Here is a 56173-nt window from a genome sequence, read left to right on the forward strand (position 1 = left end):
CCCGCCAGCGTCCCGAGCGCGGCGGCGCGCATCCCCTGCGCCGCGTACTCGAGGCGGACATGTTCGCGGACCGGGGGATCCACCTCGACCACGATCAGCAGCGGATCCGCGGCGTGAGCCGTGAGGACCAGCGGGATCTCGAGATCCGCCCGGTAGCGGTTGTCCTTGAGGACGTTGACGGTGATGTCCAGCGTTACCGGGACCGTCAGGTCGAAACGCACCAGCGCGATATCGTCGTCGGCCGGTGGAACCGGCGGCCGGTCGGTGAGTAGCGGTTGTCCGACCTCACCGCGCACCGTGACCTCGGCCGCCGAACGTGGACCGGTGCGGAAGGGACCGATCTCGATCCGGCGGCCGGCCAGGTGCGATACGAACCCGCCCAGGCGTTCGCCGGTAACGATGCCCGGGAAGAAACGGCGGCCGAATTCCGCGTAGTCGATCCACTCGAATTCGGTGCGCTCGCGATGCGGGGAACGCCTCCGGTCGACGATTGCCTGGACGTCGTATATGCGACTGCGCATAACTCCCGGGTCGCGCAGCATGGTGTTCACCCGGTTCGCGACCTCACGCTGGAGCAGGCCGGATATGGGGTCGAGCAGCCATTCGGCCACCGAATCGGCGGCCGCCAGGCGCAGCAGAACGCTCACATCCGAGCGCCGGACCTCCGGGATATCGATCACGATGAGCAGCGGGTCGGCGGTGCGCGCATGGAAGGTGAGGTCGATCGAGACCACGGTTTCCAGCCCGAGCCTACGGCCGCCGAGCAGGATCTTGGCGGCCAGCGAGACCGGTATCCGCACATCGAAGCTGATATGCGGGCCTCGGTGCACCACGACCGGGCGGCCGATTCTGCCTTCGGCCAGGAATCCGGCGAGGCCGGCCGGGCCGAGGTTGAACGGGCCGATGGTGAGTCCGCGACCGACGATCCCGGCGACTGCCCGCTCGATCCGCGATTCGGTCACCGCGTGCGTGACGAATCTCCTGCCGAATTCGGCGTAGTCGATCCATTCCGGGGCGACCGGTTCGATCGGTTCCATGAGTCGTTCCGACACCTTCACCTTCACCTCCACCGCTGAAGGTCACGGTACGCGATCGAGGTTTCGGGTCGTTCGGGCCGCCCGGCTACAGCCGGCCGTATGCGGCGATCTCGATATCGGCGACAGCGGCAGGCTCCCACAGACCAACAGACCGCCGAGGTATTACGGCAGGGGGATCACTACGCCCGCGCCGGATCCGTTCGCATCGGGATGAGTGTGGTGAGCGCGATGGCCACGCACGCGGCGGTGACGGAGATCAGGAAGGTGGTGTGGAACGCATCCCGTGACGGCAGGGCATGACTGCCGAGGGTGATGGTCATATTGGCCAGAACGGCACTCATCACCGCAGCCGAGGTGGAGGTGCCGACCGAGCGCATCAACGCGTTCAACCCGTTGGCGGCAGCGGTTTCGGTGATCGGCACCGCGCCCATGATCAGGGCGGGCATCGCGGCGTAGGCGAGACCGACACCGCCCGCGACCAGCACCGAGGCGAGCATGATCTGCCAGACGCTGTCCATGAGCGCCGAGGCACACAGGTAACCCAGTCCGATCACCGCCGATCCGGCCCCGAGGGTCAGTTTCGGGCCGAACCGGGCCGAGATCCGGGCCGATACCGGTGAGAGCAGCATCATCACGCAACCGCTGGGTGCGAGCGCGAGTCCGGCGTCGACCATGGACAGCCCGAGCCCGTAACCGGTTTCGGCGGGCGCCATGAGCAATTGCGGGAAGGTCAGTGACATGCCGTAGAGCGCGAATCCGACGGCGATCGAGGCGATATTGGTGAACAGCACGCGGGGTCGAGCGGAGATGCGCAGATCGACCAGGGGGTGCCGCCGGCCGAGTTCGTAGCGACCCCAGCCGAGAAAGACGACTATCGATACCGCGAACAGGGTCAGGATCGAGGAACTGGTCCAACCCCATTGCGCGCCCTGCGTAATCGCGATGAGCAGGGCGAGCAGGGCTGTCGCCAGCCCCGCCGCGCCACCGAAATCGAAAGGGGCCGGGGTGCGCACGGACGATTCCGGCACGAATCGGAAGATCAGCCCGGCACCGACAGTGCCCAGCGCGGCCGCCGCCCAGAACAGGACGTGCCAATCGGTGTTCTCGGCGATGACGGCAGCCAGCGGCAGGCCGATCGCACCGCCCACGCCCAGCGTGGAACTCATCACGGCCATGGCCGAACCGACACGTTCCGGGGGTAATTCGTCCCGCAGAATGCTGATACCCAGCGGGATGGCACCGATCGCCACCCCTTGGAGCGCGCGGCCGGCGACCGAGGGGATCAGCGACGAGGACATCGCGCACAGAACCGAACCGACGACCATGGCCAGCAGGTCGAACAGCAGAATGCGGCGTTTGCCGAACATATCGCCGAGCCGGCCGCTGATCGGGGTGCACACCGCCGAGGCCAGCAGGGTCACCGTGATCACCCAGGAAGCGTTGGTAGCGCTGGTGTCCAAGAGCGCCGGCAGGCTCGGTATGAGCGGAACGACCAGCGTCTGCATGAGGGAGACGACGATGCCGATGGTGCTGAGCGTGGCGATCAGGAGTGTCGGTGATACGCCCGGACGACCCCGTTCGCCGGATCTGGCGGGGTCGTCGGCTACAGCGGTCACCCTATGCACGTTACATAGCTTGTGTATCGTGCACCATTTTGCAATCGGACGAATCAGGCGACATAGTGACCGGATGTCCGATTCGGCTCTGCCCACCGGGACGGCGGATCACCGGGATCCCACCGTCCTGGCGCGTCTCGTCCTGGAGTTGACCCTGCTGTCCCGGCACCACCCGGCCGCACGCCGCAGAACACCGTTCCAGCTGGACAGATCCGCGTATCTGATCCTGACCCGGCTCCAGCTCGGGGCACCGCTGTCGCTGCGCGAACTCGCCGAAGCCTTCGCTCTGGATGTCTCCACCATCAACCGCCAGGTCGCCGCGATGCTGGACCAGGATCTGGTGGAACGCGTCCCCGACCCCGACGGCGGAGTCGCCCGCAAGATCCGCCCCAGCGAAAAGGGACTCGAACTGTTCGAGGCCGACCTCGAACTACAACGCGACGGCGTGGACAGCGTCCTCGCGGGCTGGCCCGCCGCCGACATCGACCAACTGGTCCACTTGATGGAACGCTTCAACGAAGGCGTCGAAGGCCTCGTCCGCCACCCCTGGCCCCGCCCCCACCGCCCCGCGAATTCACACCCTCGATAGCCCCCGCAGCACCCGACCACCGTAAGCCCACCTCCCGGGCTCGAGCACCCACCCCTGCCCCTCGATCTGCTCACCTCTCCGGTCGGGGCCCGCCCGGTTCTGGAGCGACCAGAGGAAGGGAGCGCAGCGACCGACCGGCGGGAGTGAAGAACCGGGTTAACAGGGCCCCGCCCTCGAGCCGCGGAGCGGCTCCAAAATTACAGCCCGCCCCTTCACGGACCGTCGACGCCGTCAGCGCAATTACCCCCCACGGAGGGCTCTACGCCGGAAGGAAGCTCCCGGCTGCTCGAGTACCCCCGGACACCTTTCGATCTGATCCACCTGTGCGGGCGGGGCCCGCCCGGTTCTGGAGCGACCAGAGGAAGGGAGCGCAGCGACCGCCCGGCGGGAGTGAAGAACCGGGTTAATAGGGCCCCGCCCTCGAGCCGCGGAGCGGCTCCAAAAACACAGCCCGCCCCTTCACGGATGGTCCACGCCGTGAGCGCGGCTACTACCGGATGGTCTACACCGTGAGCGCGGCTACTACCCACAGATACTCCACGCCGAGCTCGCGGTTACCCCCACAGACACTCCACACCCAGACCGCGGTTGATAACGCCCCCCGCCCCCGCGCCGCCGGAGTCGACCCCATAAACACACCCGAAGCCGGCGCCGAAAACCCAGGTAGCCTGAACCCCATGATCACGCTCAAGAAAGAAGACGGCGCAGCGGATCTCGCGGGGATCACCAAGCTGAGTGTCGGAGTCAGCTGGGATCCCTCCGCGGGCGCCAGCGGTGGCGCGCTCGGCTGGGTGCGCCGCAAAAAAGGCGTAGACCTGGACCTCATCGCCATTCTGATGCAGGGCAGCGAACCCGTACGTTTCGCCGGGCTCGATTCGCTGGACCCGCTGGGCAACAATTCCGTTCTGCATTCCGGCGACGAGCAGACCGGTGCGGCGGCCGGTGACGACGAAACCGTGCACGTCACATTCGCCGATATTCCCGGCGGTATCGACGCGATTGTTTTCGTCGCGGCCGCCTTCAAGAAGGGTAGTTCCTTCGAGAAGGCGAACAATATCTCGTTCAAGGTCTACGACGCGTCCGGGGGCAGCAGCCAGCAGGTCGCCGATATCTGGCCGTCCCTGCTGGGCGCCGATAACGCGAACGCCGTCGCACGGACATTCCGCAACGGCGACGTCTGGCAGCTGGAAGTGCTCAACCGTAAGGGCAAGATCAAGCAGGGCGATAAGCAGGCACTGCTGCGCTTCGCTATGGGTGGCGGTCAGTGATCCGCCGCTGAGCGTGAATTCATCCGGCGGACCAGCCGGACCACCGGGTGACCTCGAGCGCCAGCACCGGCCCCGGTGGCGGCTGGTCCCGGTAGACCGGATAGCGAACGGTCAACTGTTCCAGACCGATTCGCGCCCGTTCCCCCGTGACGATCCGCGCGACGGCGTCGGCACGTACCCACCACAGCCGCGTCCAGTCCTCGTCGTAGAAATCCACCAGCACGGCGATATCCGGGTTCGCCTCGATATTCGCCAGGCGTCGCAGTGCCGTAGTGGATTTCGGTTTCGCGTCGACGGCTGTGTAGACGGTGTCGCCGGCGACGGCGAAAACGATCGGCACGATATGCGGGAGCCCTTCGGCTGTCACCGTGGCGAGCCTGGCGACGCGCGCGGCGGCGAATCGCGCCCGCGCCTGCTGTTCGTCCAACCGCATCCGCACTCCTCGCGGGCCGGGCCGTGATCAGCGCCGCCGGCCCCGCAAATAGTCGCTGACCACTGCCGCACCGAGCCCGTCCAGGTCCGGTGCCACCACCCGGCCGCCGCTGCGCCGGGCCACCATATCCACGAACGCCGCCAGCCGCGGCTGCTCACCGAGCATGAACACCGAGATCGAGGCACCCAGTTTCGCAAGGGAATCCACCTGAAGCATGGTGGTGGCGAGGGTGCGCCGGTCCGGTGGCCAGTTGAAGAACGCCGTACCGTCCGATTCCAGATGGGCGGTCGGTTCACCGTCGGTCACCACCAGCACCACCGGCACGGCGTCCGGGTGCCGGCGCAGATGCCGTCCGGCCAGCAGGAGCGCGTGGTGCAGGTTCGTGCCCTGCTCCCAGACCGGTTCCAGCGCTGTCAGTTCCCCGATCTCCACCGTCTCGGCGTGCCGCCCGAAGGTGATCAGTTCGAGCGCGTCGGAGCGGAACCGCGTACTGATCAGATGCTGCAGGGCCAGCGCGGTGCGCTTCATCGGAACCCAGCGCCCGTCCTGCACCATCGACCACGAGGTGTCCACACACAGCGCGACGGCCGCGCGGGAACGCTGCTCGGTCTCGACGATCTCCACATCCGCGACATCGAGGGTCACCGTGCGGCTCCCGGTGGACGCCGACCGCAGTACCGCGTTGCGCACCGTCCGAGAGACATCCCAGGGTTCGGTATCGCCGAACTCCCACGGCCGGCTCGCGCCGGTCGGCTCCCCCGCCGCTCCGGCGCGGGCGGTGTCCCGCTGTCCCTTCCGGGCGCGCAGTTGCCCGACGACATCACGCAGCGCCACCTCACCGAGCCGGCGTAATGCCTTCGGGGTCAACCGCAGTGACCCGTCGGGCGCCTTCTCGAAAAGGCCCTGACGGCGCAGCTCCCGCTCCAGTTCCGCGAGCCGGGCGGCATCGACCCGGGCGTCGGCGCCGAGTTGCCGCTCCAGCATCTCGAGGTCGATATCCTCCATCCGCGCACCGGGGTAGGACTGGGCGAGTTGCGCGGCGAGTTCGTCGAGCTCACCGAGATCCTGCATTGCCTCTACTGCCTCTCCCATGCCCAGCGGGCTGTCACCACGGAAACGCCGCCCGGATTCCCAGTCCTCGCCCGGACGCAGCGACCGCAAGTTCTCATCCAGCGCGGCGATCTGCTGGGCCAGCGCCGGGTCGCCGAACGCCTGCCCGAGCAGTTCGTTCAACTCCGAACGCTGTTGCTCCGACATCGAATTCAGCATCCGCTGCGCGGCGGCGGCGCGAGCGGCCAGACTGTCGATCAGCTCCTCGGTATCGCGCGGATTCTCCGGGAAGTACTGACCGTGCTCGCTCATGAATTCGGCGAACTGTTCGGTGGTGTCCTCGCCCCTGGCATGCGCGGCCAGCAGATCGTTGAGATCCGACATCATCCGCCGGACCTGTTCCACATCCTGCGGTGTCGTATTCTCCAGGGCCTGTTTCATGCCCTGGAACCGGGATTCCAGCAGCTCCTGGCCGAGCAGATCGCGGATCTTGCGATAGTTCTCCCGCCCGGTTTCCGACCGCCACTGATATTCGCCGAGTTCGCGCACCGCGCCCGCGGTACTCGACGGCAGTGCGTCCAGTTGCATTTCGGCGAACCGCGCATCGTCGGAGGGGTCGGGGAACAGCTCACGGTGTTCGGCTTCCAGGGCCTTGTCCAGCAGTTCCCGGACCTGCTGCAAAGTACCGTCCAGCCGATGGTTGCGGGAGATCTCCGCCCGCCGCTCCCACAGCCGGCGCGTCAGTTCTTCGAGACCCGGGAGCCGGGTCGTCCCGCGCCGCAGCAGTTCCTCCAGCGCCGAGCGCGGGGAGGAGCCCTCCATCACGTCGCGCCCGATATCCGCCAGCGCTTCGCGCAGGTCGAGCGGGGGCGCCAGTGGATCGGGCCCGTCGTGATATGGCCCGTAGGAATACCGGTCCACTGCTGTCATACCGCCTCTTCACCGACCTGTACCGCGGTCACCCGCCGTACACCGCTGTGCCCTCGTCATCGGAATCCTTGGCCACCTGCCGCGCCAAATACAATGACTCCAGGGCGAATTCGACCGCCGCCGCGATCCGCTGCGGCGCGTCACCGATGTCCACGCCGAGCCGGACCGCCACCTCGTGCAGGACGGGCAGCTCCGGCAGACCGGCCAGCACCTGCGACCCCGGGACCCGCTCACCCGTGGTGACCAGATGCCCCGCCTCGACGGCCTCGGCCAACGGCCGCAGATCCAGCCCACCGAGGCGTCCGCGCGCGGTGTCCGCGAAGGCCCGGCGCAGCATATGGGTGAGATGTTCCTGTTCCCGCCCTTCCTCGCCGGATTCGAATTCCAGTTTGCCCCGCAGCACGGCGGGCACCGAATCCAGGTCGACCGGGCGTGCGACGGCGGGGTTCTCCCCGGTGAGCGCGCCCCGGCGCAGTGCCGCCGCGGCCACGGTTTCGGCCGCCGCCACCGCGAACCGCGCCGAAACACCGGAGCGCTGGTCGATGGCGGGCGATTCCCGCAGCCGGCGCACGAACCGGGCCAGCACCTCGATCAGCGGATCACCCACCTCGGCGACGAGATCGGCTTCCTGCCGTACCAACTCCATCTCGGCCGGCACGGTCAGCGGGTAGTGGGTCCGGATCTCCGCGCCGAAACGGTCCTTGAGCGGGGTGATGATCCGGCCGCGGTTGGTGTAGTCCTCGGGGTTGGCCGTGGCCACCAGCAGCACATCCAGCGGCAGCCGCAGCGTATAGCCGCGTACCTGGATATCGCGTTCCTCCATGACGTTCAGCAATGCGACCTGGATCCGTTCCGCCAGATCCGGCAGTTCGTTCACGGCGACGATCCCGCGATGCGCGCGCGGCACCAACCCGAAATGGATCGTCTCCGGATCACCGAGGCTGCGTCCTTCGGCGACCTTCACCGGGTCGACATCACCGATCAGATCGCCCACGGACGTATCGGGTGTGGCGAGTTTCTCCGCGTACCGATGCGACCGATGCCGCCAGGCGACCGGCAGATCGTCGCCGAGTTCGGCCGCCAGCCGCCGCCCCTGGGGGCTGATCGGCTCCAGCGGATGCTCGCCCAGTTCGCTGCCCTCGATCACCGGGGTCCATTCGTCGAGCAACCCGAGCACGGTCCGCAGCAACCGGGTCTTGCCCTGCCCCCGCTCACCCAGCAGCACCACATCGTGACCGGCCAGCAATGCCCGCTCCAGCTGTGGCAGCACGGTCCGCTCGAATCCCACGATCCCGGGCCACGGGTCCTTCCCCGACCCCAGCCGGGCCAGCAGATTCTCCCGGATCTCGGCCTTCACACTCCGCGGCACATACCCGGCCGCCCGTAACGCGCCCGCGGTGGCGGGCAGGTCTGTTGGCGCAGTCACCTCACCGACGCTACGACGATTTCGCCCATCGGTCGACAGATAGCCCGTCACAGTAGCCGATCCAGGTTCGGCACAAGGCCCGGCCCACGGTTCAGCGGGCGTGATCGGCTACCCGTTCCCGCAGCGTCTCGACACCGCTGCCGTGCAGCTCGGCAGCCGCCACACCGCGTCCCGACGCGACCAGCAGCAGTGCGAGCAACGGACCCCTGACCTCGGCACCCGACCCCGTTGTGAAATCGGAATCGTCCGCCACCAGAGCGAGCCCGGAGACCAGTTCCCGCCCACCACCGAATCCCGCCGAGGTGCGGATCTGCAACCGCAGCGCGTCCGTGACCGCCTCCTCCGGATATGCCCTCGACAGCCCCAGCGGCCGCCGGATGTCCTCCCCGTGCACGATCATCTCCACCAGCCTGCTGTCGGCCGGAGCCGGTGGTGACACGGTTCGGTCCAGCACCGCACGTAACCGGTCGAGCGTTTCGGCGGGGTTCACGGCTCGCTCGCGTTCCACGCCGTTTTCGGTGAATCGGTCGAAATCGAAGCGTGCCCGCGCGAACTCCCAGCCGAATCCGAGCTTCGATGTTTTCGCGCTCGCCACGATATGCGCGAGCACATCGTGCACCGACCACCCCGCGCACAGCGACGGCGTCTCCCACTGCTCATCGGTCAGCCCCTCGAGATCCGCGATGAGAGCGCCGCGCTCAGCCCGGACGGTCGGCCACACATCCTTCATATTTCCTCCACGCGCTCGGGCTCGGCGGCAGATGCCGGATAGGAGATTACGGGCGTCCACCGACACGATCACCGGTGCGCGCGCCGGTCAGCAGTCAGTTCCGCGACGCACCGTGCGCGACCGCCTCGTCCCAGAGCCGCCGGAGAACCACGGCGGCGGGATCCGCGGACGCGGTCCGGTAGGCGGTACCGGCCCATAACGCCATATCGTCCGGTGCGCCGTTCGCCGCCGCGGCCGCGCGCACCGGGCTGGTGAGGTGATGGACCTGTGGATAGGCCGCCGGCGCATCCTCGCCGTGGGTGGCGATGAATTCGTTGGCCAGTCCGCGCGCGGGCCGCCCGGAGAAAGCGCGGGTCACTACGGTCCGGGTGAACCGCGGATCGACCAGCGCGTCCTTATGAGCCGCCTTGGCCCCGGACTCCGGGCTCCGCAGGAACGCGGTACCGAGCTGCACCGCCGCCGCCCCGTGCGCCAGCAGTTCCGCGATGCGCGCACCGTCGCCGATCCCGCCCGCCGCCACCACCGGGAGCGAGCAGGAGGCGATGATCTCGTCGACCAGCTCCGGTAACGGCGTCGTCTCCGGCTCGTCCTCCACGCGGAAAGTCCCCCGATGCCCACCGCCGGCCGGTCCCTGTACGCACAACGCCCCGACCCCCGCGTCCACCGCGGCACTCGCCTCCGCGGAGGTGGTCACTGTCGCGATCACGGTGCAACCCGAATCGCCCAGGCGCCGAACGGTTTCCACCGGCGGCAGGCCGAAGGTCAATGAGACCGCGGGCACCCGCTGGGTGACCAGCAGATCCACCTTCGCCTCGAACCAGTCGTCATCCCGTTCCCGGATCGGCGGCAGTTCGATCCCGTACCGCCGCGCGGCCTCCCGCAACCGTTCCCGGTATTCCTCGACGGCGGCCACGTTGTACGAGTTCTGCTGCGGAACGAACAGGTTCACCCCGAACGGCCCGTCCGTACGCGCCCGCACATCCCGGATCTGATCCGCCAGCGCCTCCGGCGTCTTGTACCCGCCCGCGAGGAACCCCAGGCCGCCCGCCTCGCCGACACTCACCACCAGGTCTGGGGTGGACGGGCCACCCGCCATCGGCGCGGCGATGATCGGTACGGCCAGGTCCGCGAGATCGAACACGCTCCACCTTCCTCGACTGGTCGGGAACGGCCACGACGATACTCACCCACGGCGCGTGGAGCGCAGGAGCGGGACCGTCGGCCGGTTCCGGACCGGCGCCGGAGATGCGGCCACCACGCCCGGGCGTCGCCGCCGGACGCGGTGGCCGGGGTTTCCGTCAGACGGCGGTGGGCGTCTGGTCGACGACGGCGGCGTCGGACGCGTTCTTCTTGATCGACTCGATGCCGTTCTTACACGCCGATTTGGAGCTGTACGCCTCCCCGACAGCGATGATCTCGCCGTTGCCGGCCTTGAGCCGGAACCGGTACTTCTCGGCCTTGTCCTGGTAGATCTCGAACTTCGCGGCCATATCAGTTACCTCAGCTCTTGTTGACCTGGATGCACCTGACCAGCTGAGAATATGCCGCCGAACCGCCGCAGTCACCGGGTGAAGGCCGGATGGTTATCAACCAGCAACCCTAAATTCGGGTCGTGGAGGTGCCGGTTCGTAGCCGGTCCGAAAGCCTAGAGCCGGGAACCTCGATGCGGCCCGGCATCAGAACAAAAGGCCGCGCGGCCAGCCGATTACGACGACGGGACGATCAGCTCGTCCGCGACCCACTGCGCGACACCGGCGGGATAGGGCGATTCCAATCCGAGAACGAAATGCCGGAAGCCGGCGTCGAGCGCTTCGGCGATCGCGTCCCGGGTGGCGCCGGGCCGATCGTAGGAGACCGGGAGGTAGATCGACCGGGCGACCGCGGCGGGGTCGCGGCCGATTTCCGCGCAGTAGCGGTCCAGCAGCTCGCTGCGCTGGATGGCGTCGGCGATATCGCCCCCGGGGATGTTCCAGAGATCCGCGTGCTCGGCGATCACCTTCAGCACGGCGTCCGAGCGCCCGCCGATCATGATCGGCGGATGGGGCCGCTGCACCGGCTTGGGGTTACCGATCGCGCTGGTGAGGTGCAGGTGTTTGCCCTGGAAATCGAAAGGTTCTTCCGCGGTCCACAGCCGCCGGATCACCGTGCAGGCTTCCGCGAGGTTCTCCACCGAGTTGCCGAAACCGTGGTACGGCAGGCCGTGCGCGTCGTATTCACGCCGGGCGATAGGCATGCTGGGTCGCGATCCCGCGCCGATACCGAAATCCAGCCGGCCCCCGGAGACGATATCGACGGTGGTGGCGATCTTGGCCAGCATGGCCGGTGGCCGGAAGCGGTTACTGGTGACGAGCAGGCCGAGGCGCAGCCGCTCGGTCTGCGCGGCGAGGGCCGCGAGCAGTGTCCAGCCCTCGTGGATCGGTCCGTTCATATCTCCGGCGATCGGCAGGAGATGATCGAACAGCCACGCGTGCTCGATGGCTCCGATCGCGTCGGCTTCCCGCCAGACGCGCAGAATGTCCTGGTACTCGACCTGCATAGGGGCGGTCATGATTCCGAAGCTCGGCTCAGATGTTCGCGGCATGGGCGCTCGGTCCTTTCGGCGCGGTGTGAAAACAAGGTGGTTCGGCGGCCGGCTCATCGGCGGCGCGGGGGCGACGAGTGCCGGCCGGCTGGACTCCGGTCCGGATGGCCTGGCACCCTGAACAAACGGAACAGCGTTCCGATAACCAACATACGGAACACTGTTCCGTTTGCCAAGTGGAGTGACGGAGGAAGTCGCGCAATGGGAGACACCGACGAACCGGAGTCGCCGGCCCCGCGTAAACGGGCCGACGCCCGCCGCAACCAGAAAACCCTGCTCGACGCGGCGGCAGCAGCTTTCGTCGCCTCCGGCGTCGACGTCCCCGTCCGCGATATCGCCACCCGGGCAGGCGTCGGCGTCGGCACGATCTACCGCCACTTCCCCACCCGCGCCGACCTCATCGTCGCGGTCTACCGCCACCAGGTCGAAGCCTGCGCCGCGGCCGGCCCGGACCTACTGGCGAACAGCCCCACCCCGCATACCGCCCTGGCCCGCTGGATCGATCTCTTCGTCGACTTCCTGGTCACCAAACACGGCCTCGCCGAGGCACTACAGTCCGACAACACAGCCTTCCAAACCCTGCACGCCTACTTCATCGACCGGCTCCTCCCGGTCTGCACCGACCTACTCGAGGCCGCTGTCGAGGCCGGCGAAATCATCCCCGATATCAATCCCTTCGAGTTGATGCGCGGTGTGGGGAATCTGTGCATCGGAGCCGATAACGATCCCCGCTACGACGCGAGGCGCATGGTGGGACTGATGATCACGGGACTGCGGGTCCGCTGAAGATCAGAGCACCGGGGCACCAATCTGTATACGGCGAACACCATCCCGGCAACCACGACCCGCAGCGCAGCGCTTCGGACACTGCCCCTCGACCCCAACTCCCGACTTCGGCACTCGAAGTGGTCAGGAATCGAGAAGCACTGGTCACCGCGCCGTCATTAGCGTCATCCGCACCGGTATTCGCAGATCACAGAGACGCGAAACGGTTATCCGAGGAGGAAGCAATGAACTGGAACCAGCGGGTTCGGCGGACCCACAGGGCGCTGGCGATCACCCTTGTGGTGACCGTCGTCGTCACCATCGTCGTGATGGCGCTGCAAGGGCCGGCGTGGATCGCATATATTCCCCTTCCACCACTGGCCCTGCTGTGGCTATCCGGCTTCTACCTGTTCGTACTGCCGTATTTCGTCACCCGGCGCAACATACGAGCCGGGAAAACGACATCCCCCGCGGGCCTCGCGCCCCAGCGAGGCGCGTCCACGCCATGGAGCCGGAAACTGCACCGATGGGCCGCCGCGGCCTTCACCGCGACCGTCGTCGCGACCGCCATAACCTTGGCGTTACAGGGACCGATCTGGGTGTCCTACCTGCCGCTGGTCCCGCTCGTCCTGCTTCTGTTCTCCGGTCTGTACATGTTCGTGCGGCCGCGGACTTCACACGGTGGTCGGACGATCTCGTCGACGGTCTCCGCACCGACGGCAGCCGTGTGAAGCCGATATGGACGTCGGCCCGGCATGCGCCGGATATCCAGCCCGCGGGCCCGCCTACCCGGGTTGCCGGCGCGATCTCCGGTCACAACTGGCACGGCTCGGGTGACAACTCGGGTCGTTCCGCAGTCGCGGGCAACGTAATCCGAGTTGTCAGCGCAGATGACTCGTGTTCCGCATCGCCGTCCGGTACCGGATCCAGCGTCCGGTTGCACCGGATGAAGCACAGACCAACGCGAGCCCGGTAACGGTTATCAGACTCCCGAACACCAGGACAGCCGTAGCGTTCAGTCCCCCCTCGTAGGTGAGTGCAATGGGTGGAACGGCCGATATCAGCATGCCGATGGCCGAGCAGATGATCGTAAGAATGCGGCCTACACGCCTGCCCGACAACAGGCCGAGACCGGCAATGTTCCACAGCAGCGTCGCGATCATCGTGACCAGGAACCCGATCGCGGTCTCGGCAAGTTCGTCTTTGGGATCACCCCCGATGACGAAGTAAATCGTGAACACCAGGAAGAGGAAGAACAGAATGGTGGGTACGAGCCCGATGACCAAGGTGATGATCGCCGCGGTGTAGGCCGTGGCCTTGGACGGTCTCGGTCCGACCCATTCCTGCCGTCCGGCCTCTTCCGCCCGGTGCGGGTACCGCTGGTGTTCCGCCATCGGTCCAGGGGGCCAAGCCGGCTGAGCAGGCGGCATCGCGGGTTTCGGGTGGATCGGGACCCCGGGCTCGTGTGGCGACCGATTCACCACGGTCGGCGCCGAGCGGCCGACCGGCGCCGCGATATGGCGACCTTCCAGCGCATCGCGAGCCGAAGCCACGAATTCCGTACAGCTCGTGAATCGGTCGTCCCGCTGTTTGGCCATCCCGCGGTCGAATACCGCATCGATGACCGGGGGAAGATCGGGCCGGATGGCAGTGAGCCGTGGCACGGGCTGCGAAAGATGCCCCATAACAACCTGACCCGGATTCGTCGCCGCGTACGGCGACCGCCCGGCCAGGATCGTGAACAGGGTGCACGCCAGCGAGTACTGGTCGCTACGGTGATCCACCGGCTCCCCGGACAGCTGTTCGGGCGACCCGTAGGCCAGCGTCGCGGTGAACGTACCGGTCGCCGTGATCTTGGTGTTGGTGGCGTCGGTCAGCCGGGCGATACCGAAATCGGTGAGCACCGCATGCGATTCCCGGAACGCGTCCGCCTCGGCGATGAGAATGTTCGCCGGTTTCACATCGCGGTGCAGCACACCGCGACTGTGCGCGTAATCCAGTGCCGACGCGGTTTCTGCGAGTAACCGCACCGCGGTCGCCGGTGGATGCGCGCCGGCTTCCCAGGACGCGGCATCGGTACCGCGAACATATTGCATCGCGATCCACAGATGCCCGTCGTCGGTGCCGCGGTCGAATACGCCGACGATGCCGGGGTGTTCCAGCCGGGCGACGACATCGGCTTCCCGTTCGAACCGGCGGGTCAGCTCGGGGTCGGTGGAAACCTCCCGGTTCAGCAGTTTCAGTGCGACACTGCGCGGCAGTCGCGGATGCCGGGCGAGGTACACCGTCCCCATACCGCCCTGACCCAGTACCCCTTCGACCTGGTATCCGGCGAAAGCCGCACCCACCCCCAACACCGGCGCTCCCTCCGTCACAGTCCGATCGCCGTGACGCTACCGCACTTTCCGGCTCCGGGCCGCCGCAGACCGATGGTGATCGTCGACGTTCAGCAGGGCGCGGCACGACCACGGCGACACCTTTCGGGTCGCTCGCCCCCGGCCACCTCGGCCCATCCGGCACCGGTTCGTACCGCACAGCGACCACCGGCAGCACTTGCCCGGCCGTGCACTCGGTCTGCCAGGATGTCGGCATGAGAACCACGGCCCGGTCCGGCATGCTCCCCGCCGGAACCCTGGTTCTGCTGGCCGCACTGTATTTCGCGCAGGGACTTCCGTACGGGTTCTTCACCCAGGCGCTCCCCGTGGTGCTCCGCGAATCCGGCTACTCGCTGATCGAGATCAGCGCCACCGGGGTCCTGTTCGCGCCGTGGGCACTGAAATTCCTATGGGCACCCTATGTGGACCATTACGGCACCCGGCGGCAATGGTTGCTCTCGCTCCAGCTCATGTCCTCGGCCGTGGCGTTCGGACTCGCCTGCCTGGACCTGTCGTCCTCGTTGCGCTGGCTGCTGATCGGCATCGCCGTGGTCAACGCGGTGTCCGCGACCCAGGATATCGCCACCGACGGGCTCGCCGTCCAACTGCTCGGTCCCCGGGAACGCGGACTGGGCAACGGGATACAGGTCGGCGCCTACCGGATCGGGATGATCGTCGGCGGGGGTGCCCTGCTGTGGTTGTTCGCACTCGCGGGCTGGCGGAGTCTTTTCGTCGCGATGGCGATTCTGCTGCTGATCACCGCCGTCCCGGTGTGGTGGCTACCGCGAACCTCTATCCGCGGCACATCGAAGACCTCCGCACCGCGCCCGATCGCGTTGACCGCCGGGTGGTGGCAGCGGTTGCGGCGACCGGGGATGCTCGCGTTCATCCTGCTCATCGGCGGCTTCAAGTTCGGGGATTCGATGGGGTCGGCGATGGTCGGCCCGTTCATGTCCGACGCCGGACTCACTCTGGGACAGATAGCGCTGGTGAAGGGCGTCCTGTCCTCGGCGGGCGCGCTCGCGGGCGCGGCCCTGGGTGGGTGGCTGTGCTTCCGGTACGGCCGGCGGCACGCCCTGTTGATCGGCGGTATCACTCAGACCGCGAGCCTGGCCCTGTACCTGGTCTCCTCCTTGGGAATCGGCGGGTTCGGGCTGATTGTCACCTCGAGCCTGGCCGAGCACATCCTGGGTGGTGCCGCCACCGTGGCGGTGTTCACGCTCATGATGGACGCCTCGGATCCCGACCACGCCGGCAGCGACTACACCCTGCTGGCGTGCGCGGTCGTCACGGTGCAGGGAATCGCGGGGTTCGCGGCGGGGACGGTCGGCGAACTCCTCGGCTATCCGGCCCTGTTCGGGTCGAGCCTTGTCCTGTCGGGAATCGGTTGCGCGGCATTGATCATCGCGACAGATCGCGGTATCGGGCCGAGCGGCGTCCACGCGGTGTGGAACCGTGCCCCGGCCGGCTCACACCGCCCTGAACCACAGTAACCGGCCCGTGCGGGCATACATTGGACATAGCACCGAGCGGCCCGAGTTCGATCCGTACGAAATCGAGGAGAGCCGATGTCGTCCGCCCCGGAGCACAACAAGTCGATCTTCCGGCGTTTCCACGACGTCGTGAACACCGGTGATCTCGAATCGATCTCGCGAACGATCGCCGAGGTCGCCACGCCTGATATGCGATTGCACACCCCGCTGACCACACCGGAAACCGGCAGGGACGCTGTCGAACAGATCTGGGTGAACCTGTTGCGCGTCTTCCCCGATATCCAGGTCCGGCTCGAGGATGTGATCGCGGAAGGCGACAAGGTCGCCGGCAGGTCGGTGGTGACGGGTACCCACCGCGCCGAATTCATGGGCATCGCGCCGACCGGCAAGCGCGTCGAATACAACGAGATGTTCATCTTCCGCTTCGCCGGAGGCCGAGTCGCGGAGATGTGGGGAGTCGTGGACATCTTCTCCCTGATCCGCCAGCTCGGCGGGTTTCCGGCCTGAGGCTCCGCACTCGGCGACACCCCCTCGCCTGCGGTTCCCTGCTCCACCGACGGAGGCACCACCCCAGCCGAAGTCTCCCGCACCCCGTACACGGAAGACTTCGGGTACCGACCTGCCATAGAATTGCCGTACAACTCGACGCGCGAACGACAGTTTTCCTTTCGCCAGGTGCACCTTTTCTTCGTGGTGCGATAAGAGTGCGTCCGCCCCCAGTGCGGTTTCGCACCGGACTCCGACCCGAGGCGGCGCTCATGACAGACGTCGACTGTTGCGTGATAGGCGGGGGATTTGCCGGACTCACCGCCGCTCTGCGCCTGAAACAGGCAGGTCGGACCGTGGCGCTGCTGGAAGCCCGCGACCGGCTCGGCGGGCGAACCTTCACCGAGACGCGTGCCGACGGGTCGTGGATCGATCGTGGCGGTGCGTGGATCGGGCCCGGTCAGGACCGGATCCAGGCGTTGATGACGGAGTTCGGGGTCGGCAGTTACAAGCAGTACGTCGATGGTGAGGCCATGATGGTCGTCGAGGGGAAGCAGTACCGGTATCACGGCACCATCCCGTGGTCGATGAGCCCGTGGGTGGCGATGAATCTCGGCGCGGCGCTGCTCGACCTCGGTCACCTGTGTAAAACGATCCCGCTCGCGGCCCCCTGGACGGCGGAGCAGGCCGACCGCTGGGATCGCCTCACCCTGGCACATTGGCTGAACACCCACGTCGTATCCAAAGCCGCCCACGAACTGCTCGAAACCGCGATCGCCGGGGCCTATACGTCCGCCGGCTCGGAGGTATCGCTGCTCTTCGTGCTGCACCAGATGGCGTCCGGCGGTGGGCCCGCGTTCGTGCTGGGTATCGAGGACGGCGCCCAGGATTCCCGGCCGATCGGCGGTATGGGGGCCATCTACGGCCCGATGGCCGCCGAACTCGGCGATTCGATCCACCTGTCCCGGCCCGTCCGCGATATCCACCAGGACGACGACGGCGTCACCGTCCACTCCGACCGCGATACCGTGCGCGCCCGGCGGGCGATCGTCGCCGTTCCCCTCGCGATCGCGAGCCATATCCACTACCACCCGATGCTCCCGGTCGATCGCTCCTTCCTGCACCAGCGCATGCCCAGCGGCGCGATCCTCAAGACCTCCGTAATCTACGACGAACCCTTCTGGCGGTCCGACGGGCTGACGGGGCAGTCGGTGGAGCCCGGCTCCCCGGCCACCGTCACCATCGACGCCTGTACAGATACCGGCAGCCCCGGGGTCCTGTGCGTGATCACCGAGGGACCCATCGCGCGGCGGATCGGCCGGCTCGACCCCGCCGACCGCCGGAACGAGATACTCGACGCTCTCGCCGAACGCTTCGGCGACCGGGCCCGCACCCCCGCCGACTATGTCGAACAGGATTGGAGCACCGAGCGCTACTCCGGCGGCGGCATGCTCAGCCACGCCCCACCGGGTGTGCTGACCGAGTTCGGCCACGCGCTGCGCGAACACTGCGGCCGCATCCACTGGGCCGGCACCGAGAGCTCGTCGGTCATGTGCGGCTGGGTCGACGGTGCGGTGCGGTCGGGTGAACGGGCGGCCGCCGAGGTGCTGGAACACGACACCGTGGCCGCGGGCGGTGACCGTAGCGTGCGCTCATGATCTCCGACGCGCGACCGGGCGTTCCCGGCCTTCGATTGCCGGAGGCGGCAGCGCGGTCGGTCCGGTCCTGAGCAGCCGGTCGAGCCGTGCTGATGTGTCTTCGTCGGCGGGCAGGTAGACGATGAGTTGCTGATCGTCGGAGTCCGGCAGGGCCAGCATCTCGAATGCGAGACGCAGATCGCCCACGTCGGGATGTCGCAGTTCTTCGACCCCGCTCCGGGCAAGCGCCGCTGACGGTGCGCGCACCCGGCTGGTGAATACGGCACCGGTGAGTGCGGTCAGCTCGTCGGCCAGGCTGTTCACGTATGGATCGGTGAGATGCGGTGCGGCCGTCAGCGCCGCGACTCGGGCGTCGGCTATCTCGTCCCAGGACAGATACGCGGTGCGAGCGCGTGGATCGGTGAGCGCGAAGCGGGCGAGGTTGGCAGGGGTTCGGTCGAGCAGGCCGATCGGTGCCATCAGCCCGGCGAAACCGTCGGTGTGGGCGAGCACATCGGTCAGCCGGTTGACCACCACCGCCGGGGCGGGTTCGAGGCGGTCCAGCAGCATCCGGACGGTCGGGCGGATCTCGCGGCGCGGCGGCTCGACGGCCGGGTATCGGATGCCACGGGCGGCCTTCACGAGCCGGCGGAGCTGGTGCTGGTCGCTCTCCGAGAGTCGCAGTGCGCTCACCAGCGCGTCCAGGACCTGGCGGGAGGGACGGCGATCCCGGCCCTGTTCGAGGCGAGCCAGATACTCGGTACTCACCCCGGCCAGTATCGCCAGCTCGGCCCGGCGCAGACCGGGAGTACGGCGCCGCGTTCCCGGCGGCAGCCCGACGTCCGAGGGCCGAAGCTCCTCGCGACGGGAACGCAGGAAGGCGCCGAGCTCGTTCTGGCTCACGATATCGAGGGTAATGCGGGTGGCGGAGCCCATCGTCGCCCTGCGAGTACCTGTCTCGGCGCGGTGTTCCTCCCCGGCCGGGCCGCCAGCAGGGTTATCGGCGTTGACCCCATCGACGAGGAGTAGCGCATGAAGCTCGTGATCATCATCGGCAGCGTCCGCGAGGGCCGGTACGGACCGCGAATCGGGCGGTGGTTCACCGACCGGGCCGCCGGATACGGCCAGTTCGATATCGACGTACTCGATATCGCCGACGTGATGTTGCCGGCCACGCTGCCGCCCAACGGCGCGGCACTACGAGATATCGCGTCGCGGCCGGCACCGCAGCGGGCGCTGGCCGGGCGCCTCGCGGCGGCGGACGCGTTCGTCGTCGTCACACCGGAGTACAACCACAGCCTTCCGGCGGCACTCAAGCACCTGATCGACTGGCACTTCACCGAATGGCAGGCCAAACCGGTCGGATTCGTCTCCTACGGCAGCCGCGGCGGTGGCCTGCGCGCGGTCGAGCAGCTCCGGCCGATCTTCGCCGAGTTGCACGCGGTGACGGTGCGGGATTCGGTGAGCTTCGACCGGCACTCGGAACGTTTCGACGAGACCGGCGCACTCGCGGATCCCGAACGCCCGCAAGCGGCCGCCACGGTGCTGCTGGATCAGCTGACCTGGTGGGCGAGGGCACTGCGCGAGGCTCGGGCGGACCGGCCGTACCCGGAGGGTCCCACGCGACCGCCGGCGGTCCTGCAGCGCCGCTGACCGTATACCGGCGCGAATTGTGGGTTGCCGCGGCAGGTGGGGTGCTCATATCCGAAATGCCCGTTGCGATCACCGTGACTACATCGACACCGAGTTCGGCGGCACGGTCATCGCGGCCGAGCCGTGACGCCTTCCAGCCGACGCGTCAGGGTGCGCTGGTCGGCGTGCCCGGGGCGGACTTCTTCCCGAGCAGACCGATGCCGAAGCCCAGCACCGTGATCCCGAAAAAGCAAAGCAACAGGCCGCCGATCTTCGCCTCGGCGTCGGTATCCGGACTGCGCGCGGAGTTCGAGGAACCGGCGATGACAGCGGCCGGATCGACAATCGCCTGGATCCCGACGGCAAACAAGACGATCGCAGTAAGGATCAGGACGATACCGCCGGTGATGCGCCCGGCAGTACGGCGGGGCGGGACGGCGTCCTGGGTGTGTTCGGAAGCGTCGGACGCTGACATGTCCACAAAATATCAGCACCTGACCAGGTCTGCCGCCTTCGAAATATCCACCAGCAGTTGACTATGCCGCAACGGCAGAGTTTTTACTGAAGGCGTCGGCGTGGCAGAACCAACGGACCGGAGACGTCGCCACGCACCCGGCCTGCGGGCCGGAGCTATCGAGGGAGTGAATTTCAGATGGGTTACAGGTCGGCGTTCGGATTCGGGATCCTCGCTGCTGGATTCGTTGTCGCCGCAGGGGTTTCGGCGCCGGTGGCCACGGCGGCGGATCTGCCGCCCGGCATCTCGTGTGACGCTTACAAGTGCACCAACGACACCGCTGACCAGCATTTGGTGCGCGGTACCGTGTTCTGCGACGAGACCGACACGATCGAGCCGGTCCAGTTCCTCCTGAGCGCGCACGACGACGGGAGGCCGCTGTTCCCGTGCAACACCGTGGCAGGGTATTCGCCGGACGGTACCCCGCACACGGGACACAGCAACAACTACTCGATGCTTCACGTCGACAGCGCCGTGGTCCACAACGGGCCCTGGGTGAACACGGGCTCAGCGGGGTAGCCGGTCTCGTTACTTTCCCGGCCGGCGATGTCGATCTCGATACCGAACCGGCCCCGACAATTGACCGACCGCCGCCGATATATCCGCGACCTGCCGCGATGACCGGTTCGATTCGAGTAACGCGCGTGGCGTGTGCGCGATGTGATCCATACGACATCGATTCAGGAGGTTCGGAATGTTTTCTGCGAAGCGCCTTGCTGCCGGGGCCGCCGTAGCCACCGCAACCGCCGCCGCTGTGCTCGCCGGTGGTGGCGTGGCCCAGGCCGACGTCCCGGTGTGGCAGGCCAACTGTCACGTCTACAACATCTTCAACACCGGCGGGATGGCCAATTGTGAGCTGCCGACCTGGCACCAGGTGAAGCTCACCTGTGTCGCCTGGCCTGTCCCGTTCACCTACTGGAAGTACGGGCCGGTGCAGTACGGCCAGAATCAGTCCTGGGCCAGTTGCGACTCACCGAACGCCCTGGTGCACATCGAGGTCATCCAAGCGTAGGTTCCGGGATCACCTCACGCGGCACGGCCGTCCGACCAGCCGCGGTAGCGGCGTAGTCTCGCGGCCGACACGAGAAGCCTTGTCGGCGATCAGCACGGGTGTCAGCTCTCCTCCAGCCCCGGCGTCTCACACCAATTGTTCGGCAGGCCTGGGACTCTGACTCGTCCGCCGCAGGCCGGTCGGCTTCCTGCCTGCGATGCGCCGCCGGGCTCGGGATACGGTGTGACCATCGCGCCGGTGTGTATCGGAGGTATCGGACGGTGGCTGCATTGGTGCCCGGGTCGGTGTTCGCCGGGTATACCGTCGAACGTCTGCTCGGCGCCGGCGGGATGGGTGAGGTGTATGTGGCCCGGCACCCGCGGCTGCCCCGCGCGGATGCGGTGAAGGTGCTGGCCGCGCCGCTCACCCGCGACGATTCGTATCGGCGCCGTTTCGAGCGGGAGGCCGATCTCGCGGCGTCGTTATCGCATCCCGGCATCGTCAGTGTGCACGACCGCGGGGAATTCGACGGGCGGTTGTGGATCGCGCTGGAGCTGATCGACGGGACCGATCTGTCGGCGCTGCTGCAGACCGCACCGAGCGGGTTGCCTGCCGCCGATGTGGTGCGGGCTGTCACGGAAGTGGCCGATGCGCTCGATTACGCGGGTGCGCGCGGGCTGGTCCATCGGGATGTGAAACCCGCCAATATCCTGCTCGCCGGGACAGGTCACTATTTGCTGACCGATTTCGGGATCGCCCGGATGGGCCCGGAAACCTCGGATCTCACCGGGACCGGACTGACCGTCGGCACTGTCGCCTATGCCTCGCCGGAGCAGATGCAGGGTCTCCCGGTCGATCCGCGATCGGACCAGTATGCGCTGGCCGCCACCGCGTTTCATCTGCTCACCGGGGCGCAGCCGTTCACCGGCACCAACCCGGTCGCGGTGATCATGGCCCATGCGCAGCAGCCGGTACCGAGTGTGCGCGAGCGGCGGCCCGATCTCGCACCGCCGGTGGATTCGGTGCTCCGGCGGGCGATGGCGAAGACCCCGGAGCAGCGCTTCGCCCGCAGCAAGGATTTCGCGGCCGCCCTCGCCCACGCGCTCGCGGTGCGTCCGCCGCAATCTCCGGCCGTGCCGGGCAACCGTTACGCGGTAACTTCCGCCGGCTCCGCCCCGGTCGCCCGGGGGACGTATGACCGGGTCCCGCCGATGCCGCCGGGGAGGGTGGACCCGGGACCTCCAACGAATCACCGCCGGACCGCTCTACTCATCGGAGCGTTGGTCGCCGCGGTGCTGCTGGTCGTTGCCGGTATGTTCGGGGTGCGGGCATTTCGACAAGGGGAAGTCTCGGCGGAAGCCGCGCAGTTGCCCCGCCGGCCCGTGACACCGATCCTGCCGGCGCTGGACACACGACCGGACAGCCCGGTCTGGACACTGCCGGAAACCCCCGGACCTCCGGGTTCCGAAGTCCAGGACACAACAGCACTCGGCGGCGATTCCGAGGTCGTCCTCATCAACCGCGAAGTCCGCCTGGCCGACGGTAATACCATCGACTACCTCGATATCGTCGACGCGAACACCGGCCGGCTCCGGGAGGGCACCGCGCCGATCCCGGTGGATACCGCTGCGCGGAACCTGGACCGCTGCGTCGTCGACGAAAACCGTTCGGCCGCCGCCTGCCACCTGCGGGGTGCGTCGGTTCCTGATGATGCCGTCGTCCTCATCGATCTCGTGGCCGGCCGGATCATCACCACCAAGACCTCGAGAGAGCACGTTTTCGGTCTGACCGCCGCGGGTGAGCGGTTCGTGTTCGTGGACAGCACCGATGCCGGTTGGCCGCCGGTGTTACGTTCCGTCGGTACCGACGGCGCGGACCTGCCGGCGATCAGCTGGCCCGATTCCCGGCCCTCGCCCGAAACCCATCATTGGATAGAGATTTTCGCCTCGGCCCGGCTGGCAGTGATCAAGTCGGCACCGGCCCCGGCACAACCGCTGTCGAAATGGGAATTCCGGGTGATCCGGCTCGAAGACGGAAAAGAGGTGTTCCGGCGCGATTCGGTCGAGGAGATCCGTAACGATCGCTGGAACGTCTTCGTCGACGGATTCGTCGTCGCCGAAAGCGGATCCGCGCCCAGGATCTACGACCGCGACGGCGCCGAAACCGCGCAGATCCCGGCGGACTGGCTCCCGAGCCCGCATCAGCCGACCGCGTTCGAGGAGACTGCGGTCGAGACTTCGGTGCCGACCGTGATCCGTACCGATGGGGATAAAACGACCTATGCGGGGGTCAGCCCGCGCACCGGGACCGTGCTGTGGGAGAACGAGTCCTACAGCGCCGAGGACAGTTCCGAGCAACTGCTGTTACACGGTATCGGCACCTTGATCACAACCTCGGATTCCGGTCGGGTGATCGACGCCTATTCCGGTGAGTACGTGATTCCCGGCTACGTACCGGAAGGCACCCTTCTCGGCACCGACGGCCAACGGATCGCCGTCGCCACCGACTCCGCCGGTTCGGGCCGCTCCCTGGAAGTATGGGACGCCGCCGATCAGATGTGGGAGATCACCAGCGAGTACACGCCGGTATCGGTCGGCGGCAAAATCTACCTCGGGAACCTGCGACTCTTCTGATCCTCGAGAACAACCGCGGCCGGGATACCTACACCGAAGGCGTCCCGGCCGGGCAGCGGCATCACGGAAGCGCTGCGAAGGCCTTTTTGGTGTCGCGATACCACCCCATCGCCTTCACCGGATGCCTCCAGCGTTTCTTCATTTCCTCGTGGGCCGGCACATGGTCTTCGTCGCCACTGCGAGCGGCCTCGCGCAGGTGACGATCCTGCGCCTTGATGATCTCGTCGGCCGTCTCCGCACTCAGCTCGAGGTCGCACGGGCCACCCAGTTGTCTGCAGCTCATGGTCTTCACAGCGTTCTCCTCGTGGTTGGCTCTATCTGTCGTTGCTCGGCAGGCCTTGCGGTACCGGGCTCCTCCCGGCCGCCGGCGATCTGTTCCCGTCGGGCTCGGTCACATCCTTGCCGATTATCGGCACGAACCGTGTCGATAATCCCATCTTGCGGCAATTCGGGATGGCTGTCAACGGCACGCACCGTGCCGGTATGGTCGGTGCATGGCCGACTCGTCCACCACACCGCGACGCCGGGGCGCCGAACGCACCAGGCAGCTGCTCGATGTCACCCTCGACCTGGCGGCGGAGGTCGGCTACCGGGGGCTGAGTGTCGAAGCCATCGCCGGGCGGGCCGGCGTCGGGAAACACACCATCTATCGGCGCTGGTCATCCATCGCAGAGCTACTGCTCGACGCGCTCAGCGTCGTGTGGACCAGCGATCTGGACTACCACACGTCCGGGGACGTCCGAGCGGATCTGCGTGAGCAGTTCATGCGTTCCAGTCGAGCTCTCTCCTCCCCGCCCATCGGCCCCGTCTACCGGGCAGTCATCGCCGAAGCCCAGGCCGACCCCGCACTCAGGGCGACGCTGTACGAACGATTTCTGGCCACCGTGGAACAGCGGACCTTCGATCGGATCACCCGAGCTCAGCGCGACGGCGAGCTGGTCGCCGAAGCGAATCTGGAATACCCCGCCGAGGTCCTGTGCGGAACTCTCTACTACCGCTCACTGCTCACCTGCCGCCCCGTCGACGAGAACGCAATCGATGGACTCCTCGACATGTTCATGGCCGCATACGGAGTCCGCGGAGCGCACGCTCGAGGCTGAGACCGAGTCCGCGCGCAGACAGGTTTCCCACGGCTGATTCCAGTCGAGCCCGCTCGCAGGATATGCACCTGTCAGCCTGCGATGAATGCCGCCGGTCCGCCGGGTCCACATATGAAGCAGGCGCCGAGACGATCGAGATGAAGCTCCGATACGCAAGCTGGTCATCACGCAGAACATCACGCTCGACGGTTCGATCGAAATGCTCACATCCTGGTTCGATCCGACCGCCCAGACCCCGGACCTACTCGAGGAGACCCATATCTTTACCATACTGCGCTATGGTGAAGATATGGCGACCAAGAAGGTGACTATCACCCTCGACGAATCCCTGGTCGAGGCGCTGGCCGGAGCTGCCGAGGAAGAAGGCATCCCGCTTTCCCGGCTCGTTGCCGGAGCCGCCGAACGGGAGCTGCGGTGGCGAGCCGGGCGGGCCGTGGTCCAGGAATGGCAGGCCGAGCACGGCGCCTTCACCCCGGAGGAGCTCGCCGACGCCCGCGCAGACCTGGCCGCCGCCGACGCCGAGTACCTCAGCCGCTCGGGGACCTCGGCTGCGTGAACATTCCCTATCTGTACGACGCCGGCGCACTGATCGCCATCGACAACAACGACCGGCGTATGTGGGCCCGCCACAGCCTGGCCCTCGAAGACGGGCGGGAAATCCACGTTCCCTCCATCGTCGTCAGCCAGGCATGGCGGGACTCCCGACGCCAGGTCCGGCTCGGCAAGTTCCTCGCCGGATGCCATGTCGCACCGGTCGGCCTCGAAACAGGCAAAGCCGCAGGCATTCTCTGCGGAAAGGCACGCACCGCCGATGTCGTCGATGCGACCGTCGTCGTCACGGCCGCCAGTCTCGGCGCCATCATCTGGACCTCCGACCCTGACGATATCCGTGTCCTCGTCGATGCCCAGGACATCAAGCCCTCCCCCGTCATCCGCACGGTTTGACCCGCCGGGATTTCGCACCCGTCCTGGCGAGCGAACTCGTCATGACTGTAGGGGTTGAGGCCAGCTCCGGTGTGTGCCGCCGGAACTCGTCGCGAGCGGACCGCCGTCAGCGGTCGCGGGCGGGCCTGCGGCGCTGCTCGGAGTCGGTCAGCGCCGGCTGCCTGTAGTCGATGTCCGCGGGGTTGAGCGTGACGCCTGGGGCGACGATCTCGTCGATGCGGTCGAGGATCTCGTCGTCGAGCCGGACCTCGGCGGCGGCGAGCTGGTCGGTGAGTTGCTCGACCGTGCGGGCGCCGAGGATCACCGAGGTGACGCCCGGATGGGTCGACGCGAAGGCGAGCGCCAGGTGCGTCAGGGAGATACCCGCCTCGTCCGCCAATGCTGCCAAGCGCTCGACGGCGTCGAGTTTGCGCTGATTGCCCGGCAGGTCGAGGTTGAACTTGTGGGCGACCGCCTGCCGGAAGAAGTTCATCTCGATCGGCTCGCCACGGCGGAACCGACCGGTCAGCCAGCCGCTGTTGAGCGGACTCCAGGTCAGCACACCGAGCCCATACTTCTGCGCGGTGGGCAGCACGGCCGCCTCGATCCCGCGCACGAAGACGGAGTAAGGAGGCTGCTCGGTGCGGAAGGGGATGTGGCCCCGGCGATCGGCTGTCCACTGCGCCTCGACGAGCTGTTCGGCGGGGAAGTCCGAGGTCCCGATGGCCATGATCTTGCCCGCGCGCACGAGGTCGGAAAGGACCGAGAGCGTCTCGTCGATGTCCGTACTCGGGTCCGGGCGGTGCACCTGGTACAGGTCGATGCGGTCGGTGCCCAGGCGGCGCAGGCTGTCGTCGACGGCCTTGGTGAGCCAGCGGCGGGAGTTTCCCTGCCGGTTGGGGTCCTCGTCCTTGAAGCGGACCGGGAAGTGACCCTTCGTCGCGAGCACGACCTCGTCGCGGCGGTCTCGGATGGCCTTGCCCACGATCTCCTCGGCCTCACCGCCCGAGTATTGGTCGGCCGTGTCGATGAGGTTGATCCCCGCGTCCAGGGCCGTATGGATCAGCCGGGCCGCATCGTCGTGATCCGTGTTCCCCCACGCGCCCAGGCGCAGGGTACCCAGCGCGAACTTGCTGACCGATATGCCGGTGCGGCCCAGCTTCCTGTACTGCGTCACTAACTGCTCCCTGATATCGCTTCTCCCCGCGAACGAGGCTGCGGAGTTGCTACCTCTCCGACGTGATTAACGTACGACATGCAACATAAATGTTGCAAGTAGAAGCTTAGAAAGAGTGGAGATGTAGCATGTCGGTGTGACGGCGCACATGCAGCAGACGGAACAGCAGGCGAAACGGCCACTCCGGGCCGACACCGAACGGACCGTTCAGACGATCCTGGAAGCGGCCGAGCGCGTCCTGGCCACCGACCCGGCGGCGACTATGGGACAGCTGGCCCAGGCCGCCGGCGTCGCCCGGACCACGGTCCACCGCCGGTTCGCCACCCGTGAGGCACTCCTGGACGAGCTCACAGGCTGGGCCGCCCGCCAGTTCGCGGACGCCGTCGACACCGCCCACCCGGACGCCGCCCCGCCGCTCGTCGCCCTCTACCAGGTCACTGCCAACGTCCTCCGCGTGAAGACCGACTGGTCGTTCGCCATGAACCGCACGGCCGACGACGCCCACCCCGAGGCAGCCCGCATCCACGCCGAGGTCAGGACCACCTGCGTCCGGCTCTTCCGCCGCGCCCAAGATGCGGGCGTGCTCCGCCCCGATATCGATCTCGACTGGACCCGGCGCGTCTACTACGCCCTCATCCACGAGGCAGCCAAAGAGGGCGTGGGAGGCGGCGACACGGATGCGCTCGCCACCCGCGTCGTGGATACGCTGCTGCGGGGCGCCGGGGCCCCGGCCGGACTCGCGGGGCAGACGGGTATTTGAAGACAGGCCCTAGAGAGTGCGTTGGCGGGCAACCGGGTCCACAATCCCGACCGGCCCCTGGTGGCCGGCGCGGGCACCGCGCCCGACCAAGACCCCGTCGTCGGCACCGCTACTCCTTGGGCCAGCACAGGCACCAGACCAGTACGAGCGCGGGAACGGCAGCGGCAAAAACGATCCCGAGTGTGATCATGAACCGAGTCCGTTCTCAACCTCGGGCGCCGGCCACCTGAACCCACGTGGATAGAACCGGACCGGCGTGATGAGCGCCGCGAGATCGGTGATCATATGCCGTTCGCGGTCGGCGTGCGCGAAGGTCGGCACGACAATCGCGGCAGCGGAGTACTCATAGACGTGCTGGGCTATCACGAGCGCCGAGACCAGCGGCCCGGTATCGAGCACTACCGTGAACACCAGGGTGAACCCGTGCCGTTCCGCCAACGCATGAATGTCGGTACTCGCGCGCACATCACGCCGGACCAATCCGATCGCCTTGCCGCCGTTACCTGTCATCTGTCCGCCCCTGTCCCGTAGTCGCATTGGCCGACTCCCGCCGACGGGGTTGTTCCGCACCCATCGACGGGGCCGAAAAAGACGCTATGCGTGCGGTTTCCGGGAGAACAGGCATACGCTGTTGACAGGTGTTTGCCAAGGGCGGAGGTCTGATGCAAGCCGGGGCTCTACTGCGCGCCGCACGGGAAGCGGACGGCATAGGATTGCGCGAAATCTCCCGCCGCACGCATTACAGCGCGTCCTATTTATCGCTCATCGAGTCCGGGAAACGGGCTGCGCCCGCCAATGTGGTTGCTGCCTATGAGGTTGCCCTGGGTTCCGATCTGGAAAAGCTGATCGCCCTGTCGAAAACTCCGGCAGCCGTCGACAACGACACCTTGTCCGATGTGTCGACAATGCTCGCGGCAACACGACGGATCGAAGATGCGACCGGGCCCCTGGCGGTACTTCTGGCTGTACAAGGCATGGCGGGCATGGCCGAGACTTTCGCAGCTCGAGCCCGCACGGCGAAGGCTGAATCAGCATCGGCAGTGGCGTCCGAAATCAACCAGTACCGGGGATGGCTGGAGTTCGCCACCGGGGCGGAGACAGCAGCGCGGCGCAGCCTGACCAAGGCCGTGACCCTAGCGAAACGCTCACACGACACCGACCGTCTGGTACATGGCTTGTCGTTCACTGCGTACGTGAACGCCGAACAGGGTCGATACGCCGAGGCGGCAACCCTGTCGGATGCGGCACTATCGGTGAAGAAAGTCCACCCGCTCATCGGAGCGTTCGAACGGTTCCAGCGGGCACGGCTTCACGCGGTCACCGGCGAACGACCCGACGCGGAACGCTGCCTTGTTCTCGCCGACAAGGCAGCGGAATCGGCGGAAGACATCGAGCTGCCGGACGCAGGCTACTGGTACACGCCCGGTTTCTTCGGTCTCCAGCGTGCTCGAGTCCTTCGCACGCTCGGCCATGAGGAACGAGCGATGGACGAAGTGCGGGCCGCGGTGGCCGCGCTGCCGACTGGACATCGCGCCGCGGAGTGGGCGCGAAAGTGGCGCCGCGCGGCAAGCGGGGACACCGACGTTCCCCATTGATCGGCAGTACGCGGTCAGCGCGGATGAGCCCACCGATTGTGGCGTGGGGCGTACCGGCGACTCGCTCACGAACCTGTCAGCCCGCGATGAATACCGCCGGTTCGCCGGGTCCACATATGAAGCAGGCTCCGAGACGATCGAGAGGAAGCTCCATGCGCAAGCTGGTCATCACGCAGAACATCACGCTCGACGGTTCGATCGAAATGCTCACATCCTGGTTCGATCCGACCGCCCAGACCCCGGACCTACTCGAGGAGACTCACCGCCAAGACGCGGAGGCCGATGCGATGTTGCTGGGCCGCCGGACGTTCCAGGACTTCCGCGGATACTGGCCGCAGCAGACCGACGACACAACCGGCATCACCGGCTATCTCAATGCCGTCGACAAGTACGTGGTGTCCTCGACGATATCGGATCCGGAATGGGCGAACTCTACGGTTCTCACCGGTGGCGACCTGCGCGGACAGGTGCTCGACCTGAAAGAACGCGACGGCAGGGACATCGTGGCAACCGGAAGCATCCAGCTGACACACAGCCTGATCGAGGCGGGGCTCGTCGACGAGTACCGGCTTTTCGTCTACCCGGCAGTGCAGGGGCGCGGCCGGCGGTTGTTCCCGGAGAACCTGGAAATCCCGCAGCTGACCCACATCGGGTCGGCGTCCTTCAGCAACGGCGTCGTCCTGTCGACCTACGCGGCGGCGTGACCGTCCGGCGTCACCCGCCGGGCTCTTCTGTGTCTCGCACCGGGAGGAGCGAACAGCGAGTGCGGACGCTTGTCCGTGGTCTTCTCCGCGGCCGGCGGTCCGGGCGACCATGACCGGCATGGCCGCCGATCTGTCGGTGGGTCGGCAGCGGAGCGGCTCGGTGGTGCGTTATCGTCGGCTCCCCGATCGGCCTGCCGGTCGTCCTGATGGAGAGGCCTGCCCGGCGTCGGCACTGACCTGAAACGCGGTATCAGGGAGGAATTGTGGATATCACCCAGCTGATCCTCGACGACCACCATGAGCAGCGGCGGCTGTTCGCGATCCTGGAGGAGATCGATCGCAGGGATACCGGCGTGCTTTCCGCCATCTGGAGCAGGTTGGCGGCATTTCTCGAACTGCACGCCCAGGCGGAGGAGGAGATCTTCTACCCCGCGCTGTTGCAGGTGGGTATCGCGGCCCGGCGGGCGGGCGCGGTGCAGGACGAGACCCTCGACGCCATCCACGACCACAACGAGATCAGAGACGCCGTCGCCGACGTGGCGCGGCATCAGGTCGGCACCGAGGGCTGGTACGCGGCCGTCGCGGCGGCGAACACGGCCAACAGCGATCATATGGCCGAGGAGGAGCGCGAGGGCCTCACCGACTTCCGCCGCTTGGCCGGGCTGCCGCGGCGCCACCAGCTGGCCGTCGCTTTCGCGGCGTACGAGGCGCGGAACTACGCCGGCGTCCAGTCCGTCGATAAGGATCCCGCCGGCTACGTCCGCGCGGCCGAGAAGAAAACGCGGGCCGACGGATCGCTGAGTGTCGGAACTCTGAAGCGGACCTGACCACCGATGAGTCCCGCCTCGCCGCCTCGTCTCCATGGTGGGAACGTCCCACGCGGGCTTGTGGGCCCGAGATGACGAGGAGCGCACCGTGGCCGAGGAGAACGTGAGCGCCACCCTGATTTTCGCCGTACCCGCCACCCGGGTGTTCAGGGTGCTGGCGGACCCGGCGACTCATTCCGCGATCGACGGCACCGGCTGGGTCCAGGAAGCCCTCGACCTCCCATCGCTGACCGAGGCGGGACAGATTTTCCGCATGGACATGTACCACCCCAACCACCCCAACGGTCGTTACCAAGTGGCCAACAAAGTTCAGGTGTTCGACCCGCCGCGCACCATCAGCTGGCTGACCGGGGAAGAGAAGGACGACGGCCACCTGGAGTTCGGCGGCTGGTTCTGGCGTTACGACCTGAAGCCGCTCGGTCCGTCCGAGACCGAGGTCACGCTCACCTACGACTGGTCGGCGGTACCGCAATACATCCGCGAATACCTCCACTTCCCGCCGTTCGCCCCCGAGCATCTCACCAACTCACTGCACCACCTGGCCGAACTCGCCGCACGGACGTCCCCCGCCACACAGTCCCGCGGGTAGCTGCCGAACGACGCGACGTACCCGGCACGGAGCTTTCAGCGATAAGCGCTCATGCCGGCCGCCGCCGGCCCGGGGCCGACAACCGATCCATCAGCACGACCGCGGTCCGCCGGCTCACCAGCTTGCTCATCGCCGCGGCGAGCCGATTACCCACTCCATCCACGACACTCGGCCCCGGCGATCGGCGGTCGAGATGCGTCAGCGCTGTCGCCACCACCTCGGCCGCCGATCGCATCCGGGCGCCCGCGGTAGCGTCGTCGGTGCCGACGACGGTATTGAACTCGGTGTCCGTCGCTCCCGGTGACAACGCGAAAACCGTGACACCACGACCACGCAGTTCCGACCACAAGGCCTCGGTGAAGTTGAGTACGAACGCTTTCGACGCGCCGTAGACAGCCATACGCGGCGTCGGCGCGTAGGCGGCCATGCTCGCGACATTGATCAGGAACCCGTTGCCCGCCGCGAGCAGATCCGGCAGGAACGCGGACGTGAGCTGGACGGGCGCGGACACATCCACGGCGATTTCCCGCTCGAGCCGTTCGGGGTCCTCGTCGCCGAAATGGCCGAAAGTTCCGAAGCCCGCGTTGTTGATCAAGCTCGTGATACGCACGTTCCGCTCCGCGACGGCGCCCCGCAGATCCGCACCGGTAGACGGGGACGCCAGATCGCAAGGAATCACCTCGACCGCCGCTCCGTGCGCGGACCGCAGCTCCGCGGCGAGTTCGTTCAGCAGGTCGTGCCGGCGGGCCACCAGCACCACCGACGCCCCACGCGCGGCGAGCGCCCTGGCGAATTCCCGCCCGATTCCGGAGCTTGCCCCGGTGATCAACACGGTCTGATCGGCATACACAATCGACATACCTGGCATCGTAGGCCAAGTTGACACCAAGTGCCAGATTGGCACGCGATATGCTCCTGGCATGGCGAAGGAAACCGTGTGGGACCGCCAGCGTGCGGCCGTCCGGAACGAAATCGTCGGCACCGCCCTGGAGATGTTCCTGACCGACGGCTTCGACGAGACCCCCATCGACCGCATCGTGGCAGCGGTCGGCGTTTCCCGGCGCACCTTCTTCCGCTACTTCGGCACCAAAGAGGACATCGTCCTCGGCGACCTCATCGCCCGCGGGCAAGTGATCGCCGACGAACTGGCCGCCCGGCCGGCCGGCGAAACCCCGTGGGAAGCCCTCCGGGCCGCCCTCCACGCCAGCCGCGAAACCACAGTCCCCGATATGGACGCCGCCCTCGCGCTCGGAAAAATGCTCTTCGACACCCCGTCGCTGCGGACGCGACTGATGGAGAAACGGCTGCGCTGGCAGGAGATGTTCGTCCCGTTGCTGGCAGCACGGATCGACGGACCCGCCGAACGGGCAACACTGCGCGCCACCGCTATCGTCGCGGCAGCACTCTCCTGCCTCGATACAGCCTCGGAAGCATGGATCGAATCGGACGGTGCCGACGATCTCGCCGAACTCTACGACGAGGCAGTGGCGGCGGTACGGGGCTGACACCAAGCCGAATCCTGGTCGAGAATGTGCCGGCAACCGGCAGAGCGAAACCGCAGGTCGAGAACGCTTTCGATCTCTCGCCCGGATAGCAGGAGTCGATCGCGAATGCTACGTCGATCAGTCGGCAGTGCCGGGTTCGACAACCCACTCGGCTTGCAACCCACTCACCGAGGAGATCATGTCGAAATCGCCGTCGTAGTGCAGAACCGTGGCCCGGTGCCGCTCGGCCGTTGCCGCGATAAGGACGTCGGCCAGCGACAGTGCCCGGTGAAAACCGGCGGCCGATGCCAGCGCCTGGATCTCGAGCGCGCGCTCGAATTCCTCGTCGTTGCAGGGCAGATAGTCGAAACCACGTAGCAGGGTACGCAGACGCAGCGCCTCGGGCTTACCGCGCGCCGAGTACAGCATCTCGTACTCGGTCGGGGCACATACCGCCAGGAGACCCGCATGGTCCAGCGCATCCAGTCGCTGCCGCACCGCTGGTGTGCGTCGGCGGGCCAGCGCGGACTTGTCGATCAGGTAGCGTCCATTCACGCCACCGAGGCTCCGTTCCCACGCTCGAGCGAGCCATCCGGCTTCCGCGGCCCGGTCTGCGACCGGATCTCCGCGAACGTGTCCTCGAACTCACCCTCGTCGATGGCGTCGAACAGCTCCCGACGTAGCCGCACCTTCACCCCCTCCTCCATCGCCGCCCGTACTGCCGCAGCCTTGGTCGTCACCCCGTACACCCGCATCGCCTGCTCGACGATCTCATCGTCCAGATCTATGACAGTCCTGGCCATCGGTCATCCTCCTCACACATCCGCTCCGCACGATATCATCTCCGCCATTTAAATGATATCGATTAGCACAGGGCTTTCGCCCGCGGTTGCCTCTAGGCGACGGGATGCGGTCGGCGCTGGTAGTGAGCTTGTTTCGCCTGGTGCTGGTGTCATCTGCGCCAGGTCGACCAGTGCAGTGCTGTAGTGAGGTTCGGGACCGGGGTGGTCAAGTGTGCCAGGAGACGTGTGATCTCACCCAGAGTGAGTGGAATGAGGCCGCCGCCACCGTATGCCTCAGTACTGTTTGAACCGCACCACCGATTACACCGGGCGCCGGGTCACCGGCTTCAGCACGAGGAGAGCACGTGGCCGCCGTCCTGGCAGCCGGCCGACGACACTCTGTGGCGTGTCGCGACGACGGGACCACCGTGGCCTCCGGCAACGCCGAGCTGGTGAGTGCGACGTACTGACCTGGTCAGGCGTCATCGCGGTCGCGGCCGGGAACGTGCACTCCGCGCGCAACACCGGCCGATCACACACCATCGGGCTTCGAGCCGACGGAACCGTCATCGCTACCGGCTGGAATCGTGACGGGCAGACCGACGTCTCCGAATGGAGCGATATCACCGCGGTCGCCGCCGGATGGAGAACAACACTCGGACTCCGGACAGACGGCACCGTGGTTGCCACCGGGCGCAACGCGGAAGGCCAGTGTGAGATGAGCGCATGGAGAGAAGTCGTCTCGGTCTCTTGTGGAGACTGGCACTCTGTCGCGATCCAGCGCAGTGGCACAGCCGTCGCCACAGGTAACAATCAACGCGGACAATGCAACATCGGCGAGTGGCGAAACCTTGTCGGCATCTCGGCCGGCAGCTATCACACCGTCGCGCTGTGCGAAGACGGAAAGGTGCGCGCTGCCGGCGACAATCGCTTCGGGCAGTGCGACGTGCAAGCGTGGACCGGTGTCACGGCGATCGCGGCGGGGTCGACGCATACCCTCGGACTCCTCGCCGACGGAACCGTCGTGGCGACGGGAAACAACGCCGACAAGCAGTGCGACGTGAACACCTGGCGACTGCGTCGGCGCTGAACCGAACACGCGACCGGATGTCGAACCGGAACGCGGCTACACGCCGAACCCGAACTCGGCCGAGTGGACGCTGCCACCCGGCATGCCGAGAGACATCAGTGCGCCTACCCAGAGCTGCACATCGGCCCTCCCAGCCGGCAGCCACCGCCTGTACCGGCCCCGGCACAGGCAGCCTGCGACATGGTCGGTGGGGTGCGGTGAGTGCGCCGACCGCCGTCCGGATAATCAATATGGTGAGCGAAACCCAGGGACGACAACCATGACTCGGTCATGGTGGGGCTGGGGAGCCGCGGCCGAAGAACTGTCGCCGTCCGAGGTCGCCGAGTTGGTCGCGCGGACCGCGGGGATGTTGCCCGGCCACGACTTCACCGACCACGCCCCGCCCGACCCGGCAGCGCTTCCTGTCGCGCCCGCCCGCCTCCGGCCACCCGCAACACTGGCCGGCCTGTGCAGCGACGACCCCGTCGACCGGCTGTCGCACGCGCGCGGGAAAGCGTTCCGCGATGTGGTCCGCAATCTGCTCGGTCAGGTCGGACACGTCCCGGACCTGGTCGCTCGCCCCGGCACCGAACAGGACGTTGTCGATCTGCTGGACTGGTGTTCGGCGACCGCGACGCCGGTGATTCCCTATGGCGGCGGCAGTTCGGTGGTCGGCGGTGTCGAGCCACGTTTCGACGGCGCCGCGATATCGCTCGACCTGGGCCGGCTGGACCGGGTACTCGATATCGATCCCACCAGCCGTACCGCACGTATTCAGGCCGGCATCTACGGGCCCGCCCTGGAGAGCCACCTGCGACCGCACGGACTCACCCTGCGCCACTACCCGCAGTCGTTCGGCTATTCCACACTCGGCGGCTGGCTGGCCACCCGCGCGGGCGGGCACTTCGCCACGCTCTATACGCACATCGACGACCTAACGGAGTCGATGCGCGTAGTCACCCCAGCGGGGGTGAGCCACTCGCGACGGCTACCCGGTTCGGGCGCCGGGCCGTCACCGGACCGGCTGTTCCTCGGCTCCGAAGGCATTCTGGGCGTGATCACCGAGGCGTGGATGCGGCTTCAGCACCGGCCGGTCTGGCAGGTCACCGCGTCGATCACCTTCGACAACTTCCACCGCGCCGTATCCGCCACCCGGGCGATCGCGCAGGCCGGACTGTATCCGTCGAACTGCCGGCTCCTCGACGCCGCCGAAGCTTTCATCAACGCCGGGGTGACGGTCGACGGCGGGCTGCTACTGGTCGCCTTCGAGTCCGCCGACCATCCCGTGGACACGTGGCTCGACCGGGCCGTGGAACTGGCCACCGAGCACGGCGGCACCGTCAGGGCCCGCCGCAGCAAGGACACCACCACCGAGGATGCGGTAGCGGGAGGCGGGCCGGAACCGGGCGAAGCTTGGCGGTCGTCGTTCCTGCGGATGCCCTACCAACGCGACGCGCTGGCTCGCCGCGCGATGATCGTCGAAACCTTCGAAACAGCTTGTACCTGGGATAACTTCGAGAATATCCATGAAGCCGTGACCGCGGCGGCCAGGGCGGTCATCACCCGGGTCTGCGGGGCCGGGGTGGTGACGTGCCGGTTCACCCACGTCTATCCCGACGGGCCGGCCCCCTACTACGGCATCTACGCCGGGGGCCGCTGGGGCAGCACCGTCGCGCAATGGGACGAGATCAAGGCCGCGGTATCGCAGGCCATAATCGACAACGGCGGCACCATCACCCACCATCATGCGGTCGGCCGCGACCACCGGCCCGCCTACGACCGGCAGCGCCCGGACCCGTTCGCGGCGGCGCTGACCGCTGCCAAGGGCGCACTCGATCCAGCCGGCGTCCTCAACCCGGGCGTCCTGATCACCAGCGACGCAGTCCGCACATAATTACGGCGCACTGACGATCTGGGCCCTCCTTTTCTGGACTTGCCCGTCAACTTCGCCCCGGCCCCACCGCACATGGGGCGGGTCAAAGATCGGCTGTGCTCGTCGACACTTCGAGCGCGTGTAGTGAAACGTAACGCTGCCGCTGCGTGAATGCAGAACCTCGGCCGATTCCGCGGTGAGGTAGCGGGCGAACCAACTGTCGATGCACGGGGTCACCGGCGTGAGTAAGAAGAAATACCTGATAGGAACCCCCAATCCAGCCGAGCGACCTGGACTCAACGATGGCGCGGGCAATTTTTCGGTCCGTCACGTCGACAGACTCACGAAGCCGATCAGCCGACGCCGCAGACCATTCGACATTGTCGCGACGGTGCTGGATGCGCGGAATATCGGATTGAATGTGGGAATCGACATAGAACGCGATCCGCTCGACCGGACGAAAGAACCTGCCCGGTTGACAGACGTAGACGTTGCAATGCTGGTAGAGAGGCCATGCATCTTTCGCAGCAACAACCGCGGTATCCGCAACTGCTATCGGACGTCGCGCATACTGGTCCATCGCGGTACTTACTTCTTGCAACCACTTCGCAGCCGAAGAATCGATGAAGGATGCCACTTCGATAACCCGTCGAATTTCAAACGGAACATCGACGTTCAGTAGGCTGTCGTGGTGTGCAAGTCGGTTACGGAACTTCCGCACACCCTCGACCGCTACCGCAAGCTGCTTTCGTTGCCCGGACGAATTCGGAAATGCACGGCGCAAACAATCACGCCAGAGCTGTTCGTATTTGCGTCCCAGCAGACCCGACCAGAACCCGAAGCTCAGCCCCGCCACGATCTGGTGGCGCGACTCACGCTTCATCGGCCGTAGGCGTGCCCTGACCGCATCCACGGCCTCGGAAAGGTCGGCACCGTCAGGAACCGGCATCAAAAACCATGGGATGCCGATCGATGACTCGTCGAAGTATGTCCGCAGTTCCCTGTCCAAGGCGTTCCGAAGTAACACCTCGAGGTGCCCGACCACTTCGAACGACACGGCGGCGGTGCGGCTGGACCACGCGTACAGCTCGAGCGCAGCATCGCGATCGCCCCCGGCCGCCTTCAGAAACGGATCCAGTCGGTGCTCGGACAGCAGATCCCACACATCTGTTGCGACATAGTCCCCGGACACGTCTGAATGCTATCCTGATCAAGAACGCCCCAGTGCCGCCTCTGAAGCAATTCATGCGCCTGGGGCTCCCTAATTTCTCGGTCAGGGTCAGACGTTGAATCTGAACTCGACTACGTCGCCGTCGGTCATGACGTAGTCCTTGCCTTCCATCCGGACCTTGCCCGCGGCCTTCGCCGCGGCCATCGACCCGGCCTCGACCAGATCGTCGAAGGCAACCACTTCGGCCTTGATGAAACCCCGCTCGAAATCGGTGTGGATGACCCCGGCGGCCTTCGGCGCGGTGTCGCCCTGGTGAATCGTCCAGGCGCGGGCCTCTTTCGGGCCGGCGGTGAGGTAGGTCTGCAGGCCCAGGGTGTGGAAGCCGGCGCGGGCCAGGGCGTGCAGGCCGGGTTCGGTCTGGCCGATGGATTCGAGGAGTTCGGCGGCGGATTCGTCGTCGAGTTCGAGGAGCTCGGATTCGACCTTGGCGTCCAGGAACACCGAATCCGCCGGGGCCACAGAAGCTTTCAGCTCGGCGACCTTGGCTTCGTCGGTGAGCACCGATTCGTCGGCGTTGAAGACGTAGAGGAACGGCTTGGTGGTGAGCAGCGACAGTTCCTTCAGGAGTTCACCGTCGATCTCCTTCGCCGCGTGGAACAGAGTCCGCCCGCCGTTGAGGATCTCCTGGGCCTGCTTCGCGGCGTCCGCGTAGGGCTTGCGGTCCTTCTTTACCTTGGCTTCCTTCTCCAGGCGGACGACTGCCTTCTCGAGGGTCTGCAGGTCGGCGAGGATGAGCTCGGTTTCGATGACCTCGATATCGGAGGACGGGTTCACCTCGCCGTCCACGTGGACCACATCGTCGTCGGCGAAGACGCGGACAACCTGGCAGATGGCGTCGGCTTCGCGGATGTTGGCGAGGAATTTGTTGCCGAGGCCGGCGCCCTCGGAGGCGCCCTTCACAATGCCCGCGATATCGACGAAGGAGACGGTGGCGGGGACGATGCGGGCGGAATCGAAGATCCCGGCGAGCGTGTCCAGGCGTGGGTCGGGCAGCGGGACCACCCCGACGTTGGGCTCGATGGTCGCGAAGGGGTAGTTCGCGGCGAGTACGTCGTTGCGGGTCAGCGCGTTGAACAGCGTCGATTTTCCGACGTTGGGCAGGCCGACGATTCCGAGGGTGAGACTCACGAGGACTGGAGTCTACGCGGGAGACCGGCCGGGTCGACGGTCGGCCGTCCACGGGCGCGGGAGCCGGGGACAAAGCCGCTGGTCCACCACCGTGGCCTCAGCGACGGCGTAGCGTGACGGATATGGAGCCGACCTCTGAGGTGGTGACGGCCCACCCGGCCCCGGCACTGGCCGCTTTCATCGACGGGTACATCGGATATCGGATGACCGGGTTCGAGGCAGGCCTGCATCGCGGGCTGCCCTCACGGCATATGACGTTCATCGTGGCCATCGGGCCCGTGATCGACGTGATCAGCCAGACCGACGCCCGCCAGTCGCCGGACAACTACCGCTGTGTGCTGGGCGGGCTCCAGGACACACCGGCGATGATCGCGCACGACGGCACCCAGGAAGGTGTCGCCGTGAAGCTCACACCGATGGGGTGCCGGGCGCTGTTCGGACTGCCGGCCGCCGAGCTGTGGAGTACGTCGCTCGAGTTCTCCGATGTCATCGGGTCGCCCGGGCGGCAGCTGTGGGAGGAACTGCAGGAGCATTCCGGCTGGCCGCAGCGGTTCGCGGCCTGCGATCGGGTGCTCACCCGGCTGCTGGTGCCGGAGCGGGCGGTGGGGCCGGAACTGACCTGGGCGTGGCGGGCGGTGGCGGGGTCGCACGGAACGATCGGGATCGAACCGCTGGCGGGGCGGATCGGGTGGAGCCGGCAGTACCTCACCAAACGGTTCACCAGCGAGTTCGGGTTGAGTCCGAAGGTTGCGGCGCGGGTCGCGCGGTTCGAGCGGGCCAAACAGATGCTGCTGAACACGCCGTCGTTCGTCTCGATCGCCCAGGTGGCCGCCGCCTGCGGATACTACGACCAGCCGCACCTCAATCGGGAGTTCGCGCGGCTGGCCGGATGCAGCCCGACACAGTGGCTGGCCGAGGAGATTCCATCCGTCCAAGACCCGGAGTTCGCCGGAGAGCCAGGCTGACACCATGACCTCAGCAGAGAAAACCCCCACGACAACCACACCCGCACCGACTGTCTGGCCCTGCCTGGCTTTCCGGGATGCCCGCGCAAACGCGGACTTCCTGGTTCGGGCGTTCGGGTTCGAGCTCACGGCGATGTATGCCCGGGACGACGATCCGTCGGTGATCGAGCACGCCGAACTGCGCTGGCCGGAGGGCGGCGGAATCATGTTCGGTACCGCGGACAAGGGCGGTGGCCTGCCGGAACGGCGCACGCCGGGCACCGAATCGGTGTACGTCGTCTGCGCCGAACCGGACGCCCTCTACGAACGCGCCACCGCCGCCGGCGCGGAAACGATCGCCGGGATGAAGGACGAGGATTACGGGTCGCGTGGGTTCACCGTCGCCGACCCCGAAGGCAACTACTGGAGTTTCGGTACATACCGGGGTCAGTGATCCGGACCGGATTTCGGCTCTGCGCCCGGACACTGACGAAGAGGAAATGATGCCTGTGGACAACAACGCCCTGCACACTCTTTACCGCAGCTGGCTCCCTGAACTGTGGAGTTCGGATCCCGATACGATGCCGGCGCTCGCCGAAGCGATCTTCGCCCCGGACGCGGTGGGCCACTGGGGCGACGGCCAAGACTATGTGGGCCCTGCGGCGATCGCCGGGAAGGTCCAGGAGACCTCGACCATGTTCGACGATATCGCGGTCACCTTGCTCACTGGGCCCATCGTGGACGGCCCCTGGATCGCGGCCCGGTGGGAGTTCACCGGGAGATACCTCGGAGGAATGGCGGGTATCGGAGCACCGGCCGGTACCCGGGTGCGCTATCCGGGAATGGACCTGTTCCGCGTCGCGGACAACAGGCTCGCCGAATACTGGCCGCACGGTGCCGACCTGTTCCTGATGCGGCAACTGGACGCGCTGGGGTGATCGGGCTCGTCTTGACCTTCACGTTGCTCGAAGCCCGATGATGAGCGAGTGCCCGAATACGACCTGATCACCATCGGTGCGTTCGCCCGCTCCTGCGGTATCACCGCCAGCGCGCTGCGCTTCTACGACGACTCCGGTCTACTCGCGCCGGCCGGAGTCGACGAGACCACCGGCTACCGCTACTACGCTCCCGCCCAGGTGGCGCGAGCGGTGACCATCCGCCGGTTGCGGGATATCGATATGCCACTGGACGGTATCGCCCGGGTCCTCGCGGCCGACGCGCACGATGCGGCTCAGCTGATCGACGATCATATGGCGCGGCTGGTCGAGCGCACGCAGCAGGCGCGGCGGACCGCCGAGATCGTGAAAGCCGCCCTGGGCGAACCCTCCGGATGGCTGGTGGCGACGGTGCGCGGGCCGGTGCTCGCGGCGGCGGTCGAACAGATACTCGCCGCAACGGGAACCGACCCCGACCTGCCCGTACTCGCCGGGGTCCGGCTCGAGGCGACCGCCGAATCGCTGACCCTCACCGCCACCGACCGGTACCGTTTGTCCACCCGCACAGTGGTGCCCGAACAGGCCGGGTCGTCCGAATGGGCCGCGACCGTGGACGGCACCGATCTGAGCGGGGCACTACAGGAGATCCGCCGGGCCCACCTCGTGGACCTCGAGGCCGGGGAGAACAGCATCCGATTCCGTTCGGCCGACGGGGGCGTGCGCACTTGCCGGACGCTGACCGAACCCTTCCCGGATCACCGCTCGCTGCTGGCCTCGCTCCCCACGGCCCGCACCCATGTGGTGGTGTCGAAACACGACCTGATGCGCGCGCTGGAACAGCAGCGGGCGCGCTATCTCCGCCTCACGGTCTCGCCGGGCACGCTGGCCGTCTCGGGCGGCGCGGATCACCCCGGAACCGACCTGTCCGCGCTGGTCACCGGACCGCCCGGCGATCTCGTCTTCGGTTTCACCACCCTGCATCCGGCCGTGGCGACCGCTATCGGACCCGATGTCCGGCTGGATATCGGCGGCCCGCAGGACCCGGTGGTCGTCCGGTCCGCGGACAACGGCGACCTCACCACCCTGGCCATGCCGGCCGACCCCGCGGTTATCGACGCAGAGAACGGATCCCCACGTTGACCTCCACCGACCAGTTGTCCCCCGACACCACCATGAACGCGATCACCGAGGCCGTGATGCTCGGCCGGTCCGGCGATATCGGAACCGCCCGCACCCGGCTGCTGACGATCTGGAACGAGATCGGCACCGCCGGCGACCCATTTCACCGCTGTACCCTCGCCCACTACCTGGCCGACCTCTACGACGACCCCGCCCGGGCCCTGACCTGGGATATCCGCGCTCTCGACGCCGCCGACGCCCTCAGCGACGACCGGGTCCAGCGGCATCACTCGAACCTGCGGGTCGCGGGTTTCTATCCCTCGCTGCACCTCAATCTGGCCGATAACTACCGGCGGCTGGGGTCGTGGGCCGCCGCCGGCGAACAGCTCACCGCCGCACGCAAACACCTGCACGCCCTGCCCGATGACACCTACGGCGCGATGATCCGCACAGCACTCGACGAGGTCGCCGACGCGATCGACCGGCAGTCCACCGAGCGCCGCCCGAGTGCGCCGGGGCCGACCGGCTCCGAAGGGTGACGCGATTCCGCCCGTGTGGTGGTGTGTGACTCTCCCGGCCTGATTTCATTACCGGACTGAGACTTCGGGCCACCGGACGGCTATCGAATCCGTAGGCGGGCAGCCGGCTACCGATTTATCTAGGGTCGGTATGTGTTCTCCTTCCGGGCCGCCTCGAAGGCGAGCTATATCGCCGTCGCAGCCGTGCTCACGCTGCTGCTCCTCGTCCCGCAGGTCCGGTTGTACAGGGATGAGCAGCCGCGCACCGATGTGATCGCCCAATTACATTTTCTCCGTTCGGAACTGGGATCGGGGCTCGGGCCGGAGATGCAGGACATGTTCCCGGAGGGGTATTACTTCTCGCACGCCCTGTACGGGCTGGCGTGGACCGATATCGCGCGCGGTGACGCCGCCTATCGGGACGAGGCCCTCCGCGAAGCGCGCTGGGCATTGGATCGATTGGAATCCGCCTCGGGGCGAGAGGTTTTCGACGCAAGCCTGCGCCCGGCATACGGGGTCTTCTACACCGGCTGGTCGAGCCGGTTGCGCGGGGCCGTGATCGAACTCGCCGGCGCCGGCGCACCGGAGACGGCGCGGTTCATCGCCGATTGCGAGGCACTGGCGGCCGCGTTCCGTACAGACGGGCCGTTCCTTCCGGCGTATCCGGGTCAGGCCTGGCCGGTCGACAGCGTTGTCGCGGTGGCCGCGCTGAAACTGCACGATCGGCTTCTCGGCGCACATTTCGAACCGGTTATCACCGAATGGCTGATATCGGCTCGCGCGCAGCTCGACCCGGCGACAGGTCTGCTGCCGCATCTGGCGAAACCCTCGACGGAGGGTGCGCGTGGCTCGTCGCAATCGCTGATCCAGCGGTTCCTGCCCGAAATAGATCCCGTATGGGCGGACCAGCAGTACAGCGAATTCCGCCGGCGGTTCGTCGATACCCCGCTCGGCCTGACGGGAGTGCGGGAGTATCCGCACGGCCACGACGGTGCGGGTGATGTGGATTCCGGACCACTTCTGCTCGGTGTCAGCGCCTCGGCCACGGTGGTCGCCCTCGGTGCGGCCCGGGTGCACGGCGACCGATCACTCGCCGACCCGCTCACCGGCCTCGGCGAAGGTCTCGGTGTACCGATCCGGCTGGGTGATTCCAAACGCTACGCCTTCGGCGTGCTCCCCATCGGCGATGCTTTCCTGGCCTGGTCCTTCGCCGCGCCGAGCTCCACCATCGGACCATCGTTCCCACCGGTGGCCCCGTGGTGGTGGCGGGTTCCCTGGCACGCGCTCACCCTGATAGTCCTGATCCTGCTCTGGTTTCCGGTATTCCGCGCACTTGTCCGGCGAGTACGCCCGGATCAACGCCCTGCGCCGAACCACCTGCCCGCTGATTCCGGCGAATCTGTTATCGCTTGACGCCCCTGTCCAGATCGTCGGGCAGGAGCTGGAAGGCGGCGTATCCGGTCAGCGGCCGCAGTGCGCGGAAGTCACGGCGGTCGAGCGTAAGGACCGCATCGGTATCGAATTCGTCCGCCAGACAAACACACATGGCATCGACCAGATCGAGGTTCATCGTGGCGTAACGAGCCCGGACCTCGACAGCTGTACGGATGGTGCGTGCATCGACCGGGGGAAGGACAAAGCGACTCGACGCCACCCGGTCGGCCACCAGTCGCAAAATACCGTCCGCGGCCCGGCGATCAGCTCGGATACTCGCCACATGGTGCACCTCGGTCAGCGCCAGCGGACTCACCACGATCGCGCTCGCCGCGTCGGCCGCTCGGCGCGCGGCGAAATGTTCGGGATCCGAGCGATTGAACAAGGCGAGTAGACCGGAGGTATCGGCGATAGCGATCACGCCGACTTGTTCATGGCGTTATGGATATCGTCTTTGCCGATCGGCCCACCGAGATCGAACGTTTCCTCATCGTTCAGCAGGGGCGTGTCCCATCGGCGGTGGCGTAGCAGGTAGGCACGCACCGCGTCGCGAGTGATCTCATGTTTGGAGCGCCCCTCGGCTTCAGCCTGCGCATTCAGCGCATGTTCTTCGCCGTCCGGCAGCCGCATCGTCCAGGCCATACCCAATGATACCAAGATAGATACCGTGCTCAGGCTCTACCTGAATCGATCGCCACGGGAGCCTTCTCTCGCGACAGATACAGCGGTGCCATCCCAGGGCCGGGGTCACCGGTACCTATGTCCGCGAAGGACAGATCGGCGGCGGTTCGTGGCGTGGTCACTCCGTGGCGAGTTTCGTGAGGTCGGGGGCGTAGACGGTCATCCACTGCGGGCGCAACCGGTAGAAGACCACCTCGCTGTCCCAGTCGAAGGCGTCTTCGCCGTAGAGATCCTTGAAGTAGGCGAGCAGCTCCGGCCACTCCGCGTCCGGCTCACCGGTCTCCGGATTCACCTCCTCCACCGTGCCGTGCGTGAACACACCCAGCTCCTCACCGTTCAGATGCGCGACGCTGGCACCCGGACGAGCGGCGAGGTGGCGGGCCTTGGCGGCAGTGCGCGCCGTGCCGAAATACCACCGGCCGTGCAGGAAATGACCGTCCACGGCGCTGATCCGCGGTTCACCCTGAGCGGTCACGGTGGACAGCGCCAGCACGCGCATACCGGTGAGGACCGCGGTGAGCTGTTCCGCGGTCAAGGTGCGGTCGGTATCGATGATCGAGCGCAGATGTGTGGTGGAGCGGGCGAGGGACGCATCGAGCAGGGCTTGCAGTTCGGTGAGTTCTTCCGGCGTTTCGCGCATTGCACCACCGTATGCGCGCCCGGGCCCGCCGCGGTTGACCGAAATTGCTCGATCCGAAGTGTTCGCGCCCGCTTGCCCGCCGGGGCCGGATGGCCACTCGGCGCGCCACAACGACCGTTCATCGCAATCGTCCGGCCACCCGGTATCGATCGGTTACGTTCATATGACAGGTGCCCGCTCGCAGTACAGGAGTTGCCCGATGGGGACAATCGAATACCTGAAGACCGACCCGGACCGACCACCGGTGGGTGTGGTCGATCGTTCCCCGATCACCCCTGCCAAGAAGGCGATCTTCGCGGCCATCGCGCTGCTCGGCGCGGTGGCCTGGACGATTCTCGCGATCGCACGCGGTGAATCCGTGAACGCCGTATGGATCGTGATCGCCGCGGTCTGCACCTACATCATCGCCTACCGGTTCTATGCCCGGCTGATCGAATACAAGGTCGTGAAACCGCGCGACGACGTCGCGACACCCGCCGAGATCATGGACAACGGCAAGGACTTCATGCCGATGGACCGGCGGGTGCTGTTCGGGCATCATTTCGCGGCCATCGCGGGTGCGGGGCCACTGGTCGGGCCGGTGCTGGCGGCGCAGATGGGTTATCTGCCCGGCACGATCTGGATCATCGTCGGCGTCGTATTCGCCGGCGCGGTCCAGGACTACCTGGTGCTGTGGGTGTCGATGAAACGGCGCGGCCGCAGCCTCGGGCAGATGGCGCGCGACGAACTCGGGGCGATCGGCGGTATCGCGGCGATCATCGGCGTGCTGGTGATCATGATGATCCTGCTGGCGGTGCTCGCACTGGTCGTGGTCAATGCGCTCGCGGAAAGCCCGTGGGGTGTTTTCTCCATCGCGATGACCATTCCCATCGCCCTGTTCATGGGCGTGTACCTGCGGTATCTGCGCCCGGGCGCGGTGGGTGAGATCTCGGGGATCGGTTTCGTACTGCTGATCCTGGCGATCATCGCGGGCGGCTGGGTCAACGAGAACGAGACCTGGGCCGGCTGGTTCACCTTCTCCCCGGTCACCATCTCCTGGATGCTGATCGGCTACGGCTTCGTGGCCTCGGTACTGCCCGTCTGGTTGCTGCTGGCACCGCGCGACTACCTGTCGACCTTCATGAAGATCGGCACCATCGGTCTGCTGGCCGTCGGCATCCTCGTCACGATGCCGATGCTGGAAGCGCCCGCGATCTCGAAATTCGCCACCTCGGGTACCGGGCCGGCCTTCGCGGGCAGCCTGTTCCCGTTCCTGTTCATCACCATCGCCTGTGGTGCGCTGTCCGGTTTCCACGCATTGGTGTCGTCGGGGACGACGCCCAAACTGCTGGAGAAGGAATCGCACGCCAAGATGATCGGCTACGGCGGCATGCTGATGGAGTCGTTCGTCGCGGTGATGGCGATCATCACCGCCACGATCATCGACCAGCACCTGTACTTCGCCATGAACGCGCCGGCCGGCGCGACCGGCGGTACGGCGGATACCGCCGCGGCGTACACGAACAGCCTGGGCCTGTCCGGCCCGCCCACCTCGGGCGCCGCACTGGACCAGGCCGCGGTCGATGTCGGTGAGGAGTCGATCATCTCCCGCACCGGTGGCGCGCCGACGCTGGCGATCGGTATCTCCGAGGTGTTCTCCGGATTCCTCGGCGGCGCCGGGATGAAGTCGTTCTGGTATCACTTCGCGATCATGTTCGAGGCGCTGTTCATCCTCACCACGATCGATGCGGGCACTCGCGTCGCGCGGTTCATGCTCTCGGATTCACTGGGCAACCTGCGGGGTCCGGCGCGTAAGTTCTCCGATCCGTCCTGGCGGGTGGGAGCCTGGCTGTGCTCGGCGATCGTGGTGGCCGCCTGGGGTTCGATCCTGCTGATGGGCGTCACCGACCCGCTGGGCGGGATCAACGCACTGTTCCCGCTGTTCGGTATCGCCAATCAGCTGCTGGCGGCTATCGCGCTCGTGGTGGTGCTCACCATCCTGGTGAAGAAGGGCCTCACGAAGTGGGCCTGGATCCCGGGTATCGCGCTCGCCTTCGACCTGGTCGTCACGATGACCGCGTCCTGGCAGAAGATCTTCTCCGCCGACCCGAAGGTGGGGTATTGGAAGCAGAACAGCATCTGCCGCGCCGCCCGCGACGCCGGCGACCTCTGCCTGACCGCCAAAACTCCGGAGGACGTGGACGCGGTGGTGCGCAATACGTTCATCCAGGGCACGCTCTCGATCGTCTTCGCGGTTCTGGTGCTGATCGTCGTGGTGGCGGGTGCCTGGGTGTCCTACCGGGCCTGGAAGTCCGGGGGTATCTCGACCACCGAATCGCCGGAGGAGCCGTCGAAGATCTTCGCGCCGCGCGGCTTCCTCATGACCTCGGAGGAGAAAGAGGTGCAGAAGCAGTGGGACGAACTGATCGCCAAGGGTGAGGCCGCGGTGCCCGGATCGGCCCACGCCGAGGTCCGCGGTTGATTCGCCGCGCCGCGCCGGATAGTCCGGGCGGTACGCGGGGCGGCGTGCCGTGGCGGGCGATCCCGGCGGCGCTGGTCCGGGGGGTGCGTGCGGTTCTCTGGTACCTGGACTCCGTACTCGGCGGACAGGACTACCAGCGGTATGTCGCCCATATGCGCCGGACGCATCCCGGACGGCCGATCGCCGACAAGGGGGCGTACTGGCGCGAACGGTACGCCGACGCGGAACGCAACCCCGGCGCACGCTGCTGCTGAGATGCCGGCACCGGCCGTCTGCACCGGACCTGCGGGTCCGGGCAGCCGGCCGTCCGGCCGTTTGTGCCCAGCGGCCGGCCGGGAGACACCGGAGTACCGATCGCCCCGATGCCCGGCAACCAGGCGTTTTCCCATCCGCCCGACACTCGGCTCCGATGTCTGTTTTCCGCTAGCTTCGGCTCGCCCGACCTGACATCGTGAACCAGGTGAACATCACGGCCCTGGATTTCGAACGCTGCTACCGCGCGGTCACCGCGCGGGATTCCCGTTTCGACGGGCAGTTCTACACCGCGGTCCGGACCACCGGAATCTATTGCCGGCCGTCGTGCCCGGCGATCACCCCGAAACGCGTGAACGTGAGTTTCCTGCCGACGGCGGCCGCGGCACAGCAGGCCGGTTACCGGGCCTGCCGGCGTTGTCTCCCCGACGCCGCCCCCGGCTCGCCGCTGTGGAACACCCGGGCGGATCTGGCGTCCCGGGCCATGCGGCTCATCGGCGACGGTGTGGTGGAACGCGGCGGGGTATCGGCCCTGGCGGCGTCACTCGGGTATTCGCAGCGCCAGATCACCCGGGTGCTCACCAACGAGCTCGGGGCCGGCCCACTGGCCCTGGCACGCGCCCATCGGGCCCATACGGCACGGCTGCTCATCCAGACCACGGCCATGCCCATGTCGGATATCGCCTTCGCCGCGGGTTTCGCGAGTATCCGCCAGTTCAACGACACGGTGCGCGAAGTGTTCGCCGTCAGCCCCAGCACAATGCGGACGGAGGCGCAACGGGCGAACAGCCGGACGGCGCCGGCCGCCAACGGAACCCTCACCCTGCGCCTGCCCTACCGCGCGCCACTGGACAGCGACTGGCTCGAATGGTTCCTGGCCGCCCACGCGACCCCCGGCCTCGAACTATGGGAGACCTCGCCCGGCGCGGCAGGCTCCTACGTCCGCAATCTCCGCACGCCGTACGGTCACGCCGGGATCCGGCTCACTGTGCTGCCCGGCCATGTCCGCGCGGAGCTGACCCTGCGTGATATGCGCGATCTCGCGCCGACGGTGGCCCGGATCCGGCATCTGCTGGATCTGGACGCCGACCCGGTCGCGATCGACGAAGCACTTCTGGGCCACGGCAATGCGTCCACCTCGCCCGCGGACGGCGTATTCGTCCCGGGAATACGGGTGCCGGGCTGCGCCGACGGCCCGGAACTGTTGCTGCGCACCATGATCGGACAGCAGATCTCGGTCGCGGCGGCGAACACCCATACCGCCCGCCTCGTCGCGGCGCTCGGCGAACCCACCGACGGGCCGGTACCGCGACTCTTCCCTACCTCCGCGGCGATCGCCGAGCACGGTCCGGAGGTTTTGACCGGCCCGGTCCAGCGCGTACGGTCGATCACCGCCGCCGCGGCCTGGCTGGCCTCCGGTGATCTGATCCTGCATCAGGGCCGGACAGCAGCCGAACTCCGGCGGGACCTCTTGGCACTCGCGGGGGTCGGTCCGTGGACCGCCGACTATGTGACGATGCGGCTGCTCGCCGACCCCGACATTCTGCTGACCACCGATCTCGTGGTCCGCCGGGGTGCCGCCCGGCACGGAATCGATCTTGCCGACAGCTCCCGCTGGTCGCCGTGGCGTTCGTACCTGTCCATGCAGCTGTGGCGATCCGAACTGCGTACCCGGACCGGGAGCGGGCCGGCGATCGCGAAAACCGCCGATACCGAAGCGAAAGTGAGTACCCGATGATGACCGCACCCTCTGCCACACCGGACGTAACACACACCGGCACAGCCGATTTCGCGACCGTCGACACCCCACTCGGCCCGTTCACCACGATCGTCGCATCGGACGGAGCGGTCCTGGCTTCCGGCTGGACAGCCACGCCGGACGAGCTCCACGCCCTGATCCACCCCACTCTGCGCCCCGGCGAGCTGCGGACTCGCACCGAACTCGGCGCGGTGACCGCCGCCGTCACCGACTACCACCGTGGTGACCTCACCGCGATCGACACCGTGGTGGTGCGGCAGCGGTCGGGTGAATTCCTCGGTCACGCATGGGAGGTGCTACGCACGGTGCGGGCCGGGAACCCCATCTCGTACACGGCCTTCGCCGCCCGCGCCGGACGCCCGGCGGCCACCCGCGCCGCCGCCGGTGCCTGCGCCCGCAATGCCGCGGCGCTTTTCGTCCCGTGCCACCGGGTGCTCCGGACCGACGGCAGTCTCGGTGGCTTCCGCTGGGGTCTGCCCGCCAAACGGTGGCTGCTCGACCACGAGTCGGCCGGCTGAGCCCTGAATCGGACTCTGTCGATCGCGGCCCGGCAGTTCCGGCGATGCGGGTGCGCTCGAGTCAGACAATGGTTGCCCGCAGGTGGGACCCGTTGTTACCGCGGATCACATGCAGCCGGCTGGGGATGCGCTGGCGCATCTCGTCGACATGACTCACCAGGCCCACCACCCGCCCGCCGGCGCGCAGTTCGTCGAGAACGCCCATCACGGCGTCCAGGGTGTCGGCGTCGAGGCTGCCGAACCCTTCGTCGATGAACAGGGTGTCCAGGATGATCCCGCCCGCTTCGGCGGCGACGGTATCGGCCAGACCCAGCGCCAACGCGAGGGAAGCCATGAACGTCTCACCGCCGGAGAGCGTCCGGGCGGGACGCACGACGCCGGTGTAGTCGTCACGGATATCCAGCCCCAGTCCGCCGCGGCGGCCGTGGGTTCCGGCTCGATCGGTATGCACGAATTCGTATCGACCGGCCGACATCCGGCGCAGCCGCGCCGAACCCGCGACCGCGACTTCTTCCAGTCGTGCCGCGAGCACATAGGACCGCAGCGACATCCGGCGGTTGTTCTCCCCGCGCCCGGCGACCACCTCGGCCAGCCCGGCCAGTTCCCGGTACGCCCGCTGAGCGGGGGTGATCAGATCAACCGCCGCCCACAGCTGCCCGCACAGAGTTTCCAACCGGGTGACCCGCTGTACGGCGCTCGCGTGCACGGCCACCGCTTCGTCCAGGGCCTGCCGGGCCTTGTGCACCGCCTCGGCCAGCCCGGCGGCGTCGCGGGGGGCGGCCAGGACGGCTTCCTGGATCTCGGGTTCGTCCAGCACAGCCTGCGCGGCGGCGCGGATTTCGTCGGCGGCGGCGAGGGCCGCGCTGATCGCGTCCTGCCGGTCTCGACTCCGAGTCGCAGCGGCGATAACCGGTGAATATCCGCGCAGCACGCCGAGCAATCCGGCCGCTACCGATTCCCGCGGACCGGTGCGGCCCTCCACGGCCCGCGTATCGCCGGGACCCACACCGGCATCACTCGTCGTGATATCCGTTTCCACGGCGAAACCAGCTGCTACCGCGTGCCTTTCGACCCGGGACACACAAGTGGCGACGTTCTCCCATGCCGCCCGCGCGGCGGCGAGAGCTTCGCGCCGGTCACCCGCGGCGTGGATGAGCCCGTACAGGCGTTCACGCCGCCGGCCGATCGTCTCGTCCCGGCCGGCCGCGGCGTGCAACCTCCGGTCGATTTCGGCGAGCCGGGTTTGCGCGGCCTGGATCCGCTCCGCAACGGTTCCGGCCCGGGTCTCGGCCTCGCGCAGCTCATCGTGCAACCGGTTCTCGTCGGCCCGCAGGCGCGTGACCTCGGCAGCGCACTCGTCCGCGGTGGCTGCCATTTCCTCGGCGTCACCGCACCGGTCGGTGGCCCGGCGCAGCGCGGCGGCGAGTTCCACCCGGTCGGTATCGCCGCCCCGCGCGATCAACGCCTCGATATCCCGCTCCACCTCGGCCAACGCGGTCTGCGCGCGCTCCCGCGTGAGCTCCGCGTCCTGTTCCACCGCGACCGCCGCCGCTTCGTCCGCCTCGGATACCGCACTCTCACCCGCCCGGGCGGGTCGCGGATGCTCGGCCGATCCACAGACCGCGCAGGCCTGCCCGGCGACGAGGCGTCCGGCGAGTTCCGCTGCCATCCCGGCGAGCCGCCGCTCCCGCAGATCGAGCACATGTTCGCGAGCCTGGAGATGGGCCGACCGCGCCGCATCGAGTTCGACACGCGCGCGATCGAGTCCGGTGCGCGCCTGCGCCAGCCCGACCGCCGCGGTGGCCGCCTCCTGCAGCCGTTCGCATTCCGCTCGCAGCCCGGGCAGTGCCGCCTGAGCGTCACCGGCCTCCCGCGCCCGTGCCTGGGCGTTCGCGATGGTCTCCGGCAACTGTGCCCGGCGTTCGGTCAAACCGGCTGCCCGGGCGCGCAGTTCTTCCGCTGACTCGCGGAGTTCGACGAGTTCGGCCCGGAGTTTCTCCGCGACCGCGGCGTCGGCCCTGATCTCGTCCAGTTTGCCCAGCACCGCACTCCACCCGCGAATCGCCGAGTCCAGGGCGAGATCCTCGTCGGGAACAGCGGACCCCGCCGCAGCGCGCCGCGCGACATCATCGGAATCGGACCGGGTCTGTGTAAGGGGCTGAGCCGCCTGCGCGGAGTCCAGCGCAAAGAGAGCGAAATCGTCGTCCTCGGCGGTGACCCCCGCATCGTGGTGGGACGCGGTGGCCCGCTCCCCCGGCTCGCCGGTTCGGGACCCGCTACCACGCTCGGCAGCCTCCGGCGGCCGGACGAGATGTATTCCCGGAATATCGGTGCATTCGGGCTCGTCGACCAGCCCCGTCAACCGCCGGGCGGCCGAATCGGCCGCCACATCACATTGCCTCGCCGTTTCGACCGCGGTGTTCGCTTCCGCCAACGCGGCGGCCACCGGTTCGGCCCGGCGGGCCCGTTCGAGTTCGGCCCGGTCGGCCTGCCGCTGTCCGGCGCCGGCCGTGTACTCGTCGAACTGCTGCTGGGCCAGCGCCAGGCGACGACGCTGCTCGGCCGTGCGGCGCTCGCTTTCCGCTTCCTCGTCGGCGTGCGCCGACTCCTCCCGGCGCAATTCCAGTTCGCGCTGCGCCATATCGAGATCATCGCGGGCGGTGGACAGCAGGTCCTGCGACCATTCGACCGCGTCGAGCAGATCGATCCGCTCGGTGCGGTCGAGCCCCGCGGTCACCGCGACCCGGGTGATCAGCTCCTCGACATTGCGCTGCTGCGCGCCGATATGTTCACCGGCGGTTTTGCGCTGCGCGGTGAGCCACTGCTCGGCCGTGCCGAACCGGCCGGTATCGAACAGCTTCTCCAGCAGCCGCTCCCGGTCCTCGTTCTCGGCCCGCAGAAATGTGGCGAAATCCCCTTGCGGCAGCAATACGACCTGAAAGAACTGATCGGCGCTCATTCCGAGCAGGCGCACGACCTCGTCCCCGATCTCGTTGATCCGGGACAGGTTCGTCCGCTGCCCGTCCAGCCAGGTCAGCGTGGCCTTGGCGTGCTCCAGCCGGGTTCCGCTGCCGCGCAGCTTGGGCCGTTCGAATTCCGGGCTCCGGATGATCCGGACCCGGTGGCCGCCCAGTGTCGCCTCGAGCACCACCTGGGGCCGGATATGCGCGGGAGCGTGATCGGAATGCAGGCGTTTGTCACCTCGGGCACCCGGCACCCGGCCGTACAGCGCGTACGCGATGGCGTCCAGCACCGTTGTTTTCCCGGCACCTGTCTGACCGTGTAGCAGGAAGAGCCCGTCCGCGCCGAGCTCGTCGAAATCGACCGTGCTGGTATCGGCGAACGGGCCGAACGCCGTGATCTCCAGCCGGTGCAGTCTCATGCGGTGAGTTCCGTTCCGGCGGGATCCGGTTCCGCGGTATCTGCCTCGCCGGCGATCTCCGGCTCGCGTACCGCCGCCGCTATCGCCCGGGTGAGCCACTGCGTCTCGGACTCGCTGGGCTCCCCCCGCACATCGGTGAGGAAAGTGCGTGCTATCTCGGTATCGTCGCGCCCGCGCACCCTTTCCCGGTATTTCAGCGCCGGATCGCCCTGAGGACGCTGCCATTCCACGTGCACCGCGTAGGGGAAGCGCTCGCGAAGTTTGCGCATGGCGTCCACGGGCCGGGCGTAGTCGGTGAGTGACGCCGAGACGTAATGCTCTTCGGCCGGCGCCCAGGCCGAATCCGTGAGCAGTTCGTCCAGCGATCCGGTGAGTTTGCTCAGACCACGCACCTGCGGCAGATCGTGTTCCCGTACCCGCGCGGGGCCCGCGGCGTCCAGATCCACCAGCCACACCTTTTTCCGGTGCGAACTCTCACCGAAGGAATACGGCAGTGGCGATCCCGAATAGCGCACCGATTCGGCCAGTGTCTGCGGTGAATGGAGATGCCCCAGCGCGACGTAGGCGGCGCCGAGTTCGGTGAACATCCCCAGCGGAACCGTCTCCACCCCGCCCACCGATATCGAGCGCTCCGAACCACCGGCCACCCCGCCGACCACGAATGCGTGGGCCAGCAGCACCGCCCGTACTCCCGGGCGCTCCGCCAGATCCGCGCGAATCCGGGTCAGTACCGCGTCCAGCACCTCGGCGTGCGAGCGCGCCTGCGGAACTCCCAACTCGGCCCGGCATATCTCCGGCTCCAGGTACGGGATCCCGTAGAAGGCGATCTCACCGTGCTCGTCGGACAGCAGGATCGGCCGGTGCGAATCGGCCGGGGTGGTGCGTAGATACAGCCCGCCGGCGGCCGCGAAACTGGCGCCCGCGCCCAGGCGGGTCGGCGAATCGTGATTGCCGGAGGTGGCGACTATCTGAGCTCCGGCCGCCCGAATCGACTCGAATCCCTTGTTGCACACGGCAATCGCGTCAGCGCTCGGGATGGAGCGGTCGTATACGTCACCCGGGAGCACAACGGTGTCCACACCCTCCGCGGCGACGAGTTCGGCTATCGTCTCGAGTACCCGCGCCTGGTCGGCCAGCAGGTCCACGCCGTGAAAGGTGCGCCCGATATGCCAGTCCGACGTATGCAGGATTCGCATGACCGCGAATTTAGGGCAACCCACCGACACCTTTCAATGCGAATCCGGATACCCGTGCCGCCACACCGGCAACACGCCGACACTGTTCTCGCCGCGCACCATCCGGCTCGCCCCGTCCCCGCGGGCTTGTCCCAGAACCGACAGTGTCTCGAATGAGCCATTTCGGTTGGCTCCACCCACCGCCCTTGACGGTTGCGAATACGGCCGCCGAGCACCGTTTCCGCACAATCGGGCCGCCGGACCGGCCCTGCCGTAACACGGGCGACCCCTCCGGGCGATAGTGTTCATTACGTGGCTGCTTCCCAACGAGTGAATTCCCGGGTGCCCGCGCCGCAACGTTCGTTACTGCCGACGGTGCCGGGTGTACCGGCTTATGCCGCCGTGCTCATCGCGGCGGCGTGCACCTTCGTGGGTTTCCTCATCGATGCCCTCGGCGACGTCACGGACCTCACCGGCACCTTCAGCGCGTTCTACATACTCGGCTGTCTGGCGGCTGTGGCCGCCGTCCGGTTCCGCGGTCTGTTCACCACCATGGTGCTACCGCCGTTACTGATGTTCGTCGCGGTCCCGATCGCCTATCGCCAGCTCACCGGCAGCAGCACGGCCTCGCTCAAGGACATCCTGCTGAACCTGGCCATCCCGCTGGTCCACCGCTTCCCGCCGATGATGCTGACCACCGTGCTGGTGCTGATCGTGGCCGGGATCCGGATCGCCCAGTACCGGGCCGAGAAAGCGGCCGGCGATACCGCCGGGGCACGGCGCGGCACGAGCCGCAGCCGCGGCGAACGACGTACGAGCCGCGGCGCGACGAAGACCCGCGCGGAGAACCGGCCGCGCCGGGAGTCGGCCAAACGACCCGTACGCGCCCAATCGAAGCGGTCGCCGGCGGGCGAGGGCAAGCCTGC

Annotated in this window: 58 protein-coding genes and 1 pseudogene (2 of these 59 only partly in view); 34 read left to right on the plus strand and 25 right to left on the minus strand. The window is 67.3% G+C overall.

The window, feature by feature from the left end; translation table 11 throughout:
- Both ABZ827_RS16070 and ABZ827_RS16075 read right to left on the minus strand, forming a co-directional pair.
- Positions 1-1037, minus strand: the 5' portion of a protein-coding gene (locus ABZ827_RS16070) for a hypothetical protein (RefSeq protein WP_357237537.1). The gene continues 109 nt to the left of window position 1, outside the view; the window shows 1037 of its 1146 coding nt (coding positions 1-1037); its start codon is at positions 1035-1037; its stop codon lies beyond the left edge, outside the window.
- Positions 1038-1216: 179 nt separating this feature from the next.
- Complete coding sequence (locus ABZ827_RS16075; protein ID WP_357237722.1) at positions 1217-2563, minus strand: MFS transporter; 1347 nt, start codon at positions 2561-2563, stop codon at positions 1217-1219.
- Positions 2564-2726: 163 nt separating this feature from the next.
- Here ABZ827_RS16075 and ABZ827_RS16080 point away from each other — a divergent pair, with 163 nt between their 5' ends.
- Both ABZ827_RS16080 and ABZ827_RS16085 read left to right on the plus strand, forming a co-directional pair.
- Positions 2727-3242 (plus strand): MarR family winged helix-turn-helix transcriptional regulator, encoded by a 516-nt coding sequence (locus ABZ827_RS16080; protein ID WP_357237538.1) that lies wholly within the window; start codon positions 2727-2729, stop codon positions 3240-3242.
- A 677-nt stretch (positions 3243-3919) separates the two neighbouring features.
- Positions 3920-4510 (plus strand): TerD family protein, encoded by a 591-nt coding sequence (locus tag ABZ827_RS16085; protein WP_357237539.1) that lies wholly within the window; start codon positions 3920-3922, stop codon positions 4508-4510.
- A gap of 19 nt (positions 4511-4529) precedes the next feature.
- On the opposite strand, the gene ABZ827_RS16090 is transcribed toward ABZ827_RS16085, so the two are convergent.
- The 7 genes from ABZ827_RS16090 to ABZ827_RS16120 form a co-directional block, all read right to left on the minus strand.
- Positions 4530-4937 (minus strand): TIGR03668 family PPOX class F420-dependent oxidoreductase, encoded by a 408-nt coding sequence (locus tag ABZ827_RS16090; RefSeq protein ID WP_357237723.1) that lies wholly within the window; start codon positions 4935-4937, stop codon positions 4530-4532.
- A gap of 33 nt (positions 4938-4970) precedes the next feature.
- Entirely contained in the window at positions 4971-6923 is a 1953-nt protein-coding gene (locus ABZ827_RS16095; RefSeq protein WP_357237540.1) for a VWA domain-containing protein, read from the minus strand.
- Between the two features lie 28 nt (positions 6924-6951).
- Positions 6952-8349 (minus strand): sigma 54-interacting transcriptional regulator, encoded by a 1398-nt coding sequence (locus tag ABZ827_RS16100; RefSeq protein ID WP_357237541.1) that lies wholly within the window; start codon positions 8347-8349, stop codon positions 6952-6954.
- Between the two features lie 91 nt (positions 8350-8440).
- A complete protein-coding gene (locus ABZ827_RS16105) occupies positions 8441-9079 on the minus strand; it encodes a maleylpyruvate isomerase family mycothiol-dependent enzyme (RefSeq protein WP_357237542.1) in 639 nt (212 codons plus the stop codon).
- Between the two features lie 94 nt (positions 9080-9173).
- Positions 9174-10220 carry a nitronate monooxygenase gene (locus ABZ827_RS16110; RefSeq protein WP_357237543.1) on the minus strand — a complete coding sequence of 349 codons (1047 nt, stop codon included), beginning with the start codon at positions 10218-10220 and terminating at the stop codon, positions 9174-9176.
- A 157-nt stretch (positions 10221-10377) separates the two neighbouring features.
- Positions 10378-10569, minus strand: a complete 192-nt coding sequence (locus ABZ827_RS16115; protein ID WP_357237544.1) for a YegP family protein — start codon at positions 10567-10569, stop codon at positions 10378-10380.
- Between the two features lie 215 nt (positions 10570-10784).
- On the minus strand, positions 10785-11627 hold the full coding sequence (locus ABZ827_RS16120; RefSeq protein ID WP_357237545.1) for an LLM class flavin-dependent oxidoreductase: 843 nt from the start codon (positions 11625-11627) through the stop codon (positions 10785-10787).
- A 234-nt stretch (positions 11628-11861) separates the two neighbouring features.
- Here ABZ827_RS16120 and ABZ827_RS16125 point away from each other — a divergent pair, with 234 nt between their 5' ends.
- Together ABZ827_RS16125 and ABZ827_RS16130 are read left to right on the plus strand one after the other, a co-directional pair.
- Entirely contained in the window at positions 11862-12446 is a 585-nt protein-coding gene (locus ABZ827_RS16125; RefSeq protein ID WP_357237546.1) for a TetR/AcrR family transcriptional regulator, read from the plus strand.
- Positions 12447-12670: 224 nt separating this feature from the next.
- Complete coding sequence (locus ABZ827_RS16130) at positions 12671-13156, plus strand: hypothetical protein (RefSeq protein ID WP_357237547.1); 486 nt, start codon at positions 12671-12673, stop codon at positions 13154-13156.
- 150 nt (positions 13157-13306) lie between these two features.
- On the opposite strand, the gene ABZ827_RS16135 is transcribed toward ABZ827_RS16130, so the two are convergent.
- Positions 13307-14782 (minus strand): bifunctional serine/threonine protein kinase/MFS transporter, encoded by a 1476-nt coding sequence (locus tag ABZ827_RS16135; protein WP_357237548.1) that lies wholly within the window; start codon positions 14780-14782, stop codon positions 13307-13309.
- 233 nt (positions 14783-15015) lie between these two features.
- Between ABZ827_RS16135 and ABZ827_RS16140 the strand changes: the two genes are divergently transcribed.
- The 3 genes from ABZ827_RS16140 (at position 15016) to ABZ827_RS16150 (ending at position 18437) form a co-directional block, all read left to right on the plus strand.
- Entirely contained in the window at positions 15016-16293 is a 1278-nt protein-coding gene (locus ABZ827_RS16140) for an MFS transporter (protein ID WP_357237549.1), read from the plus strand.
- 75 nt (positions 16294-16368) lie between these two features.
- Complete coding sequence (locus ABZ827_RS16145) at positions 16369-16800, plus strand: ester cyclase (RefSeq protein ID WP_357237550.1); 432 nt, start codon at positions 16369-16371, stop codon at positions 16798-16800.
- A 251-nt stretch (positions 16801-17051) separates the two neighbouring features.
- Entirely contained in the window at positions 17052-18437 is a 1386-nt protein-coding gene (locus tag ABZ827_RS16150; RefSeq protein WP_357237551.1) for an FAD-dependent oxidoreductase, read from the plus strand.
- Here ABZ827_RS16150 and ABZ827_RS16155 read toward each other — a convergent pair.
- A complete protein-coding gene (locus ABZ827_RS16155) occupies positions 18432-19319 on the minus strand; it encodes a helix-turn-helix transcriptional regulator (protein WP_357237552.1) in 888 nt (295 codons plus the stop codon). The genes ABZ827_RS16150 and ABZ827_RS16155 overlap by 6 nt on opposite strands.
- A gap of 129 nt (positions 19320-19448) precedes the next feature.
- Between ABZ827_RS16155 and ABZ827_RS16160 the strand changes: the two genes are divergently transcribed.
- Entirely contained in the window at positions 19449-20069 is a 621-nt protein-coding gene (locus ABZ827_RS16160) for an NAD(P)H-dependent oxidoreductase (protein ID WP_357237553.1), read from the plus strand.
- A gap of 145 nt (positions 20070-20214) precedes the next feature.
- On the opposite strand, the gene ABZ827_RS16165 is transcribed toward ABZ827_RS16160, so the two are convergent.
- Positions 20215-20523: a hypothetical protein gene (locus ABZ827_RS16165; RefSeq protein WP_357237554.1), complete on the minus strand. Its 309-nt coding sequence runs from the start codon at positions 20521-20523 to the stop codon at positions 20215-20217.
- Between the two features lie 177 nt (positions 20524-20700).
- Between ABZ827_RS16165 and ABZ827_RS16170 the strand changes: the two genes are divergently transcribed.
- The 3 genes from ABZ827_RS16170 to ABZ827_RS16180 all read left to right on the plus strand — a co-directional run bounded on the left by ABZ827_RS16170 (position 20701) and on the right by ABZ827_RS16180 (position 24186).
- Complete coding sequence (locus tag ABZ827_RS16170) at positions 20701-21081, plus strand: hypothetical protein (protein ID WP_357237555.1); 381 nt, start codon at positions 20701-20703, stop codon at positions 21079-21081.
- A gap of 175 nt (positions 21082-21256) precedes the next feature.
- The gene (locus ABZ827_RS16175) at positions 21257-21574 is read left to right on the plus strand and encodes a hypothetical protein (protein ID WP_357237556.1); all 318 of its coding nucleotides are present in this window, start codon (positions 21257-21259) and stop codon (positions 21572-21574) included.
- A 260-nt stretch (positions 21575-21834) separates the two neighbouring features.
- On the plus strand, positions 21835-24186 hold the full coding sequence (locus tag ABZ827_RS16180; protein ID WP_357237557.1) for a protein kinase: 2352 nt from the start codon (positions 21835-21837) through the stop codon (positions 24184-24186).
- Positions 24187-24247: 61 nt separating this feature from the next.
- Here ABZ827_RS16180 and ABZ827_RS16185 read toward each other — a convergent pair whose 3' ends face one another.
- Positions 24248-24469 (minus strand): hypothetical protein, encoded by a 222-nt coding sequence (locus ABZ827_RS16185; RefSeq protein ID WP_357237724.1) that lies wholly within the window; start codon positions 24467-24469, stop codon positions 24248-24250.
- A 211-nt stretch (positions 24470-24680) separates the two neighbouring features.
- On the opposite strand from ABZ827_RS16185, the gene ABZ827_RS16190 reads away from it, so the two are divergent.
- The 4 genes and pseudogenes from ABZ827_RS16190 (at position 24681) to ABZ827_RS16205 (ending at position 26231) form a co-directional block, all read left to right on the plus strand.
- Positions 24681-25286: a TetR/AcrR family transcriptional regulator gene (locus ABZ827_RS16190; RefSeq protein ID WP_357237558.1), complete on the plus strand. Its 606-nt coding sequence runs from the start codon at positions 24681-24683 to the stop codon at positions 25284-25286.
- A 148-nt stretch (positions 25287-25434) separates the two neighbouring features.
- Positions 25435-25545: pseudogene (locus ABZ827_RS16195) on the plus strand (dihydrofolate reductase); the annotation flags it as partial.
- A 30-nt stretch (positions 25546-25575) separates the two neighbouring features.
- Complete coding sequence (locus ABZ827_RS16200; RefSeq protein ID WP_357237559.1) at positions 25576-25842, plus strand: hypothetical protein; 267 nt, start codon at positions 25576-25578, stop codon at positions 25840-25842.
- Positions 25839-26231 carry a hypothetical protein gene (locus ABZ827_RS16205; RefSeq protein WP_357237560.1) on the plus strand — a complete coding sequence of 131 codons (393 nt, stop codon included), beginning with the start codon at positions 25839-25841 and terminating at the stop codon, positions 26229-26231. Before ABZ827_RS16200 ends, ABZ827_RS16205 begins: the two co-directional genes overlap by 4 nt.
- Before the next feature lie 106 nt (positions 26232-26337).
- Here ABZ827_RS16205 and ABZ827_RS16210 read toward each other — a convergent pair whose 3' ends face one another.
- Entirely contained in the window at positions 26338-27387 is a 1050-nt protein-coding gene (locus tag ABZ827_RS16210) for an aldo/keto reductase (RefSeq protein ID WP_357237561.1), read from the minus strand.
- 136 nt (positions 27388-27523) lie between these two features.
- Here ABZ827_RS16210 and ABZ827_RS16215 point away from each other — a divergent pair, with 136 nt between their 5' ends.
- Positions 27524-28147 carry a TetR/AcrR family transcriptional regulator gene (locus ABZ827_RS16215; protein WP_357237562.1) on the plus strand — a complete coding sequence of 208 codons (624 nt, stop codon included), beginning with the start codon at positions 27524-27526 and terminating at the stop codon, positions 28145-28147.
- A gap of 186 nt (positions 28148-28333) precedes the next feature.
- Here the strand turns inward: ABZ827_RS16215 and ABZ827_RS16220 are convergent, their stop codons facing one another.
- Positions 28334-28657: a hypothetical protein gene (locus tag ABZ827_RS16220; protein ID WP_357237563.1), complete on the minus strand. Its 324-nt coding sequence runs from the start codon at positions 28655-28657 to the stop codon at positions 28334-28336.
- Between the two features lie 128 nt (positions 28658-28785).
- Between ABZ827_RS16220 and ABZ827_RS16225 the strand changes: the two genes are divergently transcribed.
- From ABZ827_RS16225 to ABZ827_RS16240, 4 genes are all read left to right on the plus strand, one after another.
- Positions 28786-29742 (plus strand): helix-turn-helix domain-containing protein, encoded by a 957-nt coding sequence (locus tag ABZ827_RS16225; RefSeq protein WP_357237564.1) that lies wholly within the window; start codon positions 28786-28788, stop codon positions 29740-29742.
- A 152-nt stretch (positions 29743-29894) separates the two neighbouring features.
- On the plus strand, positions 29895-30446 hold the full coding sequence (locus ABZ827_RS16230; RefSeq protein WP_357237565.1) for a dihydrofolate reductase family protein: 552 nt from the start codon (positions 29895-29897) through the stop codon (positions 30444-30446).
- 263 nt (positions 30447-30709) lie between these two features.
- The gene (locus ABZ827_RS16235; protein ID WP_357237566.1) at positions 30710-31273 is read left to right on the plus strand and encodes a hemerythrin domain-containing protein; all 564 of its coding nucleotides are present in this window, start codon (positions 30710-30712) and stop codon (positions 31271-31273) included.
- Positions 31274-31361: 88 nt separating this feature from the next.
- Positions 31362-31862 carry a polyketide cyclase gene (locus ABZ827_RS16240; RefSeq protein ID WP_357237567.1) on the plus strand — a complete coding sequence of 167 codons (501 nt, stop codon included), beginning with the start codon at positions 31362-31364 and terminating at the stop codon, positions 31860-31862.
- Between the two features lie 49 nt (positions 31863-31911).
- On the opposite strand, the gene ABZ827_RS16245 is transcribed toward ABZ827_RS16240, so the two are convergent.
- On the minus strand, positions 31912-32721 hold the full coding sequence (locus tag ABZ827_RS16245; RefSeq protein WP_357237568.1) for an SDR family oxidoreductase: 810 nt from the start codon (positions 32719-32721) through the stop codon (positions 31912-31914).
- A gap of 61 nt (positions 32722-32782) precedes the next feature.
- Here ABZ827_RS16245 and ABZ827_RS16250 point away from each other — a divergent pair, with 61 nt between their 5' ends.
- On the plus strand, positions 32783-33367 hold the full coding sequence (locus ABZ827_RS16250; RefSeq protein WP_357237569.1) for a TetR family transcriptional regulator: 585 nt from the start codon (positions 32783-32785) through the stop codon (positions 33365-33367).
- Positions 33368-33484: 117 nt separating this feature from the next.
- Here the strand turns inward: ABZ827_RS16250 and ABZ827_RS16255 are convergent, their stop codons facing one another.
- Together ABZ827_RS16255 and ABZ827_RS16260 are read right to left on the minus strand one after the other, a co-directional pair.
- Entirely contained in the window at positions 33485-33901 is a 417-nt protein-coding gene (locus tag ABZ827_RS16255; protein ID WP_357237570.1) for a PIN domain nuclease, read from the minus strand.
- The gene (locus ABZ827_RS16260) at positions 33898-34149 is read right to left on the minus strand and encodes a type II toxin-antitoxin system VapB family antitoxin (protein ID WP_357237571.1); all 252 of its coding nucleotides are present in this window, start codon (positions 34147-34149) and stop codon (positions 33898-33900) included. The genes ABZ827_RS16255 and ABZ827_RS16260 overlap by 4 nt, the downstream gene beginning before the upstream one ends.
- Positions 34150-34633: 484 nt before the next feature.
- Here ABZ827_RS16260 and ABZ827_RS16265 point away from each other — a divergent pair, with 484 nt between their 5' ends.
- Positions 34634-35218 carry a hypothetical protein gene (locus ABZ827_RS16265; RefSeq protein WP_357237572.1) on the plus strand — a complete coding sequence of 195 codons (585 nt, stop codon included), beginning with the start codon at positions 34634-34636 and terminating at the stop codon, positions 35216-35218.
- A 259-nt stretch (positions 35219-35477) separates the two neighbouring features.
- Complete coding sequence (locus ABZ827_RS16270) at positions 35478-37091, plus strand: FAD-binding oxidoreductase (RefSeq protein WP_357237573.1); 1614 nt, start codon at positions 35478-35480, stop codon at positions 37089-37091.
- 82 nt (positions 37092-37173) lie between these two features.
- On the opposite strand, the gene ABZ827_RS16275 is transcribed toward ABZ827_RS16270, so the two are convergent.
- The gene (locus ABZ827_RS16275) at positions 37174-38262 is read right to left on the minus strand and encodes a hypothetical protein (protein ID WP_357237574.1); all 1089 of its coding nucleotides are present in this window, start codon (positions 38260-38262) and stop codon (positions 37174-37176) included.
- An 87-nt stretch (positions 38263-38349) separates the two neighbouring features.
- Entirely contained in the window at positions 38350-39429 is a 1080-nt protein-coding gene (gene ychF / locus ABZ827_RS16280) for a redox-regulated ATPase YchF (RefSeq protein ID WP_357237575.1), read from the minus strand.
- 122 nt (positions 39430-39551) lie between these two features.
- Between ychF and ABZ827_RS16285 the strand changes: the two genes are divergently transcribed.
- The 6 genes from ABZ827_RS16285 (at position 39552) to ABZ827_RS16310 (ending at position 44358) form a co-directional block, all read left to right on the plus strand.
- Positions 39552-40394: a helix-turn-helix domain-containing protein gene (locus tag ABZ827_RS16285; protein WP_357237576.1), complete on the plus strand. Its 843-nt coding sequence runs from the start codon at positions 39552-39554 to the stop codon at positions 40392-40394.
- Between the two features lie 4 nt (positions 40395-40398).
- The gene (locus ABZ827_RS16290) at positions 40399-40827 is read left to right on the plus strand and encodes a VOC family protein (RefSeq protein WP_357237577.1); all 429 of its coding nucleotides are present in this window, start codon (positions 40399-40401) and stop codon (positions 40825-40827) included.
- Between the two features lie 49 nt (positions 40828-40876).
- The gene (locus tag ABZ827_RS16295) at positions 40877-41311 is read left to right on the plus strand and encodes an ester cyclase (protein WP_357237578.1); all 435 of its coding nucleotides are present in this window, start codon (positions 40877-40879) and stop codon (positions 41309-41311) included.
- A 48-nt stretch (positions 41312-41359) separates the two neighbouring features.
- The gene (locus tag ABZ827_RS16300; RefSeq protein ID WP_357237579.1) at positions 41360-42448 is read left to right on the plus strand and encodes a MerR family transcriptional regulator; all 1089 of its coding nucleotides are present in this window, start codon (positions 41360-41362) and stop codon (positions 42446-42448) included.
- 32 nt (positions 42449-42480) lie between these two features.
- Positions 42481-42966: a hypothetical protein gene (locus ABZ827_RS16305; protein WP_357237725.1), complete on the plus strand. Its 486-nt coding sequence runs from the start codon at positions 42481-42483 to the stop codon at positions 42964-42966.
- 132 nt (positions 42967-43098) lie between these two features.
- The gene (locus tag ABZ827_RS16310) at positions 43099-44358 is read left to right on the plus strand and encodes a hypothetical protein (protein WP_357237580.1); all 1260 of its coding nucleotides are present in this window, start codon (positions 43099-43101) and stop codon (positions 44356-44358) included.
- On the opposite strand, the gene ABZ827_RS16315 is transcribed toward ABZ827_RS16310, so the two are convergent.
- From ABZ827_RS16315 to ABZ827_RS16325, 3 genes are all read right to left on the minus strand, one after another.
- Positions 44348-44800 carry a PIN domain-containing protein gene (locus tag ABZ827_RS16315; protein ID WP_357237581.1) on the minus strand — a complete coding sequence of 151 codons (453 nt, stop codon included), beginning with the start codon at positions 44798-44800 and terminating at the stop codon, positions 44348-44350. The two genes, ABZ827_RS16310 and ABZ827_RS16315, sit on opposite strands and share 11 nt — an antisense overlap.
- Positions 44797-45021 carry a CopG family transcriptional regulator gene (locus tag ABZ827_RS16320; protein WP_357237582.1) on the minus strand — a complete coding sequence of 75 codons (225 nt, stop codon included), beginning with the start codon at positions 45019-45021 and terminating at the stop codon, positions 44797-44799. Before ABZ827_RS16320 ends, ABZ827_RS16315 begins: the two co-directional genes overlap by 4 nt.
- Positions 45022-45178: 157 nt before the next feature.
- Positions 45179-45700, minus strand: coding sequence for a pyridoxamine 5'-phosphate oxidase family protein (locus ABZ827_RS16325; protein WP_357237583.1), 522 nt, complete (start codon positions 45698-45700; stop codon positions 45179-45181).
- A 199-nt stretch (positions 45701-45899) separates the two neighbouring features.
- On the opposite strand from ABZ827_RS16325, the gene ABZ827_RS16330 reads away from it, so the two are divergent.
- From ABZ827_RS16330 to ABZ827_RS16345, 4 genes are all read left to right on the plus strand, one after another.
- Positions 45900-48161, plus strand: coding sequence for a carbon starvation CstA family protein (locus ABZ827_RS16330; protein ID WP_357237584.1), 2262 nt, complete (start codon positions 45900-45902; stop codon positions 48159-48161).
- Positions 48162-48205: 44 nt separating this feature from the next.
- Positions 48206-48415, plus strand: a complete 210-nt coding sequence (locus tag ABZ827_RS16335) for a YbdD/YjiX family protein (RefSeq protein ID WP_357237585.1) — start codon at positions 48206-48208, stop codon at positions 48413-48415.
- A 197-nt stretch (positions 48416-48612) separates the two neighbouring features.
- Positions 48613-50151, plus strand: coding sequence for an Ada metal-binding domain-containing protein (locus ABZ827_RS16340; protein WP_357237586.1), 1539 nt, complete (start codon positions 48613-48615; stop codon positions 50149-50151).
- On the plus strand, positions 50151-50690 hold the full coding sequence (locus ABZ827_RS16345) for a methylated-DNA--[protein]-cysteine S-methyltransferase (RefSeq protein WP_357237587.1): 540 nt from the start codon (positions 50151-50153) through the stop codon (positions 50688-50690). Before ABZ827_RS16340 ends, ABZ827_RS16345 begins: the two co-directional genes overlap by 1 nt.
- Before the next feature lie 61 nt (positions 50691-50751).
- On the opposite strand, the gene ABZ827_RS16350 is transcribed toward ABZ827_RS16345, so the two are convergent.
- Positions 50752-54072: an AAA family ATPase gene (locus ABZ827_RS16350; RefSeq protein ID WP_357237588.1), complete on the minus strand. Its 3321-nt coding sequence runs from the start codon at positions 54070-54072 to the stop codon at positions 50752-50754.
- Complete coding sequence (locus ABZ827_RS16355; protein ID WP_357237589.1) at positions 54069-55268, minus strand: exonuclease SbcCD subunit D C-terminal domain-containing protein; 1200 nt, start codon at positions 55266-55268, stop codon at positions 54069-54071. Before ABZ827_RS16355 ends, ABZ827_RS16350 begins: the two co-directional genes overlap by 4 nt.
- A gap of 291 nt (positions 55269-55559) precedes the next feature.
- Between ABZ827_RS16355 and ABZ827_RS16360 the strand changes: the two genes are divergently transcribed.
- A protein-coding gene (locus ABZ827_RS16360; RefSeq protein WP_357237590.1) for a DUF6542 domain-containing protein crosses the window boundary here: on the plus strand, positions 55560-56173 show its 5' portion. 376 nt of this gene lie beyond the right edge of the window; only the first 614 of its 990 coding nucleotides appear in the window; its start codon is at positions 55560-55562; its stop codon lies beyond the right edge, outside the window.

This window comes from Nocardia sp. NPDC019395, from assembly GCF_040632335.1.
In the GTDB taxonomy this organism is placed as follows: domain Bacteria; phylum Actinomycetota; class Actinomycetes; order Mycobacteriales; family Mycobacteriaceae; genus Nocardia.

Bases quoted from the DNA above. Each gene is read 5' to 3' on its own strand.
- ABZ827_RS16270 (WP_357237573.1), top strand. From the start codon at position 35,478: ATGACTCGGTCATGGTGGGGCTGGGGAGCCGCGGCCGAAGAACTGTCG.
- ABZ827_RS16230 (WP_357237565.1), top strand. From the start codon at position 29,895: ATGCGCAAGCTGGTCATCACGCAGAACATCACGCTCGACGGTTCGATC.
- ABZ827_RS16200 (WP_357237559.1), top strand. From the start codon at position 25,576: ATGGCGACCAAGAAGGTGACTATCACCCTCGACGAATCCCTGGTCGAG.
- ABZ827_RS16295 (WP_357237578.1), top strand. From the start codon at position 40,877: ATGCCTGTGGACAACAACGCCCTGCACACTCTTTACCGCAGCTGGCTC.
- ABZ827_RS16150 (WP_357237551.1), top strand. From the start codon at position 17,052: ATGACAGACGTCGACTGTTGCGTGATAGGCGGGGGATTTGCCGGACTC.
- ABZ827_RS16160 (WP_357237553.1), top strand. From the start codon at position 19,449: ATGAAGCTCGTGATCATCATCGGCAGCGTCCGCGAGGGCCGGTACGGA.
- ABZ827_RS16350 (WP_357237588.1), bottom strand. From the start codon at position 54,072: ATGAGACTGCACCGGCTGGAGATCACGGCGTTCGGCCCGTTCGCCGAT.
- ABZ827_RS16095 (WP_357237540.1), bottom strand. From the start codon at position 6,923: ATGACAGCAGTGGACCGGTATTCCTACGGGCCATATCACGACGGGCCC.
- ABZ827_RS16165 (WP_357237554.1), bottom strand. From the start codon at position 20,523: ATGTCAGCGTCCGACGCTTCCGAACACACCCAGGACGCCGTCCCGCCC.
- ABZ827_RS16355 (WP_357237589.1), bottom strand. From the start codon at position 55,268: ATGCGAATCCTGCATACGTCGGACTGGCATATCGGGCGCACCTTTCAC.
- ABZ827_RS16325 (WP_357237583.1), bottom strand. From the start codon at position 45,700: ATGCGCGAAACGCCGGAAGAACTCACCGAACTGCAAGCCCTGCTCGAT.
- ABZ827_RS16305 (WP_357237725.1), top strand. From the start codon at position 42,481: ATGAACGCGATCACCGAGGCCGTGATGCTCGGCCGGTCCGGCGATATC.
- ABZ827_RS16080 (WP_357237538.1), top strand. From the start codon at position 2,727: ATGTCCGATTCGGCTCTGCCCACCGGGACGGCGGATCACCGGGATCCC.
- ABZ827_RS16245 (WP_357237568.1), bottom strand. From the start codon at position 32,721: ATGTCGATTGTGTATGCCGATCAGACCGTGTTGATCACCGGGGCAAGC.
- ABZ827_RS16220 (WP_357237563.1), bottom strand. From the start codon at position 28,657: ATGACAGGTAACGGCGGCAAGGCGATCGGATTGGTCCGGCGTGATGTG.
- ABZ827_RS16320 (WP_357237582.1), bottom strand. From the start codon at position 45,021: ATGGCCTGGACGATGCGGCTGCCGGACGGCGAAGAACATGCGCTGAAT.
- ABZ827_RS16125 (WP_357237546.1), top strand. From the start codon at position 11,862: ATGGGAGACACCGACGAACCGGAGTCGCCGGCCCCGCGTAAACGGGCC.
- ABZ827_RS16085 (WP_357237539.1), top strand. From the start codon at position 3,920: ATGATCACGCTCAAGAAAGAAGACGGCGCAGCGGATCTCGCGGGGATC.
- ABZ827_RS16105 (WP_357237542.1), bottom strand. From the start codon at position 9,079: ATGAAGGATGTGTGGCCGACCGTCCGGGCTGAGCGCGGCGCTCTCATC.
- ABZ827_RS16145 (WP_357237550.1), top strand. From the start codon at position 16,369: ATGTCGTCCGCCCCGGAGCACAACAAGTCGATCTTCCGGCGTTTCCAC.
- ABZ827_RS16170 (WP_357237555.1), top strand. From the start codon at position 20,701: ATGGGTTACAGGTCGGCGTTCGGATTCGGGATCCTCGCTGCTGGATTC.
- ABZ827_RS16290 (WP_357237577.1), top strand. From the start codon at position 40,399: ATGACCTCAGCAGAGAAAACCCCCACGACAACCACACCCGCACCGACT.
- ABZ827_RS16115 (WP_357237544.1), bottom strand. From the start codon at position 10,569: ATGGCCGCGAAGTTCGAGATCTACCAGGACAAGGCCGAGAAGTACCGG.
- ABZ827_RS16120 (WP_357237545.1), bottom strand. From the start codon at position 11,627: ATGACCGCCCCTATGCAGGTCGAGTACCAGGACATTCTGCGCGTCTGG.
- ABZ827_RS16260 (WP_357237571.1), bottom strand. From the start codon at position 34,149: ATGGCCAGGACTGTCATAGATCTGGACGATGAGATCGTCGAGCAGGCG.
- ABZ827_RS16140 (WP_357237549.1), top strand. From the start codon at position 15,016: ATGAGAACCACGGCCCGGTCCGGCATGCTCCCCGCCGGAACCCTGGTT.
- ABZ827_RS16175 (WP_357237556.1), top strand. From the start codon at position 21,257: ATGTTTTCTGCGAAGCGCCTTGCTGCCGGGGCCGCCGTAGCCACCGCA.
- ABZ827_RS16190 (WP_357237558.1), top strand. From the start codon at position 24,681: ATGGCCGACTCGTCCACCACACCGCGACGCCGGGGCGCCGAACGCACC.
- ABZ827_RS16330 (WP_357237584.1), top strand. From the start codon at position 45,900: ATGGGGACAATCGAATACCTGAAGACCGACCCGGACCGACCACCGGTG.
- ABZ827_RS16130 (WP_357237547.1), top strand. From the start codon at position 12,671: ATGAACTGGAACCAGCGGGTTCGGCGGACCCACAGGGCGCTGGCGATC.
- ABZ827_RS16185 (WP_357237724.1), bottom strand. From the start codon at position 24,469: ATGAGCTGCAGACAACTGGGTGGCCCGTGCGACCTCGAGCTGAGTGCG.
- ABZ827_RS16285 (WP_357237576.1), top strand. From the start codon at position 39,552: ATGGAGCCGACCTCTGAGGTGGTGACGGCCCACCCGGCCCCGGCACTG.
- ABZ827_RS16345 (WP_357237587.1), top strand. From the start codon at position 50,151: ATGACCGCACCCTCTGCCACACCGGACGTAACACACACCGGCACAGCC.
- ABZ827_RS16250 (WP_357237569.1), top strand. From the start codon at position 32,783: ATGGCGAAGGAAACCGTGTGGGACCGCCAGCGTGCGGCCGTCCGGAAC.